Source organism: Levilactobacillus huananensis, from assembly GCF_003946145.1.
Classification (GTDB): domain Bacteria; phylum Bacillota; class Bacilli; order Lactobacillales; family Lactobacillaceae; genus Levilactobacillus; species Levilactobacillus huananensis.
In genome coordinates, this window is the sequence record NZ_RHOC01000008.1 from 1 (window position 1) to 57,671 (window position 57,671).

The window sequence follows — 57,671 nt, forward strand, 5'->3', positions numbered from 1 at the left end:
AGCTTCATATACCTACTATAATTCAAAAAAGCTCTGTAAAACCAAATCGGTTTTACAGAGCTAATCTTAGTATGTTTCTAATTCATCAGGTTATTTACTTCAAGTCATCGTCTTCATCATAGTCATCGGCCGCCTCACCCGTCAGCGTTCCCGCTAACTGTTGCAGGACCCGAACCAATTCAGCTCGGTCGGTATTGGAATAGCTCGCGAGCTTTTCTCGTAATGCTGCCTCCCGCGCGAGCTTAATTTGTAAGAGTCCCCGTTGTCCCTGCTGAGTGAGTGCAACTAGCCGGACGCGCTGATCGCGCCGCTCCACTTCACGTAACCAGCCAGCTGCCACTAGCTTATCAACTTGGCGGCTAATTGACGAATGATTGCGACCGATCTGATCGGCCAATTCGCCAATGCTGATGTCGGTTTGTCGCCCGGCCCGCACCACAATTGGCAACGCGGCTGGCTCCAAAGGGACATGGGCCTGCTGCAGGAGGTGCCGATCCTGTTGTGGCTGATTAAAGAAGGTCACAATTTCAAATAAGGCTTCAAAAATTTCATTATCCATACTTGTGATTATACCAGATAGATGCTAAGATGTGTGCATAGTGCACCAATTAATTTTAAAAATCTAAAGGAGAGATCAGTATGACTAAAAAAATCGGTCTCATCATCGGATCCACTCGCCCCACTCGAATTAGTCCCAGCATCGCCACTTGGCTTCAAGGGTCCGTGGCGCAACCTGGACTGGCAGTCGACCTTATCGACTTGGCAAAAATCAATCTGCCATTATTGGATGAAGTTGAACAACCTTCCACTGGTATTTATCACGAGGAACACACCCAGCGTTGGAGCCAACTCATTCAGGGTTACGACGGCTTCATTCTCCTGTTCCCCCAATATAACTGGGGTTATCCAGCCCCTTTGAAGAATGCCCTCGACTACCTCTATACCGAATGGCGAGGCAAGCCCGTCAGCATGGTTTCCTACGGCGGTCATGGTGGGTTTCAAGCTGCTCTGGGTATGAACTTAGTCCTCCGTGGTCTCAAGTTCCAGCTGATGGCAACTAACCTCCAGTTGACCTTAAAGAAGGACGAAATTGACGATAACGGGCAATTCAAAGACCCGGCAACGGCGCTAGCACCCTACGCCTTCAATGCCCATCAGATGGGCGCAGAATTCTTACACCGGCTCACCCAAGCCTAAGGTGCACTAAGGGGTCACATGACGATTGTCATGTGACCCCCTTTTCAGTTTGAATTTAGTTCGCCACCTGCTGCTTAACCTGCATCATCATTTCAAAATCATCAGTAAAGATACCAGCGACGTGTTTCGCCATCAGGTCGGCAGCGACTGTGGGGTTGTCCACAGTCCAGATGCGTTCGGTCACGGGGATTCCCGCCTGGTAATGACTCAGGTGAAGACCACTGAGGTGTTCACGGGTGACTAAGGCCACCGGATCGGCTACCCGACGATCGGTCAACCAACAGTAACTCTCATTGGGCGCCAACTTTTGGCAAGTCTTCAGCGTGGGGAGGTGAAATGACGAGAAGATCACTGGCTTATTAAGAGCCGTCGCGTGGACCATGCCCATGACAATGCGTTCGATGTTGGGATACTGAATCTTGTCCGTCTTCAACTCCAAGTTGAGTTGAACATCACGATTCGTGACTAGCGTCAGGAACTCTGCCAGTGATGGGATCGGCTCCTGGTTGGCCAAACGAAACCGGCGGAGTTGTGCAAAGGTATAGCTCTCGATCAACCCACTTCCATCCGTGGTCCGATCGATCTGCTCATCATGCATAATAACCGGCACCTGATCCTTCGTCAAATGAACATCAAACTCAATACCTTCGATGCCATGTTCGACCGCGTATCGAAAGCCTGCTAAAGAATTTTCTGGAAACTGTGCCGGGTAACCCCGGTGACCGAATACCATTGTCATGTTCAAGTCGCTCCTATCTCAGTCTAGCTATCGTGTTTAGGATACCACCTCATGACGCCAGAAAATGTAAAGATTACTTATGCTTTGTGTAAAGTTTCTGGATCAGGCCAGACGTTATCAGCGATCTGCTTAACCAATTTGAGCTTGGCCCATTGCTGGTCCTCCGTCAGTTGATTGCCTTCCTCGGTCGAGGCAAACCCACACTGTGTCGACAGTGCCAGGTTCGCCAGCGGCACTTGTTCGGCTGCTGCGTGAATTCGAGCTGTAATAGCCGCTGAATCCTCCAAGTCTGGGAACTTCGACGTGATCAGTCCCAGTACCAGGCGCTTGTGGGGGTCGTTATGCCAAATTTTTTTGAGTGGCGCGAAGCTCCCCGCCCGGTCGCTGTCATATTCCAGGAACAACCCATCATAGTGCAGACGTCCCAGATAATCAGCCACGTCATCGTAACCCCCGGAGAACAGGTAGGTCGACTTGAAGTTCCCCCGACAAATATGAGTGGTCACCGTCAGATCCTCTGGCAAATCTGTTAACACCCGGTTGATAACGTAAACGGCATTTTCGGCTAGGTTAACGATTCCCTGATGGGCGACCGCATCCTCCTTCGTTGCATTCAACCGGCTAATCAAAAAGGCCCACGTGGTATCATCCAATTGAATGTAACGACACCCCAGGTCATAGAACCGCACGATAGTCTCATGATAGGCTTGAGCGAGATCATCCAGGTAAGCGTCCCAGGTCGGATAGAATTGATGCCAGTTGTCACTCCGATTGTCCCGGAACAACATAGTTGGGGACGGGATAGTCTGTTTAACCACAACGCCTGCCGGCACCAGACTCTGGAGGTAACGAAAACTCTCAAAGAACGGATGAGCTGGATTAAAGGCAATGCGACCAACCAAGTCGGCATTATCGGTTCGAGTCTGACTGCCATGGAACTTATAACTCTGCCGGTAGTCATATCGGCCTACTCCCGTGAGGCCCCAGAGAAAGTCAAGGTGCCACCAACTCCGATTGAATTCACCATCAGTCACAGCCTTGAGTCCCAGCCCAACCTGACGTTGGACGACACGTTTGGTTTCAGCTCGTTGAATCGTGGTTAGGTCTTCGGCACTCAGGGCGCCCGCTGCAAACTGAGCGCGCGCCGTCTTGAGGGTTGCCGGTCGTAGGAGACTCCCCACAACGTCATAGCGGTAAGGAAATTGGGTTTTAACTTGGTTAAGTGTCATCTGAATGTCCTCCTTAAGATTGGGTCGGCATCGCCCGTACCCGTGACTTCCTAATCTTTTTGAGAATAATAAAAAAGCGTTCATCCCCGAACTAAATACTTAGTTCAAGGGACGAACGCGTCGTTTTACCACCCTAGTTTACGCGACCCTCGCGAATCACGCCTCAACGGTACCAGCTGATACCCGGAAAGTTAACGGTTCCTACCGATCCGACGGCGTGAACCATCGGATAGCACTTAGGAGCTCATCTTCATGACTAGGTGTCGACCCGTTTTCACTAACCGAGCTCACTGAACAATACCGCCATCACTACTCTTCTCCTGGCTTTTATGATAAAATAATTAGAAATTAGTTGATATTCTAATCTTCAGGTTGCCCGATGTCAAGGGTCGTATGGATAACCCCAACTAAACTTTATCAGCAGACCCAAGTCCCTATCATTTGCTAGGCGCTTATTAACGAAAAAGGGAGGTTATGCTAGACCAATCTATGCCAAACTAAAAATTGGACTAGCAAAATTAAATGTCAGACAGACTCGTTTACCCCATTATTGCTCAAGAAAATAACGACGAAGACGGTCACTATTTTGTTGGCTTTTCCCCTAATATTCCTGGGATGGTCACACAAGGTGATAGTCTCGTAGAATTAGCCATTTCTGCCGAAGACGCCATTGCCACCATGCTCGATGGCACAAAATTTCCGAAAGTTCAGGATCCTAAAAGCTGGCACTTACAGGCTAACGAGTCCATCGTCTATATTTCCATCGACATGGCTGCCTGGCTTAGTCAGCCTGCCAAAAACGTTCGACGTACCGTCACCATACCAAAATAGTTGAACGATATGGCAAGGCTAGAAGAATCACCGTTTCTCGCTTAACCACAGAAGTCTGACAAGCAATTTATACTGCCACAAAATACTAATTGTTCAGCTAATACAGCTGGCTACTTCACCAGTACATGGGAAGTAGCCAGCTGTATTTAAATTATCTATTCACAAAATTAATCGCCAATAGATCTAATCTAAGTAGCCATGGCTCTTCAAATATTGGCGAGCCACCGTTGCAGCCTTTTCATGTTTCACAGTGACAAGATAATTCATCTTTTGCATATCAGTCGTGCTAACCTTGCCAGCTAGCTTGTTCAACGTCGTCTTCAATTCAGGGTGTTGGGTGGCTAGTTGTTCAGTCATTAGCGGTGCCCCTTGATAAGGTGGGAAGAAGGAACGGTCATCTTTCAACACCACCAAATGATACTCCTGAACTTCTGGATCAGTCGTGTAACCATCGACCAGATTAACCTTGCCATTGGCGATTGCCTTATAACGAATTGAGGGTTCCATGGTCTTGACACTGGCAAATTTCAAGCCGTATTCTTTGCTCAAACCTGGATAACCATCCTTCAATTGGTGAAAATCGGGATCAAAACCCGCGTGAACCTTGTCCTCCACTGCAATCAAATCGGAAATCGTCTTAACATGGTTCGTCTTAGCAAATTCCTTAGTAACGGCCAAATCATAGCCGTTCTGGTACTGCATCGGCTTCAAATAAGTCATCTGATGCTGGGCCTTTAACGCGGTCTTAGCCACCTGATACGTCTTAGCAGGATCATGACTGGCCGTCTTCTCTCCCTTTACCAGAGACTCTAAGACTGTACCGGTGAACTCGGGGTAAATGTCGATTGACCCTGATTGAAGCGCCTTAAAGAGAAACGACGTGGCACCAAAATTAGCCTTTGTCGTCACCTGCATATTAGGCTGATCGTGTTCGATCAGATCCTTATACATATTAATTAAGATCTCGGGTTCACTCCCAAGCTTCCCAGCAATCGTGATCGTAGTCGTGGGGTTGGCAATCTTGCGGTAACCCGCAACCCCGCCGATCAAAATCACAATTGTGGTCAGCACAATCCCAGCCTTCTTAAAGGACAGTCGGCCTAGCCAATCGATGGCTGCGCCAAAGACCAGCGCCAAGATCGCTGACAACACGGCTCCGATAATCAGGAGCGGATTGTTATTGGTTTCAATTCCCAGCAGAATGTAGGTCCCCAGACCCCCGGCACCAATCAAGGCCGCCAGTGTGGCGGTCCCAATAATCATGACCGTCGCAATTCGAATACCGGAGATAATCATCGGCATGGCCAATGGTAACTCAATCCGAAAGAGTTTCATTCGCCGCGACAACCCAAACGCTGTGGCGGCCTCCTCAAAGTTGGGATCGATCGTGGTCAACCCAGAATACGTATTTTGAAAGATGGGCATGACGGCATAAATGACCAGGGCGATGATTGACGGCACTGTCCCAATCCCCACGATAGGAATCAAAATCCCCAATAGTGCCAGGCTCGGAATTGTCTGAAGAATACTGGTAATTTGGAGCATCACACCTGCCGCCCGCTTATGATGCATCAGGAGAATTGCCAGTGGGATCGCAATCACGGCGGCAATCAGGAGCGAGATCAGTGACAACTCAATGTGTTGGCCAATCGCGTGAACGATGTCGCCCCCCTGAGTCTTAAGAATATGCAAAATGGCTGACACCTAATCCGCCTCCTCTGTGGCTAAGAAATCCAAGAGATCTTTAGTTTGTAACTGGCGGTTGCCCTCAGGCGTCGCCACAACAACCGGTCCCTGACGTAAGGCCGCCGCAAGCCCACTCATAGCTACCGATGTGCCAATAGTGGCTGCATCGGTCGTCGCCGTCCCGTAGCCGGCCAGCAGGAGATCAGAGATGGTATCCGGTCGAGCCGCATTCTCCACTTGGAAGAAACCGCGAACGAAGTCGTTAGCCGGATGGCGGATGATGTCTTCACCCGTTCCGACTTGTTGGATGTGGCCAAGCCGCATTACCGCAATGTGTTGGCCCAAGCGCAAGGCTTCATGCATGTCATGGGTCACAAAGACAAAGGTCATCTTAAGTTCCTGATGCAAGCGTAAGACCAGGTCTTGAAGCTGCTTACGAGAAATGGGGTCCAAAGCACTGAATGGTTCATCCATCAGGACCACCTTGGGCTTAATCGCCAAGGCACGAATGATGCCGACCCGTTGTTGCTCTCCACCAGAGAGTTCACTGGGCATCCGCGTCGCATATTGGTCGGGATCCAAGTCAACCTGCGCCAACAATTCACGTGCCCGCTCGATGCGCCGCTTATGAGGCCACCCCAACGACTCTGCTTGAATGGCAATGTTATCTTGAATATTTAAGTTGGGGAAAAGGGCGATGTTTTGTAAAACATACCCCATCTGAAGTCGTAACTGTTTCAAATCGTAATCAATCAAACGGCGATCGTCGAAGTAAATGTCGCCATCGGTAGGTTCAATCAACCGATTTAACATTTTCAACGTCGTGGTCTTCCCACTCCCACTGGGACCGACCAACACAAAAAAGTCCCGGCTGGGAATCGTGAGGTTCAACCGATCCAGTGCTTGATTGTGTGCATATTGCTTGGTAACATTTCTAAATTCTATCATGTTAACCTCCATACCATACCCATGTGGCCCGTTTTGACGGAATACCACCACTACCGACGCGAGCGCGACATGCTTCCGCTAACCCACTAACGGTGTGTCTATGACCTCTAATTATACTAACCTTTGACCAAATACCTAAGAAATTGGCTCATAAGTTAGCCATGCAATAACCTCCACTTTACAGTCTTTGAACGTAACTGTTAAGATTAAAAATAAAGACTTTTGCCCCAAAATACTTATAAAGTAAGGTGTTTCCATTGCTTGATCAAACGGACCTAAACATCCTAAAGGCACTCACTAAAAATTGTCGGATCAAAGCCAACCATCTCGCAAAACGGGTACATCTCACTGCTCCCGCCGTGGCTGCGCGGATCGCCCGCCTCGAGGATACTGGCGTGATTAGACGCTACACAATTGAAGTTGACACCGAAAGATTAGGTTTTGATCGCCAAGTCTTCATCCAGGCGGCAGTTAAGAACGCCAACCAGCGAACGGGCTATGACGCCCTCATTCACCGCTACCGTAACGCCATTCGCCACCATTATCGGGTCACAGGAGAAAGGCCTTACCTCATTGAGGGGGCCTTTCACTCGCGAACAGAACTCAACGCCTTTCTTTTGGCATTGGGACAGGTCGCAACCTACACCGTCACCGATGTTATTGACGAATTAATTTAGTCGTTATCACTAATGACTTGGCCCAGTTCACGACTCACCATCACGTAGTCGTGCGCTTCGCGAATATCCGCGAGCTTAAAAATCTTGGCAATCGGGATCTCCAAATGATTCCGGGTGATGAGATCAAACATCTCATCAACTAGGTCCTGGCCGCGACTCATTTTTTATGGTCAGATTGCCCAATGCCTCACCAGATTCTTGATTCCGCTTGCAAAAAGTGCTGTAATCAAGTTAGTGAACACCCGTCACTTCGAAGACACGGGTAGCTAGACTTTAAATGAGGTGGAAGAACATGGATGAAGTTGTTCAAGCGCTAAGCGATATTGTTAAGATGAATACCGTTAACGGTTCCGAAAAAAAGGTTGCGGATTATATCGCAGCCCTATTAGCCAAGCATGGTATTGACAGTAAACTAGTCGAATACGCCCCAGACCGGGTCAGCCTGGTCGCCGAAATTGGGGACGGTAACGGTCCGGTCGTCGGGTTCGATGGTCACGCGGACATTGTTGCTTTAGGCGACGCTGCCAAGTGGAAGGTCGATGCGCTCTCCGCCACGATTCAGAATAATCTGATGATCGGCCGGGGAACTTCTGATATGAAATCCGGTTTGATTGCAGGTGCCTGGGCCATGATTCATTTACACGATCAACACGTGCCACTTCATGGAACCCTGCGTTTCATGGCCACAGTTGGTGAGGAATACGGCCAGTATGGTGCCAAACAACTCGGTGAAGCTGGCTATGCTAAGGACCTCGACACCTTAATCGTTGGGGAACCCAGCGGGGCAGCCAAGCAACTCCTGATGCAAAAGCAGATTCAATACATGTTGCAGATTGACCAAGCCGGTGCTCAGCAACTATCCGACGCCAACCAGACCAATGAACAACACTTCATCGAATTGGCCCACAAGGGGTCGCTGACCTACACCGTTCACTCTAAAGGTGTTGCGGCCCACAGTTCCATGCCAGAGATTGGGAAGAATGCAATTACCCCATTGATGGCCTTTTACCAGAAAGAAGAGGCCTACTTCGATTCTATCAAGGAATATCGCAACCCCGTTCTTGGACCTGTAACGCCCGTGGTCACGATGGTCAAGGGTGGGGAACAGATCAACACGGTCCCTGCTAGCGCCGACCTCTCCGTTAAGATTCGAACTATTCCAGAACTGCCAAATGCCGACATCACAGTTGCTATCAAGCAGATCATTGCGGACCTTAACGACCAAGGGGCAGACCTGTCTCTCGACATTTTGAGTGACTTACGCCCAATGCACACCATGGAAGACACCGAACTTGTCCAGGCTGCCAAGGAAATTGCGGAAGACACGCTCGATCAGAAGTTGCCTTTAATTGGCGTTCCCGGTGGCACCGACGCGTCGTCCTTCCTGGCCTTTAATCCTGATATTGACGTCATCGTCTTTGGCCCTGGTAACATCACGGCCCACCAAGTGAACGAATACGTCGATCTCGACATGTATCACCGATTTATCACTATCTACGAGAAACTGATTACCCGGTTGTTGAAGTAATTTTCGTCTCAATTTTAAAATAATCATCCAAAATCTAACGATAGGGTCACTCGCTTTGAGTGGCCCTATTTTTATGTACAACTCTTGGTCAGAACAACGATCAGCACATTCTCAAACAGCGATCCCCACTTTATCGTTGACAAATGTAAACGATGGCGGTATGCTAATTTCATCGCATCATGATTACAAATGTAAACGCAAAGGAGATTGCCTCATGACTAAATTAATTATTTTGGGTTTTGCCCTCTTTCTTATTGGGTTTATTGCTTGGTGGTTCTTCGGTAACCATGACACTGCAGCGGTTGACGCAGCTGTCACGGAGACCAGCCAAGATGTCGGCGTAGAGGTCAGCGGGGGCTATTCTCCTAGCACGGTGGTGCTGAAACAAGGGTTGCCAGCAACCCTGACCTTTAATCGTAAAGATTCTTCTAGCTGTCTCGAACAAGTGGTTTTCCCTGATTTTGGGATTAACGAATTTTTACCACAGAATAAAGCTTATGCAATCCCCATCGACACCAGTAAACCGGGTGAATACGAATACGCCTGTGGTATGAACATGTTCCATGGCAAAGTTATTATTAAATAAAACGGAGGTCTTCATCATGACAAACTCACAATCAGCAACCATTATCGTCGACGGCGGCTACGCCCCAGCAAAAGTCGTGTTCACCCAAGGTGTTCCTGCCGAACTCACTTTCAAGCGAATCAATGATGCCGGGTGTTTAGACCAGGTTCATTCCGAAAGCCTGAACTTTAGCGAAGACCTTCCCTTAAATGAGGTCCGAACCGTAACTATCGACACCAATAAGGCCGGCGAATACGCCTTTAGTTGTAGCATGGATATGTTCTTTGGAAAGGTGGTTGTCAAGCCGTGAGTATCAAAAACCGCTTTGTCTTTTCCCTAATCGTGTCGCTACCTTTGGTCATTGAGATGTTCACCGCCCCGCTTGGTCTCATGTTGCCAGGTGGCGTCTGGACCATGTTTCTCCTGACGACCGCCGTCATGGCAATCTCGGCTGGCCCCTTCATTCAAAGTGCCTGGGCTGCCTTTCGTCACCACCACGCAAATATGGATACCTTGGTCGCTATTGGAACGTCCACGGCCTACCTGTATAGCCTCTATGCGATGCTCACTGGCAAGGCGGTCTTCTTTGAAAGTGCAGCCTTCGTGGTTACCTTTATTTTATTGGGTCAGTATTTTGAAGAGAAAATGAAACACTCTGCCTCTGGCGCTGTCAGTAAGTTAGTCGACCTTCAGGCTAAAGACGCCGAGGTTCTTCGTAACGGTGAGTTGGTTAAGGTTCCTTTAGCCGAGGTCGTCGTTGGCGACATCATCCGCGTGCGCCCGGGTCAAAAGATTGCCGTGGATGGCGTGATTACCGAAGGCACGTCAACCATCGATGAGTCCATGGTTACCGGCGAAAGCATGCCGGTTGCCAAGAAGGCCGGCGACCACGTGATTGGGGCCACCATGAATAGCAACGGCACCTTCCTCTTCAAGGCCAGCAAGGTCGGAAACGACACCCTACTTTCCCAGATTGTCGACATGGTCAAGAAAGCGCAGACGAGTCATGCCCCGATTCAGAAAACCGTTGATAAGGTTGCTGACATCTTTGTTCCTGCCGTCTTGATGACGGCCATCGCGACCTTTACGATCTGGTACGTCTTCCTCGACGCGTCTCTAGTCAGTGCCCTGTTATTTGCCGTTTCCGTCGTCATTATTGCTTGTCCCTGTGCGCTTGGGATCGCCACACCGACTGCCCTAATGGTAGGGACCGGTCGGAGTGCCAAGATGGGAATTCTAATCAAGAATGGGGAAGTCCTCGAAGCCGCTAACCACGTCAAGACAGTCGTTTTCGATAAGACTGGAACCATCACCGAAGGCCATCCCCAAGTCACGGACATTGTCGGTGACGAGGCCATAGTCTTACAGCTTGCAGCTAACCTTGAGTCCGCTTCCGAACACCCCTTAGCGACTGCCATCTTAGCGAAGGCTAAGGCGCAAAACCTTACCATTACCGCTGCTGAAAACTTCCAGGCCATTGAAGGTAAGGGGGTCCAAGCCACAGTTGATGGTCAACCAGCGTTCATCGGTAATGACAAATTAGTTACCGATTACCAGTTAGACGCCGATTTACGAGCACAAATGACCCGGCTACAAAATGAAGCCAAGACGGTCGTCCTGATCGGACTCGCCGATCGCATCATCGGCTTGATTGCGATTCAAGATACGCCTAAGGCCAGTTCTGCCGCAGCTATCGCCGCCCTCAAGAGTCATGGCTTACGGACCGTCATGTTGACCGGAGATAACGACCGGGTCGCAGCAGCCATTGCCGAAGAAGTAGGCATCGACACGGTCATTGCCGATGTCTTACCCGGCGACAAGGCCAACCACGTCAAGGCGTTACAAGCTGAGGGGCCCGTAGCCTTCGTGGGTGACGGCATTAATGATGCCCCTGCCCTAACTACCGCGGATGTCGGTATCGCCATGGGTTCCGGAACTGATATTGCCATCGAATCTGGTGGCATCATCCTGGTCAAGAATGACTTGATGGATGTCGTTCGCGCGCTCGAACTCAGCCAAAAGACCTTCAGTCGGATCAAATTAAACCTCTTCTGGGCCTTCATCTACAATACCCTAGGTATTCCCGTAGCAGCCGGCCTCTTCGTAGCTTTCGGCCTATCACTGAGTCCCGAACTGGCCGGCTTGGGCATGGCGCTAAGCTCCCTATCTGTAGTTGCCAGCTCTCTTCTCTTGAACAAATCAAAACTAACGTCAACCCCCGCTACCCAGATGGCGTAATTAGGAGGCCTATCTCATGCAGGAAAAGTTTTGGCAAAAAAGTACCCAGCTAACAGCGCTGGCTGCTCTCGTCTACGTGGCACTTGCAACCGGTATCGGTGCCCTGATCATGGGCCACTAAGTCTATTAAAAATCCCGTTAAGTCAGCGTCTGTGAGCGCCGACTTAACGGGATTTTTAGGCTTACGAGTCAACAAAGTCGCTGAGGAACGGTCTTTGATCACACTATCCACGCACCTCTACTACTCTGGCGTGTCCATCAGCGTCCAGGTGATTTTCCCACCATATCTGCCAAGCAATGATCCACCTCTGACTTCTAGCAACACGCCTGTCTTTGACGTCCACTCTTCATGAACGGCATACTTTCCCTCTGGATCTTTAGGACTCGTCGCGTGCGTCACAATTGGCACTGGATGTTCCCGAATAGCAGTCGTTCGACCATCAGGATAGACATATACCGGTCCCCCCATTAACGGGGCACCAGTTCGAGATCGAAAGCGTTCAGCTTGCGCCATTAGCGTCCACCGGGCATCATTACCGCGAGTATCCTGAACCACGACCTGCCAATGACCACTTCGACGAACATATTGGTCATGCCCTGTAAGAAAGCTAGAACGAAATTGTTCTTTCGCAGAAATGAAATCAAATTTCAAGACACCTTGAACCTTGATCCGCACGACCACAACATTGGATGCTTCACCTTTTTCTGTGAGTGCCACAAGTTTAAGCGTGTTGTCACCCAAGCGCAGTTGATCGGCCTTTACCGAGAATTGAAATGTCCCATCCTTTTGCAGTTTCAGTGTCGTTAGCTCTTTCTGATTCAATACGGCATTGACCTTAACCTCTGGCCGTGTCGTCGCAGTCGTGGCCATCATGACCTTGCCAGTAACCTGTGTATCCGTCTGTGGCGCCACGGTCAGTACATGTGCACTTGTCACATCCAAATCCAAATCGACATTCGGATTAAGGTTAAACTCGGGCGTCTGTGCCGCACCGACATAGGCGTTGGAAGTGACGGTACTGGTTTGACTCGCGACTTTGACTGTTCGTGCCACATCACTAACCGTCCCGGTCAGGCGGATAGTGGCAGCAGGTGTTTTTTCATCAAGGGACCGGCCAAGAATGACTGCCAACTGTCTCTCCTTGATCGCAGTTGGATCTAGCTTCTCTGTCCATTCTCCTTCTTTTCCGAAATACCGAATCTCAGCCTCATCGAAATCAATCTTCTCTGGCAAATTCAGAAGCGCCGTGATACTAGACCAAGTCTGACGACCATTCCGATAAGTCAGCTGATAATCCAGCTGAACTCTGTCCTTAGAAACAACCTCTCCCCCTTCCGCAATGACCCGTTTACGTGTCAAATTTGTCAGTTGTGCCTTGGCTTGGGCATCAACTAATCCTGGAGCGTTCTCAAAGACAACGAGATTGTTTTCCCAACGCTTTCCCGTGGTCCCTGTGACCCCCCAACGGGCAAAACCGGTCTGCTTTGGATCGATCTTCCGGGTATCCAGGTGAACCGTTCGTCGCACCCCTGGAAGTTTCTCTCCCGTCCGAGGATCCTCGTCACCAAAGGTATAGGTCATCGTGTGATTTGCTGATTGCCATTGCAGTGAGACATGATGCCATTGTCCATTTGACAGAAACCCGGGATGCGTTTCATCAGCAATCAGACCTTTATGGCCGATAGCATAGTAGTAACTGTCCTGGGAGAATATCCACCCCCAACCACCGGTATGAATATACTGGTAATAGGTCTCGGCCTCCCCGGGATAATTCGAGGCGATATGCTCCGCCGGAAAACTCGCATCGAATGAATTGGCTTTGCCCACCGCATTTTTCCCTGTTAGTCCGTTGTAGTTCGTATCGAATTCCAACGCCCAACTATTGGTAATCGCCGTATTCGCCAAGTCCTGGTTATTCTTCCGGCGACTATTGGTATCAACGCCCCAGACGCCCAGTGTTTCACCAGTTATGGGGCCTCTTCCAAAATTCGGTGCGGCACCACCATCTCTGGGATCGTTTTGCAGAACAAAGGCCATGCCTTCACCTGCTTGAGCTCCCTGGTTACCCAGGTAAACCCAAAATGAAAGTGTCTCATCCTTGGTTAAATCGAAATAATTCCCGTTAGTCGACCAAATGGCCCCGAATTGTCCGGGGCCATTTGTAATAACTGCCGCCTGCGTATTTGGCGCGGCCGGATTCATTGTCTCAACTACAGTAGCAGAGCTCTTGCTAGCGGTCCCCACTTTGAGAATGGGTAGGGTCTTGTCCAGGAAAATTCCTCGGGGCGCTGTCTTCAACGCCTGGTTATAATCACTGTCGGCATAGGCATCCAGCCTACTCCCGAGACAGATCGCTAGTAGAATCAAGCCGGCGCTCAACCACTGTTTGAGCAAACTCATCTCTCCTTATTTTGCATGACGTGGGTGCCGGTTACGATACATGAGGTAGCCAATAATGGCTAAAAGACTAGCAATAAGCAATCCCAAGGCAAGGTACAACCAGTAGTTCGGTTGTGGGACCGGTGCAATTGCGTGACGATTAAGTCGCTTGATAACCGGCGCACTGATGGTAAAGTTGCGAACAAATTGCCAGCGTTGTCCCTTGGCATTAGCCGTTAGATACAGCGTATACTGCCCTGGCTTCAAGTTCTGATCGCCCCATGGAATCCCAAAATTAAAGTTACTGTTGGGGGCCATCCCCATCTTGGCTTGCTTCTGTTGTATCAAGGTTTGGGTCTGTCCCGCTTGGGTAACACGGGCGTTGACCGTTAAGCCCTGTAAGAGGCCTGGTTGGTCATTTTGCAAGTTCGCTGTCACAAAGTTCCGGGCATTGATTTGCGAGGCACCAACCTGCTTTAACTTTAAATCAGGCTTAACGGTTGCGCCTTCTTGTAGGCTCAAACCAATGGCATAAGTGTAAGCATTGTTGATCATGATCTTGCCCGATGCCTTGGGCTGAACCGGGTTCAACTGCTGGACGTACACGCCGCCAAGAATGATGCCCCGCAGCTTCTGTGCCGGCATCGTGTAACTCAGAGTGACCCGTTTCTGGCTATTAGCCGGAACCGTGACCTTCTGGGTCAGATCGCGCGCAAAAATGTTGGCGATACCGACCTTGAGGGACGAATCCAATTTAGGGGACAACTGACTATAATCAATGACCCCATTCTGATTGGTGACCGCTTGATTTACACTAACCCGAAAGCGTTGTGACCGATTACTCGTGTTCTCGATCACGATGGTGAGTGGTTGTGACTCCCGTGGCTTTACCCGCAAATCAAAATAAGAGATCTGACGATCGACCTGATTTGCTGGAATCACCGCTCGCACTGTGTAACCAACGTTATTCGTTGGGGTCTGATCTGCTAATCCCGGAATCACTTGCGCTCCGCCGAGTAGCAGTGCCACCCCCATCATGACCATGATCTTCAATCCTCGTCTCATCGCCGACTCCCCCAATCCATCAGCAAACAACGCGGTAGTGATGCCAATCGAGGCCCCACTACCGCGTGAACACAACGTCTAAATATTCCTATTCTGGCGTATCACTCAGCTGCCAAGTCATAGTCGAGGTGTAAGTGCCGCCCATTTGCCCAGCTGGTACTGCTAGGCTCACGCTTGCTGGACTGTAACTGCCATCCCAGATTCCTAAGCCGCCCTTAATAGGGGCACTCAGGAGGATCTCATTCGCATCGGTGCCGTCCAGGCTCAATGCCATGGCGTCAGGTTTAGCAGAAGGGTTCCCCGTGTTAGCCGCTGTAATGGTTGGTGCCGCTAGATCCAATACTGCACCACTAAGCGTATCCCCAGTCGTATCGGTAAACGCACTATTCTTGACTTGTACACTCCAGCCACTGCCTAACCCAGGGTTGCTGACTCCAATTGGGTTGTCGACCGTGATGGCCTTGTAGTTGCCATTCGTTGGGCCATTAGGGGTGACGTTCTTACCAAAGCTGATGTTAGGTGCCGAACTCAACGTAATTGTTGCGCTTGGATCCGTATCAAACTCCGCTGTCGTGGTGGTACTTTCACTGGTTGGCCCCATACTAGAACTGCTACTACTGCTACTACTGCTACTGGTAGCGGTTGTGGCCGCTGCAACGGGCACAACCCCGAAGCCTAGAGCCAATAATGCTGCACCTCCCAATAATGCAGTTTTCATTAATCTCCGAGTCATGGATCTCACTCCTTAGATTATTTTTTCAAAAACTCACGATTACCAGTTTTAGTGTCAAACGATGGGCCGGTAAACGGCAACCATTCATGCGTAACAGTCAAAATAACCCTACCGGTCACACTTTGTGCCGGTTTTCTTAAACTGCCTTCGCTTGATTCACTAGAAGATAATACCGGGTTCCAAATAAAAAGACCAGCTATTCGCTGGTCTTTCGTATCTAGTCATTTATTAATGGAAGTCAGACACGGTTAGCACTTGCAGATCATTTAACCACTGACTCGTTTCTTGATCGGCCGAGGTGCTGACTTTGAAGCCTAACGGTGTAAACAAAGCGGATACAGCGGACCATTGCAGGTGATCAGCCGCTACTAAGCTAGTCGCTAACTGGTCGCGCTGGCTGGTGGTGACGGGAACAGCACTGACGGTTAATAAGTTCACCGCCAATTGCTGCGCCAGTACCTGAGCAAAGTCCGTCGGTGACAGACTGTCGGTCACTTGGCGACGCGGCGCAATCGGCATGACGGGCACTTCACGCCACAAAAATTTCTCCCAATGATCATGCTGACCGCTGAGAACAGCATAGAATTGCCAGGGAACCTGGTTGCCAATCCGCTTCAATGTGGTTTCTGTAATCGTGGCAACATCCCATTGAATTTGTTCAGGCCCGGCCGCTAAAGCCGTTACCAACCATTCGCTAAAGAACCGTTGCACAGTCGCATCCACGATCGTGGGGAGTTTGATCCCCTGAACCAGGTGATACCGCCCCAACAGAAAGTCTTCGACCTGATCCCAAGTCAAAACGCTGTGGGTCTGTTGCTGCTTGCGTCGACGAAATTGCCTGAGTTGCTTCGTCCGACTCGATTTTCCAAATTTACCTGGACGACTCATGGCAAACTTCCTTTCTTAACGCTTAGCCGCTTCGCGCGGTTGGTATTTTCTAAAGTAAATGAACGTCATAATCGCCAAGAAGACGACCCCAACCAGGATGGAAACCCGCGTCTCCGGGTTCAAGAACATGAAGATTAAGGTGATGCTCAAGAAGACCAACGTGATGTAGTTGGACCATGGTGCAAAGGGCATCTTGAAGGGGTGCTCGGCCATGTGCTCCTGGTTTTGCTTCCGAAATTCGATTTCACTAATCAGGATCACAAACCACGGTACCATACCAGGCAACACACTCGAACTGTAAACCATAACGAAGATTTGACTGGCATCTTTGAAGTACATCGGCAGAACCACATTTAACACGATCCCAATACCGATACCCACGGAAATGGCCACAACGGAGTAGAATGGCACCCCATGACGGTTCAACAGCGTTGCCTTACGCGGCAATTGCCCCTTTTCGGCTAACGTGAAAGCCATTCGGCTGGCACTGTAAATTCCCGAGTTAGACCCCGAGAGGGCCGCCGTAATCACGACAAAATTAATGATTGAGGCCGCGGCGGTAATTCCAATCTTAGCGAAAGTTTCCACGAATGGCGATCCCAATTGATTCAGCTCATCCCAAGGATAGATACTGACAATCACAAAGATAGCGCCCACGTAAAAGATCAGAATCCGTGCGACGGTTGAGCGGATCGCATTGACCAATGTGTGTTGCGGATTTTCCGCCTCACCAGCCGTTACGCCGATTAGCTCGATTCCTTGATACGACGCCAACACGATGGCTAATGCATAGATAAAGCCCTTGGCACCACCCGTAAAGAAGCCGCCGTGAGTCCAGAGGTTACTGATCCCAACTGCATGGCCGCCATTACCGAATCCAAAAAGAATCACCCCAAGACCGGCAATAATCATTAGAATAATGGTCACAACCTTAATTAGGGCAAACCAGAATTCTAATTCACCAAACATTTTCACGGAGATTAGATTGGCGATACACAGAAAGGTAATCGCGACTAGTCCGGGAATCCAGTCTGGCAAGTTGGGCCACCAGAAACGGAAATAGCCCCCCAACGCGATCATTTCACTCATTCCTACGACAATAAATTGAAAAATATTACTCCATGCGGTTAGGAAGCCAAAGACCGGGTGCATGTACTCCGAAGCGAAGGTCGCAAAGGAACCCGTGGTGGGATGGACGTATAGCATTTCTCCCAGGGCCCGCATGATTAAGTACAGGAAGACACCTGAGATGACGTAGGCGATTAAAACGGACGGTCCTGTCCACTTGATGGTGGAACCAGACCCCATGAATAATCCCACGCCGATCGTTCCGCCCAACGCAATCATCTGCATTTGGCGGGCACTCAGTTTCCGTTGCAATCTAATTCCTTCTTTCTACTCATTCTTTTCTTTCGTTCTACAATCTCCGCGTGCGGCTAAGATAGTCGATCGCCTCAGACTTGTTTCGCTTATCTGGCTTCAATAGTTATTGGCATACAGGCTGTCAAAGTCTCTTTTTAAATTAATCCGGTTAGACCATAACTTCGCAGACCCAAATAAAACCCATGAAGGTATGCTACCTGGTTCTGACGAAATTGGCAATAGGCTAAAATAGATCTATTCATTATTATGGCGCACCACCGGCGTTTATTCAAACTCAATGTATAAAAAAAGGCCCCCTAATCGGTCAAAACCGGTGTCAGAGGGACCTTCTGAAAAATTAAACTTGCTTTTCGTAAACGTAGCATTCGTCGGTTGGGTGGTAAACACCCACGATCCGACCAACCTTTTGGAAACCAAACTTTTCAATTAAGTGTTGCATCTTCGCATTATCCTTGTGTGTGTCGATCCGGATGCTGTCAGCCTCTGGATGATTCTCGGCAATATAGTCAAAGAGGTCGCGGAATAATTGTGAAGCATAGCCTTTCCCCTGGTGATGGGAGAAGATGGCAACCCGGTGAACTGTCACATATTTGGTGGTATCGGACAGCCATTCACCCTCCAACGTATCGTAGGAATTGTCAGGGGCTTCGATGACAGCAGCCACACCCAATGTTTCGTGATCGTCACTGTTATAGATGACGGCCCGGCCGTTGTCGATGTCACTGGCAATCACGTCACGGTTAGGATATTCGTTCTGCCATTGGTCAATACCAGCATCAGCTAATTGCTTCTTGCCATCCTCGATGATGTCACAGATTAAGTCCAGTTCTTCGGGTTTTGCTTTACGTAAATACATGGATAATCACCTCAATAAAATTTCTAGTTAGAATTAGTCCAGCGCGTTACTTTCGCTGGCTGCTACTAATCGCTTGTCAGACGGTTCATAGCAAACTGGTCAGTGTCCATTCCATGGGATGCTACTAGAGCAGCTCATGAACACGGTTCACCAACTCAAGTCACGGTTAAACGCAATAACCTTGCCGTCAGAAACCAGCAAAGGTTATTATCAGACTGCAGAATATTATAGTCTTTTTCGACAAAATTCCCTAGCAAAAAGACGCAACTCTCAGCGATTTATAATTGAACTCGCTTACAAGAATTCATCATTTACCTAACGCTTATTGTTGGATAATCATAACCGCTTTTGTTCATCGACTGACAACCATTCAAAAAAGGATCTACGGCCGTATCTGGCTGTAGATCCTCTTCTTTAGTGCTTATATTGTCGAAACGTGTGAAAAAACAGTCGGCTAAACGCCCTTTTCGCACGCTTTCTACTTGGTAAATTCGGACTCAGCTAACAACTTCCGCACTTCATCCGTCGTGTGAGCTTCCATCATCGCATTTCGTAGACTAGCGGCATTGCGCTGGTTACGAACGTAGATCTTGAAGAATCGCTTGAGCGAAGGGAAACGCGACGTGTCGAAACGCTTCTCAAAGTCATCATATAGGTCGAGCTGATAGTTTAACAGGCCCAATAATTCTTTGATGTCATGTTCTTTGGGTTCCTTTTCAAAGGCAAAGGGACTCGTGAAGATCCCACGGCCGATCATAATACCGTCAACACCAGGATGTTCTTGGGCAATTTGAACCCCTTGTTGGTAGTTTTCAATATCCCCATTGAGCTGAATCAGAGTCTCTGGTGCAACCTCGTCGCGGAGCTTCAAGATATCATCGATCAATTCGAAGTGCGCTGGCACCCGACTCATTTCCTTCTTCGTCCGTAAATGAATCGTCAGTAACGGAATATCCTGTTGAAGCAGAAAGGTCAACCAGTCATGCCATTCGTCCAAACGACTGTAGCCCAGCCGAGTCTTCACACTGACCGGTAAGCCAGCCGTCTTGGCGGCTGCAATCACAGCCGCTGCCGTATCGAAATTACGAATCAAGTCACTCCCACCATGGTTCTTGATGACCGTTGAATCCGGACATCCCATGTTGAGGTCAATGGCTTCGTAACCCAGATTCTTAACGGCCTCAGCGGCTCGGGAAAAGGCCTCTGGTTCATGTCCCCACAGTTGGGCCACAGGCATGTGTGCCTCTTCAGGTGCAACGTAGAGTCGTCCCTGAACCGTAAACTTGGCCTTAGGGTGTGTCACGCTGATCGCATTGGTAAATTCTGTGAAGAAGACGTCAGGCGCGGCAGCACGAGCCACAACTCGACGAAAGATAGCGTTGGTAACGGCTTCCATGGGTGCCAAGCTGAAGAATGGCCGACCCTCGGCCTTTGCACGGCCCGCAATATTCTGCCAGTAAGCTGATTCAGACACGATAAAAATCTCCTTTATTAACTAATTTATTAAAACCCGGGTAACGCAATCCTTACATTTTACCACGTTTTACATTTGAAACCAGGGAAAAAGATTGTGTCCAAACGGTTTCAACTTAATGGCGTCACCAAAACCGAAAAAAGATCGTTCATTCCCAGAAGTTCTGCGGACGAAACGATCTGTTCGTTTAATTAAATGATAACTTTAAAAGTTCTGCCCCACGGTTCATGACCAGATAGCCTTGCCCGTTCTTGGCAAATGACAGGCCCTCGAATTCCCGATGGCTCGCGAAGACAGACGCCTGAATATCCCTAGGCTTGACCCGTCGCTTCAGAAGTTTCTTGACCGGTACCGAGGATAGCGAATCATCACTGACCAAGTAGAGGCGATCGTTGTGTGGGTTGTAGGCGATGGCTTGATGCGTTTGCCCCGGACGGTTAGCCAGGCTCTGCATCAATAGATTGAAGTGAACACCCTTAGTCGACATCGTTCCCCGATAAATTCGAACGGCATGCTTACCACTGTAACTGCTAAAGTAAGCCCGACCGTGACTATCAAAGGTCAGATTGCTATTAACCGCAATCCGGACGCCCTGCTTGTTGACCAATCGATAGGCCACCGAATTCGTCGGTCTCAACGTTTTCAATGACACCTTGACGGCATCCCCATACCGACCGGCCTTACCCGTCGTCTTGGTAAACCAAAGTTGCTTGTTCTTCGGATTGTAGGCGAGCGATTGGCAATGACCGATGTCAACGGTCGGACCTTCGTGAATCGCTGCGAGAAGTTTCTTATCGGTGCTGGTTTCGCGCCCTTTGGAATAGGCATTGGATGCTCGCCGAAGCAGGTCCATGTTTGACGCTTCGCCACCGAGAAGCCGGTGAATTTTGCCGAGATCGTACTTGACGATCCAACCACGAGTCCCCCCACTCATCTTCAGATAAGCCATGTAAGCTGTCTGACCATCTGGCGTGATCACCACACTCTGGGGATCGGCCCAGTCACCGGAATGGTGCACCGTAACTGGTAAGTACAAACTCGTCCGCAGTGTCGCGCGCTTGCCACGGACGGTGTGATAGACATCCGGCTTGGTTTGAAACGTCCCCTCGCTTCGGTACGTTGCCGAAGTGGCGTAGACGCTTGGTCGAGAAACAAAGTAATTTTTGTTTTTAATAACTTTAATTTTCTTGGCCTCGTAATTTCCTAAAGCATACTTCGTGCGTACGGCTCCCTGAACCGAACCGGGACGCGTCCCCACCACCGTTAATGCAACGGTAGCTAAAACAACAGAAAAAAATTTCCACATGATCTGACTAACTTTCATCATGACTCTCCCTAATCCATTAAATTCTATGGCGGCCGCTATCAATTGGACAAACAGCCCCTTCAACAATCCATTATACCGCTAATGGTGAACCCTACCATATAAATATCTACCGTTAGCGAATGCGCACACAGGTCATGAAAAAAGCACCAGTTAACGGTCTCGTCAGTTCAATCGTCCGTTACCCAGTGCCTATTAGTTAAGTTAATTGGCCGATGCCGACCCTTGCTTACCCACGGTGATGTCACCATCATCCGCATGCAGTACATACTGCGCTGCCGTTTTGGCCGTGATGTGAAAACCACTATGTCGAGATCTGCCCCAAATGGTGATATCGCCCATATCATCATCGGCATTGGTAACCTTCAATCCCGCAGAAGTTGGTATTGTGGCCCGAATATCGCCATCTCCCGTTTCAGCCTTCAATTGGCCCTTCAGATGATTGTCCTGTAAATGGACATCCCCATCCTCCGTCGAAATACGGCCACCGCCGAGGGTCGTTTCGCTCAAACGAACGTCCCCACTACCGGAATCAAGGCGATTATCTTTTCCTGTCAACTGACTGCTAGAGATTCCTGTATCGCCATCGATCGTGACCACCGATAATTGCTTGGTGCGCAACTGCGAGGCCCAGACATCCCCGTTACTTGAGTCGACACTGACGGCCTGCTTGACACGCAGATCCATCATACTGACGTCATCGGTATTGGCCACCTTGACGTTATCGGCATTCAATCCGCGAAGCGAAATCGCGCCACTCCCCTGTTTGACCGTAATGTCCTTCAGTTGCTTTCCTCGCGGTACCGTCACCAGAACGCCCCCCTTATCGAAAGTGTGGTCTTCCCCAAATACCGTGATACTAGCAACGTCCGCTGATCCCCCATCGGTGATGGTCAGTGTTCCTTTAGCCACTTTAACCTTAGGCATGGCCTGCGCGTGATTCACGTAGCTCACCGTGACCCGACTCGTGTCGCCAGACTTAACTGTCACTGAGGCTGGACTGTCGATCATAATCCGCTGATAATTCCCCGGATTGGTCGATGTCTTGGTGTGTTCGAGGGTCTTCAGTCCGCGACTTGAGTGATCCCAAACGACGGATTTGTCCCCATGATTTTTCCAGCCAATTCCGAGCAGGATGGCCCCCAAGACCATCAAGATCAAACTGATTTTTAAACTTTTTTTCATAGCTTATGCCCCCGTTCTGCGCGGCTTCGCGGAATAAACCGCTGGTAAATCTTCTTAGCAAGCCACGATATTCCCCCAATAACCCAACTGCTAACCCATTTCAGGACTAACCAGCCCAACAGACTAGCTCCCAAGAAGAATAGGCCCACACCGAGGTAAAAGACCCCCGTCCACGGCGCTTGGAATAGCATGACGAGGCCAACAACGACGCCCACGATTCCCAGGGCAACGATACTGAGAAAAACGCCCAAGACCGCAACAACTAAGCCAAATAACACCGCTGCAAAGGCAATGAATAACAACACGACGAGCAGCAAAATGGGAATCGTCACCGGTGCCGACAGCATGGCCAAAATAATTAACCACACCGTGCGCACATTACTTTTGGTCGCCTGAACCATGGACCGCGACTGCGGTGACTCGTTATCGGCTTTGTCTTTTTCATTCATCCGAATCGAATAATCGGCCAAGACCTTCCGGGCCAAGGAACGTGGGGATCCCAATTCATCCACGGCCCCCTGGTACGTGTCAATTTCCGCGTCCAATAGATATTCCTTGTAGTATTCCACAACTTCCTGCTGTTCCGCTGTGGTCAATTGTCCTAATAATTTTTCGACTGCTCGTATGTAATCAGTCATCTGTCTTCCCCTCCAATAACTTTGAAATGGCTTGGTTGAAGTCTTGCCAATCCGCCTGAATTTCTACCAAACGGTCACGTCCACTTGCCGTTAAACGATAATAACGACGGTTACGACCTTGGTAGGGCTCATCATAAGTTTCTAGCCAGCCATTCTTCTTCAATCGACGCAACACGGGATACAACGTGGATTCTGAAATCGGCAAAAGCTGGCGGACTTCCTGCGTTAAGGTGTACCCATAATGATCCTGCTGGGTTAACAAGCCCAACACACTGCCGTCGAGTAGCTCGGTCGGTACCTGAATAGCCATTGACTTTCCTCCTTACAATATTATACGTGATATAATATAAATTCATCTACAGTATATGAATTCTGATCGGTATTGTCAATGACTATTTGAGCCTAAATTATAATTAACGCCCTACCAGCTATGACCATAACCAGGTGATCTTCATTTTCTCGATATTAATAATAGCTGCCTTCCTATTAAAGAAGTTATGAGACAAGTCGTTGACTTCCATTTCTCGACCTTGCATACTAAAGCGAAACACCAAAGGAGACGATGTTATGGCCGGAACACAAGCCTTACTAATCATCGATTACACGAACGATTTTGTTGCCGATAAGGGTGCCTTAACCTGTGGTGAACCAGGCCAGGTCTTGGATCACCCGATAGTTGCACTGGCGGAGAGCCACTTCAAAGCCGGCGACTGGGTGCTCTTCCCGACCGACGTCCACACACCAAATGACCCCTATCATCCGGAAACCAAGCTTTTTCCTGCGCACAACGTTCGTGGCACCTGGGGCCGCGAACTTTTCGGTCAGACCAAGAATTGGTTCGACGCCCATCAAGACACTGAGACCGTTTGGCAATTCGACAAGACCCGTTACAGTGCCTTTGCAGGGACTGATCTCGACCTACGCTTGCGAGAACGCCACGTGGATACCCTGCATCTCGCGGGTGTCTGTACCGACATTTGTGTTCTCCACACCGCCATCGCGGCGTACAACTTGGGCTATCACTTAATTATTCACGAGAACGCCGTAGCTAGCTTTAATCCGACCGGCCATGCCTGGGCTCTAGAACACTTTAAGACCGCCCTAGGTGCCGAAGTTAAATAACGCATCAAAGATACACAAAAGGCTGCGACAGTCACTGCAGCCTTTTTAAAACGCCAAAATTTTCTTTTGCCAGCCCCCCTATAGGGCGTATAATTAACTTTGATCCTAACCATTGGTTAGCCTACTTAGTAGTTTTGTCTCGAATCAATCATACATAAGGTGGTATTTTACAATGAAACGACTTTCAACGGCCCTCCTAGCACTTAGCTGTGGTCTTTTAATCAGTACCGTTCAACCCGCAACCGCTCACGCCAGTGCGACTAGTGATGCCAATTCATCATCAACCGTCACGACGAATTCTTCCTCTGCCGATGCCAGTAGCAGTTCCTCATCGGCTTCAAGCGAAAGCAAAAAAGCAACGCCAAAACCCAAGCCAAAACCGAAACCAGTCGTCTACCGGCCGATTTTCAAAGTGAAAAAGGTGAACTATTACACCAAGATTGGCCCTAACCGAAGCTACGACCATTCTGTTTATCGAACCGGGGGTGCCAAGTCTGCTGCTAAGAACATGAAGCCTTATACGATGGCGAGTTCATTTGCCAATAAACAGGTTCACATCACCCGCGAAGAAACCATGGCCAACGGCATCTGGCTCAGATTTACCTATAAGAAAAAGATCGGTTGGATTCACCGTAATGGGACCGTCAAGACCTACCGTTACCTGCGTGTCCCACTGATTGCCCAACGACCACAACTCCCAACCGGCTGTGAATTCACGGCGACAACCATGATGCTCCAATATGCCGGGGCCAAGGTTACCAAGATGTCGATTGCTAAAGAAGCGCCGCGTAGTTCGAACCCTAACAAGGGCTTCGTCGGCAATCCTTACTCCAAGTACGGTTGGTGGATTTATCCTAAGGGCCTGATGAAGCTCGTCAAACGCCACACCGGTTCTGCCAAAAACATGACCGGTGCTTCCTTCAATAAGCTGAAGAAGCAGATCGACAAGGGGCATCCCGTGGTTCTCTGGGTCAACCACGTTGATGGCTTCAGCAACCATGCCATCACACTAACTGGTTACAGCAAGACACGGGCCTACTACAACGATCCCTGGACGAATAAGCGGACCAGTATGTCACAAGCCAGCCTACACACGCATCGGAAACACGATGCTTACCGGGCACTGAGTTATTAGCGCCAAACAGGAGCGTACTCTCGCTATCATGGGAGTGCGCTTTTTAATTACCCGGTGAGTTGTTTTCTCACGACTTGTCTTTTAACCTAAAGGGTGTAGACTAATCATAATTTTATTCATTGGAGGACTGCCTATGATCAAACCACAACCCTTACATATCGGTGACTCCGTCGCCATTGTCAGCCTTTCTAGCGGCGTTCTGGGAGAACCCTTTGCCGCCCATGAACTTGCACGAGGTCAACGTCGACTCCACGAGTTGGGCTTAAAGCCCATCACAATGCCCAACGCCCTCAAGGGTCAGGCCTACTTGGATGCCCATCCAGAAGCCCGCGCCGCCGATCTCAAGACGGCCTTCACCACCCCGAAGATCAAGGGCGTCTTCTGTGCTATTGGGGGAATCGATACCTTCCGACTGGCCCCCTACTTATTCGAGGATCCAGAATTCGTAGCTGCCGTGCGTCAACATCCAAAACTCTTTACCGGTTTCTCTGACACAACCGTCAATCACCTGATGTTGCGGCGTCTGGGGCTCACGACGTACTATGGTCCTAACCTGCTCAACGACTTGGCGGAACTGGGACCAAACTTGTTGCCTTATACCCGACGGACCCTCACGCGTTACTTTGAAAACCCTCAGACGACCGCAATTACCAGTAGTCCCTTCTGGTATGAGGAACGCACCGACTTTTCCCTAGCCGCCGTGGGCACACCGCGAGTCAGTCATCCCGAACGCCGCGGTTATCAGGTTCTACGCGGCCAAGGTCGTCTCACTGGTCGCCTGTTAGGCGGCTGCATCGACAGCTTAAATAGTCTGCTCACGGATGCCCACTACCCGGATGAACCTGCGATAGCCGCTCACTATCATCTTTTACCCACACCAGAAGAATGTCGCGGCAAGATTCTCTTCCTAGAAACCAGCGAGGAACACCCAACTCCCGACGCCTATGCTGCCATGTTGGCTAATCTCACCCAGGCCGGAATCTTAGGAAACGTCGCCGCCATCCTCATGGGTAAGCCTCAAAATGAGATCTATTATGATGCCTACTGCCACGAATTATTAGCCGCAACGCGTCAGTTCCACACACCAATCATGGCTAATTTAAACTTTGGTCACGCCTATCCACGGACCGCCTTGCCCTATGAGGCGTTGGCCCAAATAGATCTCGACCAACGGAAGCTCACGATTTTAGAACCTTACTTTGCTTAAAGACTTAGAAATACTAAAGAGCCACCAGAACTGGATTTCTGTCCAGACATGGTGGCTCTTTCTAGTGACATAACACACTGATAAATGCTTTCGATTAACCTTGTCTTCGGCTGACGGCCTATCAATATCTCCTAAGCAGGCACTCGTCTTATCATTTGGCTAATTCAAACCAACGGCGTAGCCAACTCGAGCCCTCATTTTACCCCAACAGCCCTGCCGTCCGTCATGGCCAGTGGGACTGTTGCTTTAATTAGCTTTTGCCTTCTCACGATACACTTCGACACAGAAATTCTTCTGACCACAATGCGGACAGGTTACCTTTCTAGCTCGGATGTTGTGCCGCGCAAAGAAGGCCTCCTTGAATGCGGGATTAAAGACTGTCCCGCAGTTGGGACAAGCGTAACTCACTGAACGAAGATAATCCCAGCTAATCCAACTCGCCCCGGCAATCACAATGACCATGCCAATGACGAAGAACCACCAGTTTCCCGTGAAGAGTGCATAAATAAACGTGCCCCACTCAATAATTCCAAGAATCCCACCAAATCCAAACAGCCGTAAACGAACGCGTCTTAATCCTTGTTTGTTTGCCATCATGTGTTCCATGTCAGTAATGGATTGAATCGAAACGTCAGTAAAGTCGGGTAGACTGCGTTGAATCAGACGAAGCGTCCGTAATTTCTCTGTGTTCTCTGCCTGTTCCGCCAGTAATTGGTGCTCCTGCTGGGTCAAAGCATCGGCTAGAACGCGATTGGCTTGATCGCTATCTAAAATTTCTTGAATCGCCGCTAGCGAGAGGTCCATCCCTTTGAGTAACCGAATTAACTTGAGCCGTTGCAAGTCCGTCTCCGCGTATCGCCGGCGGCCCCCGGCCGTCACGGCTGTTGGGGGTAAGAGTCCCTTCTGATCGTAATACTGGAGTGTCCGCACCGAAACGTGACCCAACTTGGCTAATTCTCCTGTTGAATAATCTGACATGGGTTCACCTCCTATACCCTTGTTATACCTGATGACGTGGCGTGACAAGCAAGGGGTCTGCTCAATCTTTTTGAATTTTCTCAAAATTAGTCGTTTCCCCAATCAATTTCCCGGGTTATTACTGGCTCCATTATACCTGATGATTGGAAACTAGCCGATAGAAATGATGTTGCCGACTAATGGTTCCCCCGTCGAATCAGTCCACGGTTCTTATGCCTTTAGCCATTCATAAAATTTATTTCAGGGCGACCCATAGCCGTGCCCCCAGAAGACAGTCAGGCTTCTCTTACTCAGCCAGCCTAAGAACTCTTCTCAGTAGAACACAAAAAGCGCCATTCCCGACGAGGAATGGCGCTAGTTTCAAATCGATTACTTGTTGAAAGTCTTCAAAGAATCCTTGATCAATTGGATAAAGGCCGGACGGTCAATATCTAACAGAACTTCAGTATTCTTAGGCTTCCCAGTGAGTTCATAGTAGTCACAAACCGTTTCACCACGAACCAATTCACCTTCAGTTTCCACATCAACGTTCATCAATTCGCTCTTGAACATTTCTGGATGGAGCATCCAGGCAATGGTACATGGATCATGTAGTGGCGCACCCTTGAAGCCCCACTTTGGATTTTCGTGGTAGACTTCGAAGAAGCTCAGCAAACCGCGGAACGCGTGGGCAACCGGGTTGTCGATCTCGTCTAACGATTCAATTTCTGGCTTCAGGATTTGGGCTTTGTGGGTCACGTTCAGTGGCGCCATTGTTAGCGGAATCCCAGCGTTCAAGACAATCTTAGCGGCTTCTGGGTCCACGTAGATGTTGAATTCTACGGATGGGGTCCAGTTACCTAAGCCCATGGCACCACCCATGAAGACGATCCGTTCGATCTTGCTCTTCAATTCTGGGTAGACCCGTAAGAACAACGCAATGTTGGTCATTGGGCCGGTAACCACTAAGGTTACCTTGTCATCACTTTCGCGTAAGGTCTTGGCAATCAGCTCGATAGCCGTCATGTCCTGAACCTTGAAGTCTGGTTCGGCAAGGTCAGCCCCGTCCAAACCGGACTTACCATGCACGTTTCCGGCCGTTTCCAACGGCTTCATGAGCGGTGTCCGGTTCCCACCGGCCACTGGAATCTCTTGGTGGTGCATCAACGTCAAGAGACGCATTGCATTATTCAACGTCTTCTCTGGGGTTTGGTTCCCGGCAGAAGAAGTGACCGCTAATAAGTCAATCTCAGGATTGGCTAACGCCAACATCATGTTGAGGGCGTCATCGTGACCGGGGTCACAGTCCATAATAATCTTTGTTGTCATGTCAGATAGCTCCTTATCTAAAGTCATTAGTGGGTTGATTTAACCGTTACTTTGCTAAGTTGACTACAGGTCTTGAACCATAGCAGGTTGACCCCGATGCCGACGAGACTGCCGACAATGACGAGGCTCAGCAGGCCAGTTGCCTGACTCAAGTTGGAAACGGCTGTCACCAACGAACTGACGAATCCAAACGAATAAACGATAATCACAAATTCCATTAATCCTACCGCGTGGCGCCGATCACGAAGCACGTTGATCGCGCTCCAGACGTAAAGCACGAGAGCAAACGCCACGGTATTAATCATGGGGCGAATGGCGGCCGCGTTACTCGTCAGCACTGTCACACCCAGATTCGTGGCAACAAATAGGAACCAAGAACCCAGCATCAACGGTAATAATTTTTTGAGTTTCGTTTTCACCATTCAAACCTCCTAATTAGAAGTACAGACCAACGATAGTCCCAGTAAGAACAGAAGCCAAGGTGGCTCCTAACAGCAACTTCATGGAGAACTTGGCAACGTAACCACCTTGTTCAGCACTGATGGACTTGATAGAACCCGTAACGATCCCGATCGTCCCAAAGTTGGCGAAGGATACCAGGTAAGCAGAGATGATGGCGTTAGCCTTAGCACTCAACCCACCGGCGATAGCATGTAAGCTCCCCATGGCAACGAATTCGTTGGTAATCAACTTGGTTGCCATCAAACTCCCAACCTTCATGGATTCATGTAAAGGAACACCCATTAAGAAGGCAACTGGTGAGAAGACGTAACCAATTAAGTCAGTAAATGAAATGTGGATAATAGCAGTAAAGCTATTGTTTAAGAACGTCACCAGGGCAACGAACCCGATTAGCATGGCACCAACAGTGATAGCTAAGTTGAATCCATCGGTGATGTAAGTTCCTAAAACTTGGAAGAATGGTTCTTGCTTCTTCTCGGAAATCTGAACCAATTCATCATTGGCTTCAGTCTCGTAAGGGTTGATAATGCAAGAAACAATCAATGCAGACAAGATGTTCAAGAAAACGGCAACAACAACGAACTTGCCGGGAACCATCTTCATGTATGAAGCTAGCATTGCGGCTGAAACGGCACTCATTGCTGAGGCACAAATGGTGTAAAGACGTTGTTCATTCAGTTTTGGGATTTGTTCCTTAACCGTCAAGAAGACTTCTGGTTGACCCAGAATGGCCGTTGATACGGCAAAGTAACTTTCAAGTTCACCCATACCGGCAATCTTGTTCAAAATCCAACCAGTCCACTTGATGATAAATGGTAAGACTTTGATGTAGTTCAGGATCCCAACCAATGCGGAAATAAAGACAATTGGCATCAGTACGTTGAGGAAGAAGACGGAGGCACCCGGCTTGATGGCTAACCCACCAAAGACGAAGTCAACACCACCGGCAGCTTGACCCATCAACCAGCTGAAGAAGCCGGAGATTCCGGCTAAAGTCTTAATCCCACCGGAAGTATGTAAACAAAGAAACGAGATAATGATTTGCAAAGCAAACAGAATTCCCATTCGTTTGTACTTGATGTGCTTACGGTCGGAACTAACCAGCCAGCCAATCCCGAAGACTAATGCTAGCCCAGTTAACAAGAAAACAAAATTCATTATGTTCACCCTTTTTCCTTTTAGTCGAGGCGCTTACCGAAACCAGCTAACAGTTTGGCAGCAACCTGTTCGTTCATTTCTCCAGGCATGTTGCTTGCGAATTGTTCGTTTGCAACGGCCTTGGCGTTGGAGACAACTTGTTCGGAAGAGATGCCGTAATCGCTGAATGGGTGTAAGCCCAAGACATCGTCACGGAAGTGTTGGTACTGCTTAACTGCGGCAGAAGCACGATCAGCCATGGATTCATCTTCGGCATAGTTCAACCCGAGGATTTGGCCGATTTCGGCAACCTTTTCAGGCATCAGTTCACTAACGGCGGTCAAGACACTTGGTAAGGCGTAGGCAACAGCTTCACCATGAACAATGTGGTACTTGGAACCCAAGATGTGAGCCATTGAGTGACCCGCGTTAGTTCCGGCATTGTTCAACATCCAACCGGCTAAGGCCGCGGCAACCATCACTTCTTGACGTGCCTTACGGTTTTGGCCGTCCTTTACGGCAGTTGGCAAGTAGTTGGCTAACAGGAACATGACCTTTTCACAAATAGCGTCGGTGATTGGGCTGGAAAGCCGTGACGTGTACCCTTCAGCAGCGTGAGAGAAGGCATCCAAACCAGTGGCAATCGTCATCTTAGTTGGTAACGATAACAACAGATCAGGGTTCAAGATGGCATATTCACTGACAGCGTTGTCAGAAAGAATCGCCAACTTCTTTTCAGTCTTCACATCAGTTACGACGAGGGCGTTGGACATTTCACTCCCAGTACCGGAAGTCGTTGGCACGGCGATCAGACCCTTGCAGACCTTGATTTCCTTCTTAGGATCCGTGTAATCCATGATGTCGCCACCATTGGTCCGCACGATGTTAACCCCACGAGCAACGTCGATTGAGCTCCCACCACCAATGGCGATAATACTATCAGCCTTGGCTGCTTCGAAAGCTGTAACCCCGTCACGAATGGTTTGTGCAGGTGGATCGGAAACCACTTTATCAAAGACGGCGACATCAATGCCGTTATCCTTTAACAATTTTTGCGTATCCTGAACCAATTGAACCTTGGCGAGGAAGCCGTCCATGATGAATAATGGCCGGTGATAATTTTCGGTTTGTAAAACTTCAAGAACCGTTTGTGCCAGATTATCGGTATCGATAACCTTGACGCGTTGTAGTAATTTAACATCCAAACTCATTCTATCTAGCTTCTTTCTAGGATTAATCGTTTTCTGAAGACTGAGCTCAACGCTTGAATCGTCGGACCAGTGGTCAGTGCGGTTAAGATGGTAATAATCCCGAATTTACCACCTAATAAAATACCAATAATGATAAGACCCACGTCGAAGGTAATCTTGCTGCGACGCATGCTCCATCCGGTAAAGTCCCGGAGTGTTAGCATGAAGCCGCTGAAGGGGTCAACGCCGATATCGGCGGCAACAAAGAGGCTAATCCCTAGGTAATACAGGGAAATCCCAGCGACCCCACCAATCGACCGACCCAACAACGTCGTGGAGGTGAAAATCAAGGGGTACAGGTACGACCCGATTGACACGAACAGACCGTAAGGCACCAGATACATCAAGGTGCCCCAGCTTGCGTAATGCCGCCCGATAAAGAACAGGGCCACGATTAACACCACATTCAAGTAATTAGAAACCGTTCCTAATTGCGCTTGCTCAAGATGGAAGGTTGTCCGTAACCCGTCGTAAATAATGCCCACAGGGTCATTACCCAACTGGGTATTATTGTTAAAGGCAACCCCAATACAAACTAGAAATATTCCTAGGAAGGCTAGAGCAACGGTTTTGGGCGTATAACGTTTCGATGACAACTCTCTAACGCCTCCTATGCGATTCAAAAATTAAAGGCCTAACTTCTTAGCGGCAGCATCTGCGGCTTCACAGAATGCCTTAACCTTTGGGATATCTTTTTCCATGTTTCCGCCTTCGTACTTGATACTGGTCTTCGTCAATGAGTCGACCCCGTATGGGCGAATCTTTTCAATGGCTTCGGCAACGTTGTCAGGTCCCATACCACCGGCTTCAATAACTGGTACGTTAACTTCCTTAACGATCTGAGCGTCGATATTCCAGTCATGGGTCACACCACTGGCACCGATCCCAGTATCTGGTGCTAAACCAGAGTCCAACAGGATGTAGTCAACGAATGGCGCGAAAGCCTTGGCACGCGCAATGGCCCCTTCGCCATCAACCAGAACGGCTTGCATCAGTTCGGTGTGCGGTGCAACTTTCTTCAAGCGCTTAGCAAATTCAGCATCGGCAGCGTAACCATCACCAGCAATGTGTAAGATGTCTGGTTGGATACGTTCGGCAAGTTGGAGCATTTCTTCAGGGTCGTTTGTCAACATGATCGCAACGGAGGTTACGCCACGGCGCTTAGCTTCAGCGAAAATCTTGTCAACCCGATCTAGGGGAACACGGTGAGCTGGAACACCACCATGTTGCATAGGCACAAGTCCGATGTTGTCGGCCCCAGCTTCCATAGTCTTAACGGATTCGTCGTACTGAATCAAAGAATAAATTTGCTTAATCATAAATTACTCTCTCCTCTTATTTTGAAATGGTTAAAGTTGCCAGCTTCTGATCCACTAACTCTGGTGTGATATCTGGCACTGACTTGGTGCTTTCAAGGGCGATGCTAGATGCGGCCTGGGCAATCTTACCCGTTTCTTCCAATGACCGGTTAGGGTCTAAGAAGTGGCTCCAGGTAATCGCAGCCATCCCACAGTCCCCAGCACCGTTAGCGTTGACGATGTCGGTCTTGAAGATTGGGACGTGAACCATTTCTTCATGGTTGGCACACAGGATACCATCGGCACCCAATGAGATGTAAATGTTCTTCATCCCGGTAGCCAGGAGCACCTTAGCGGCCTTTTCTGCGGACGCAGTATCGGTAATTTCAACGCCACTGAGCAGCGAAGCTTCCAAAGCATTCGGCTTCAAGGTGTCCATCTTACCCAAGATGTGGGCAAAGTGTGGCGCCTTCACAACGGAAACCGTGTCCCCAAAGAGTGGCACCGTCACGTTGTCTCCCAACCAGTCGATAGCTTCCTGCGAGATGTTCGCATCAATCAGACAGATAGCAGCATTGTTAATGAAGTCGAGGCGCTTAGCCAAAAACTCTGGCGTAATCTGTTCACAGATAGCCATGTCATTCACACCCACCAGCATGTCACCCGTTTCGTCGGTGATGTACATGTAGGTTGAAGAACGGGACCCCTTGACCAATTCGGCTTGGTCCAACATGATGTGGTTTTCTTCACAAGACTTTGCTAGTAAGTGACCATTGTAGTCATCACCATACACCGTAATGAGATGGGTAGGGACTTCTAAATGAGCCAAATTTTGGGCGATGTTTTGACCCACACCACCGACAGCCATTCCAACTTTACCAATATTGGAATCACGCTGAATGACCTTTTGACTAGGCATCCCGAAGATGTCCATGTTCATACCACCAACTACAACGACGTAGCCTGAGTGCTTTTTCAAATTCTGGCTATCCATTTCCATTGCCTCCTTCAGGGCTGGAACTATAAACAAATGTTTATCTAAGTAATCATTTGATACTATCAGAATATAATCTCCAGAGTCCTTTGTCAATAGGATCGTAAGCGGTTGCAATGTTTTGAGGCTGTTTGCTCACCTTTCCACATTCCAAAAACCCGTGTCAGTCTGGTGATCGGCTTCCCTTCTAATTTACTTTTTCACAAGCAAAAAAAGTGAGATCAAATTTTTATCATTTGATCTCACTTCGCTATAAGTTCATTTTAATGGTTGCCGGCGACCGGCGTACCAAAGATGTGGTTAAAGACGCCCCCGATCACCATCAGTCATCTAAGGCGTGTTGCCGACGACGGAGGACTTGCGCACTCATTCTGTCATTGACTGCATCATCGGCCTCGGTGGTAATGTAAGTGGCTGCCACTCCCGCCTTAGCTGTTTGGCTGAAGTCCTGATGATTAAGTCTGGCCCAAGCTAAAGCCGCCACTGCGGACGCCCCAGCCCCATTCGTGTTGCGCGCGTCTTGCTCGGTATCGGGAAAAAAGACCGCCTGCTCTGCATTTTGATAAAGGATTCCCACCTCGTCAATGTAAATAAAGACATTGGTGACCCCCCGCCCAATCAGATCAGTGGCGGCTTGCCGCGCAGTGGCCTCGTCACAAATCGTAATCTTCGTTAGCAGAGTGGCCTCCAACGCATTGATAACCAATGTATCAAGCCGATCAATGCCATCATAAAGATTCATCATCTTGTTAATCCCGACGGCCTTTGCAAATAACGGCACCGTCACGTGGTTATAGAGCCACTTAATCGTCCGCTTGGGAAGATTGGAGTCGATAATCACTAGGTCAGAGTTATTAAGCGTCTGCTCATGCCCCATTAAATATTGAGGGGTGATATACGCGTTGATATCCATGTCATCGATCCCAACAATGCGGTCTCCTTGAGGTTGATTGACGAAGAGATACATCGACGTGGGCTCATTGGCAATTTGTTTGGCATGGCTAATATCAATCTGATTGGTTAACGCGTCTTCCTTAAAGATTTCGCCGTTACGATCGTCACCATAGGCCGCGATAAAGTAGGGTTTCACACCCAGCTTGCTGAGGTTGACCGCCACGTTTCGGCCGACACCACCTAACTTGGTATAAATTTTTCCGGAATAAGAACTCTGATTGGTTACCGTTGTACCGGAGACCCCCAGGATGTCCATATTAATTCCACCGACCACCGTCACGTACTTCGGTGGCGTAATCACGTACCCTTTGCCCTGGATATAACCTTTCTTGACCAGGTTGGAAATATGAGCCGCCACACCAGACCGGGTGATTCCGGCCAACTCTGCTAGCTCATTTTGCGTAATCATGGGATTCTGTTTGATCCATTCCAGAATCTGCTGCTCGCGGCTTGTCACTGCTGATCACCTTTTCCTTTCGATCTTTGTTATTGTGTTAACCATACCCCAGCACTCCCCGCCTTGCCAACTCATTTGATCGGGATACGGGGAAAATAACACAAAAAAACTGTCAGTCGCAAAACGACTGACAGTTCCTTGTTAAACCTCTGATTGGGCTAGCTGGGTTCGAACCAGCGCATGACAGGATCAAAACCTGTTGCCTTACCACTTGGCTATAGCCCAAGAATTCGGTCATCACTGACCCAACAGGAACTAATTTTAGCATTTATCCCCCTAAAAATGCAACCCCTTTTTTTCTTCCACGCAGAATTAGTTGACGACCATGCTTCTAACCGCTACGCTAAATATACAATTACCAGGTGTACCGTTTATTCGATGTTTAGATTTATGGGATAAGATACCTAATCAACAGTCCTTTTGTACCCCATTCTATTTTCAGAAAAGAAGGAACTGACATGTCCGGTAAGATTACCATTAAAGATGTTGCCAAACAGGCTGGTGTCTCTGAAGCCACCGTTTCTCGGGCTCTCAATAATAGCCCGCAGGTGAAACGTGATACCCGCCAAAAGATTCAAAACATTGCGCGTAATCTCGGGTACCATCCCAATGGACTGGCCCGCAGTATTCGCGTCCAACAAACCCACACACTGGGCATGATCATTCCCGACATTCTCAATGGCTTTTTCACCCATTTGAGTCGTGCCATTGAAGACCAAGCCGCGAAGTCCGGCTACGATGTTCTGATCGTCAACACTGACGAAAGCCTGGAAAAGGAAACTAAGGCACTCAACTTGATGTTGGAAAAACAAGTCGATGGCCTCTTAATTGCCAGCGCCGGTGAAGCAACCAACTACACCGACATCTTGGGCAACACGCCTGCTGTCTTCGTAGATCGTATGCCACCAGCTGGCACGGCCCCTGAATACGACCGCGTCCTTGTCGACAATGGTCAAGGCACCCAGGCCGTGGTGGCCCAACTCATTAATCAAGGGGCTCACCGAATCGGGATCATTAACAGTGCCGTTCCCGCCACTGCCGACGAACGACTCCGTGGCTATCACGAGGCGCTGGCTGCTGCCAGCCTTCCCATCGATCCCGCCATCGAGGTCGTCGCTCGCACTGACAACAGCAACGTTGGTCAGATGACCCGTCAGCTCCTGGTGAACCAGAAGTGTGATGGCCTCTTCGCAGCAGATAACACCATCATGCGTGCCGTTCTGACAAGGCTAACCACGCTTGATGTGCCGGACTTCCAGCTAGGTGGTTTCGACGATAGCGATTGGTTCGACTTCTTGGAAAAACCAATTGTCACGGCCCAACAACCCATCACGAGGCTCGGTGAGGTTGCCGTAAACCACCTGATCGCCAAGATTCAGAATCCACATCAGATCCCCCAAGAGGTGCGGCTCACAGCGACCATTATTCCACGAGCAACAAAACGTTAACTTTAAACCTCATCACAAAAATCGCCCTACCGTTATCTCAGTAACGGCAGGGCGATTTTCATTTAACGTGTCAATACGTGTGCCAATCAGCCATCGCTTCCGACTAACTGCCTATTGTTACACGTTTTAATCTAGAATCTGACAGAATTCAATCGTTTCATGATTAGGTCCCAGAATGTTGAAGAACCGGATCCCTTTCTTCCAAAAAGATGGGATAGACTGAATTTCATCGTTAACCATGGTCAACCCTTGGGCCTTGGCAGCAGCGAAGGCCTGGTCGACGTCGGTCGTGTTTAAGGAAATGTGGTTAATGGCGCCGGCCTCTGGATGAGTTGGATCGCCTTCCCACGTTTCGATGGTTAGGTTGCCCAACCGCATGAATGCACACCGATTCTTTCCATTAGGAAATAGGCCGGCCTGTTCGAAACCTAGAGATTCGTAAAATGCGATAGTCTTGTCTAAATCTGCTGAAGGAATCCCAACGTGTTGGATTCCAGTGATGAAGTCACTAACTGACATTTTTTTGCTCCTTTTTTAGCTAAGTCGTGCTGGCTATGCTGTAGAAATAGGGATTAAAGGCCACTAACCGTCCTTTAAATTGTCTTATTTTCCGACATCCACTGCCTGATGCTTCAGCTTAGGGAAGATCACCTTGTCGGCAATCCCTGTAATCCCACCTTGTGCCAGAAAGGCAAAGATGGTCCCCAACCCAAAGTTCGTGAATGACCGCGTAATCAAGAGGGCCACGATAGCCATGATAGTAGGTGGAATGTATGACACCCACATCGCTTTGGCCGCGTTCCCCTTGAAGTAACGGAATCGCAAAATTTGCATCAGATCATCGGCCGGATGCAAGACCAGGTTGACCCGTTGGTAGATAGAGATGGCCACCGCAATGAAGGCCACTCCTAAGAAGTTCAGGAAGACGTAGAGCACAATCATCCCCATAGACCGGGCTTCCGGTAACCCCACAAACAAGGCGGGATACTTGCCATTAAAGAAATCCTCAAACACCTGAATCAAAGCGGAAAATGGCACCATGAAGATCATGTTTCCGGCAATCCGTTTCCAGTCCCAGTGACGAATCAGAACGGCATTTAGCACGGACGTCAGAAAACCCATGATAAGAAACGCCCAGAATAGGTTCCAATGGAAGGCCGTTCCCAGGTTCGCCTCCGCCGCAGACCAGTACGCCGCTCCTAAGAACGACGGGTGAATCTTGGCGCTCGTCACCAACGTCAGCACGTTTCCGGCAGAGTTGATCACCAGTGATAAGGCGAAGTAGGCAATGGCTTTCCCCATCGAAATTGTACGCCCGTTAGCGGTATCCAAAGTTGCCGCTCCGCCGTTTAAATCAGTTGTCGCTTCAACTTTCACAATTATCCCTATCCTTTACTAGTCACTGACCTTAACAACAGCCTTGCTGACACCGGCAACCTTGCCATTCAAGACGTCTTCCACTTGTTCCAAGCCAACTTCGTGGCTGATCAAGGATTCAACATCCAATTGGCCGCTAGCTAACAGTGCAATGGCATCTTCAAAGGCGTAAGGGTTGATGAAGGCCCCCTGAATCTTCAATTGCTTTTGGTAAACCTCATACGTGTTCATTGAGAAGGTCTGGTTAGGCTTCCCAACACCGAACATCAAAACCTGGGCGCCCTTTTTGGTAGCTTCAACTGCCTGTTCTTGCGTCTGTGGCAACCCAACAGCTTCAATGACAACATCGTAATCAGCGGGAATACTTTCACGCGTGGTGTTGTACGTATTCGTCACCCCAAATTTTTCCTTGTTGAAGGCTAATTTCTTATCATTCAAGCCGGCAAAATCCACTTGGTGAACACCATAAGCTTGTAATAATTGCACGAAAATTTGCCCCATGAAGCCGTCTCCGATGACCAAAGCTTTTTGGTATGGTGTTAAGTCCAGTAATTTCACCCCGTGGACTGCACATGAGATAGGTTCTGTCGTGGCAGCTGATTTCAATGAAACGCTGTCAGGCAGTGGATAAACAACGGATGCTGGTGCAGTAAAGGACTTTTCCAAGCCACCATCACGCGTTACCCCAACAGCAGATAAGTTGTCACAAAGTTCTGGTCGGTCAGTACGGCAGTATTCGCATTCGCCACAATAGATGTTCGGGTCAACGGTCACGCGGTCGCCAACTTTAACGTTGGTCACTTCGCTCCCAATAGCAGCAACGATCCCTGAGTTTTCGTGGCCTAATACAATGGGTGGAACCGCATCAGCTGAGCCAGGAAGGCCGGCGTAAAGCGCACGATCAGTCCCACAAATACCGGCATAGGCGGTGTTCACTAAAACCTCGTTAGGTTTAACTTCGGGCGTTGGTAAATCTTGAATTTCCATTTTTTTAGTTCCGGTCAATACTAAAGCTTTCATCAGATAAATCTTCCTCTCTTTGTGCTGTTCATTTGTTGTATTCTTTGAGCGCGAGGGCAAAGTCCCCGAGCGTGGCTGAGCCGTTATCCTTAACGGAAGGCATCACGATGTAATCTTCGAGATTGCCCACGTCAACATAGTTATTCAGTAACTTAGCGAATTCGGCGCGTACCTTCACCAAGAATTCTGGACTGACCACGCCACCGCCAAAGACAATCTTGTCGGGACGAATCATCAGCGTTTCTTGCAAGGCCGCCTGTGCCACGTAGTAGGCCATAATATCCCACACGTGATCAGTCATTGGCACTTCGTGACCATGCTTCCCAGTCCGTGCTTCAAATGTTGGTCCACTGACCAGGCCTTCGAGACAATCCCCATGGAAGGGGCAAATGCCGTCGAAGTCCAGGTCGTCTGGGTGGCGCTTGACGCGAACGTGACCCATCTCTGGGTGACCCATGCTCCCGACAAACTTGCCATCCACGATAGCGCCGGCACCCACACCAGTCCCAATCGTGAAGTAAACCAATGACGAAATCTTTTCGTTGAAAAGCGTGGCGACCACATATTCACCGTAAGCCGATCCATTCACATCGGTTGTCCAGTACATCGGCACGTCCAGGTCTTGCTTCAAGCGACCCAAGAAGTCCGTGTTCGCCCAACCCGGCTTGGGTGTATCCGTGACATACCCGTACTTGGGTGAGTTGTGTCGTAATTCAATCGGACCAAATGATGAAATGGCAATGGCCTTTAAATCCGGATACTGCTTGAAATAGGCAACACACTGACTCAAGGTTTCTTCCGGTGTCGTGGTGGGAATGATGACCCGGTTGTTCGTGCGATAGTCTTCGTTACCAATTGCACAAACGAACTTTGTTCCACCAGCTTCAATACTTCCAAGTTGCATACTCGCTACCTCCATATTTTTGCCGGGGACCGTGACCCGCGGCACCAATTACTAAGCACTGAATGACTGATCTAGTCATTTTTAAATCGCTTTCAGTATAGCATCGGGTCCAATCTTGAGAAGGCGTTTTCACGCGTCAATATTTTCAGAAAAGTCCGATAAAACAAGTCGCCATCGAAATGCAATCGATTTCATTTTTCGTGAAATGGGTCACTTTATTGTCGCTAATCACGCGTTTTCAGCCTCACCATCCCGACTATCTCTCGGTTGACCCCCGCTAAGATCCGTGCTAATCTAACCTTACCGAATCAAATCGCATACTTTGTTTTCTAGGGTTCCGCTACATCAGTAGGCCTGGTCCGAGAGAAAACCCGTGGGTGGTCCCACGGACACGGAAGGGAAAAAGCCTGGGAGATTTTGTCATCACGACAGAATTTCTCAGGCTTTTTCTGAATTTTATAGGAGGAAAACGATGACTAAACATTGGTTTCGCGTGATTATTGGTGCCATTTTCGAGGTTAGTTGGGTCGTGGGCTTCAAGCACGCCAATACTTGGTGGGAATGGATTCTAACGGCCGCCGCCGTCTATTTGAGCTTCTACTTCCTTATCAAAGCTGGTGAAGTCCTGCCGGCCGGCACGGCCTACGCCGTCTTCGTTGGACTTGGCACGCTAGGAACGACACTGGTCGGCATTCTAGCCTTCAATGAGCCCGTCAGCGTGGCCAAGGTCGCCCTGGTGGTCTTACTCTTAATTGGAATCGGCGGCCTTCAAACGGTGACAACAAAGGAGGCGGACTAATATGGCCTGGATCTGGTTAATCTTCGCCGGCCTTTGTGAGATGTCCGGTGTCACCTTCATGAACTGGGCGATCCATCGCCGCACCTGGTGGTTGTGGACCCTAATGGTGATCGGTTTTACCTTTAGCTTTGGCGCCCTAGATATTGCCTTACAAACGCTGCCAATGGGTACGGCTTACGCTGTGTGGACCGGGATCGGCGCCGCTGGAGGCGTCCTCACCGGAATGCTTTTCTTTGGGGAATCCAAGGATTGGCGTAAACTTCTGTGGGTCGCCGTCATCTTAATTGCCGTAATCGGTCTCAAATTAATTAGCTAAAAAACAAGCCTTACCCCTGAGACTCTCGGTTCTCCAGGTAAGGCTTGTTTTCGTTTAACTGACTTTTTCTAATGAAATGAGCTTGCCATTAACACTGACACCATACGTCGGAATTGGACCGCTGATAACCGTGACATTGGTCGTCGTCGCCGTCAGATCGATTTCTAAGACGCTCTCCGCAATCTTCATCCGATAGGTCAGTCGTTGCAGGTTCTGAGGTAAATGATTGGTAAAGTGGACCACTTCGTCCTGAACATAGAATCCAGAGAACCCGGCCACAAGGGCCAACCAGCTCCCCCCCAGATTTGCCAGGTGTAAGCCATCCGCTGTATTCCCTTGTAAGTTCACCAAGTCCATTCTAGCGGTATCCATGAAGTACTTGTAGGCCTTCTCTCGGTCATCCATGCGGGCCGCCAAAATGCTGAAGATCGACCGCGACAGAGAAGAATCATGCGTCGTGACACCTTCGTAATAGCGATATTCCCGTTTCAGTTCCTCAGTCGTCAGATCCTCTGGGAAGAGGTATTCTGCCAACAGCGTATCGGCTTGCTTAGCCACCTGATAACGATAGATCGTCAATGGGTGGTAGTGCAATAGTAGCGGGAAGTTATCCGGCGTCGACCGGTCCTTAGGCCAGCGTGGCTTGTCGAGAAAACTATCATCCTGCTCGTTAATCTTAAGATCGGGGCTGTATGGCAGATAGACGTGGTCAGCCAGATTCTGATAAACAGCCAGATCGGACTCACTGACACCAAAACTGTCCAAGCTCCCTGGCGACCGTTTCTGAATCTCACGAGCCAGATCAACGACTAGCTGAAAGTTATGCTTGGCCAACCGGTTCGTATAGTAATTATTGTTGACCAAGGCCGTGTATTCGTCGGGCCCCGTCACGGTGTGAAACTCAAATCGACTTTCAGTGCCAATCTGTTGCCAAGATCCAAAATCCTCCCAAAAACGAGCGGTCTCGAGAACCATTTCAAATCCACATTGCAAGATGAAATCCAGATCGCGAGTGATCTCGTAGTACTTGCCAACCGCGTAAGCAATATCCGCATCAATATGGTATTGCGCGGTTCCAGCTGGAAAGTATGGCGATGCCTCTTCACCATTAATCGTCCGCCAAGCAAACAGCGCCCCCTGACTGGCACCCAAGGTATGCGCCCGTTCTCTGGCCTTAGGTAGAATCTGATAACGGTAAACCAGAAGTTGTCGTGCCATCTGTTGATTGGTGTAGATGAAGTACGGTAGCATGTACATTTCTGTATCCCAGAAATAGTGACCTTCATAACCAGAGCCGCTCAGGCCCTTAGCGGCGATATTGGTGCGACCATCCCGCCCTGCAGCTTGATTCAGTTGGAAGATATTGTAGTGAATGGCCAAATCCAACTCATCATTTCCTTCAACGGCAACTTCACTGCGTTGCCAGACGTCTTGCCAAAAATTCTGGCTGTCTGATGTTAACGCATCTAGCGACGTCGCGACGAACATAGCGGACGGATCAATCGTATTCTGCCGGCTAATGTCACCCACATAAGCTTCATACTCCAACGTATGTGGTTGCCGGTCGCTGAGATCAACTGGCTGTTGCAAGAGACTTGCTTGCGCCGTTAATAAGCCCAGATATAGGGTCACCGCCTGCTTTGTATTGTGGGTCTTGACATGGTAACGTTGCAGGTCGTTGGCCAAGAAGGTTGTTTCACAGATTGGGACACCAGCTAATCGCGTCTTGCGCGGATCAGCCGAGCTAATGGCCTCTGCTTCGGCAGGTACCGCAATCGATTTGCTAACGAGCAACCCGCCAGCGTAATTGCCTGGCGCAAAGGTATACCCGATCGCCCAAAAGTTTGAACGGCTCTGTCCAATCACCGAGGTGACCGTCAGATTAACCGTTTCCCCCTGCTCAGTACTCATCAAATAATCTTCGACAAGCTTTCCATTGCTCAGGTCCAAATCCGTCGCCGTACGTTTACTCCGTGTAAAATGGTGACCCGTATTCGTCGTCACATGGACATGTCGCAAATCTGGTAAATTCAGAATAGTTTGATGCTTCTGAGCATAGCCGACCCCCGCCTCACCATAGGTAATAGGGGCAGTCTCATAGAACCCATTGATTAACGTCCCTGAAATTGGATTCCCGTTAATCGGATCGTTGGCTCGAACACCAAAGTGACCGTTCCCCAACGAAAAGATCGTTTCCAAATATTCCGGCCGCTGATCAGAAACGTCTTGTAAAGTTAAGTGATAATCTCGTAAGTTCACACTGATCTCCCCCCAATGTTGCCTATACTTTAGATCAACTTTGCCGCCGAGCGCAAGGCGTCTTGAACAGCTGGTACGTTCCCAGTGAAGTTCAGGAAGGCATGGCTGATCCCACCGTAACAGAAGTAATTGGCGTCCTCATTAGCCCGACCAACTTGCTGGATGAAGGCCTCACCCTGCAAACGGAATGGATCATATTCGCCGACCAAAAGAGTCGTGTGCTTAAACATCTGGGGGTTAGCCAGTAGTGGCGACAGAAGTGGTGCCGTCAGATCCAACGGCTGATCCGCCACATAGTAGCCACTCATAATCGTATCGAGTTGCTCAAATAGCTGATAACTCCGATGCAAGGCGTGCCGCTGTTCCGACACGATGTCGATGCGACTGTCGTCCCACAACTCGCCATCCAGATCCGATCCCTGGATCACGGTTGGATAGAATAGCATGTGCGAGGCAATCGTGCAGATGCCCATGGAGTGACAAAGCTGACTGACCGCCAAGGCAATTGATCCCCCGGCCGAATCACCACCCAATGAGATGTGGTGATAGTCCTTGGTCATGGCGGCCACCACGGCCAAACCATCCAAGATACCCGCTGGATAAGGTTGTTCCGGTGCTAAAGCGTAGTCCACGTTATAGACCACACAATTTGCCTGCTCTGCGACATACTTCAGTGCCAGTAAAACATCTTCTGGCGTGCCACCATAATAAGCCCCTCCATGGAAATAAATGAGAGCCTTATCTGCCGTCAAGTGGTCCATCCGCGCAATTCGAATGACGCGAACTCGTCGATTCATCGCGACAATCTGTTGCATCTCAACCTTCATATCGACGGTCGTCAAATCCTTTTGCCCAGAGGTTTCTGTCCCTTGCCGCAGGCTAAAAAGATCGGATGGCAAGTGTGGATTTTCTTCAATTGAGGCGACCGTCTCCCAGACTAAGGGTTCAAACGTATGCAGTGGTTCACGGTCCTTAATCCATTTGGTCACACCATCTTCGACATAGGTGGCTGTCATGCTTTTTAACCGACGTAATTCGTCTGCATACCCCAGAGATTGCTTGGTTGTTGTGTCATTCAACATGATGATTACCCCTCTCATAAGATAACCCGGCAATGGATCAGTGATTCCCCCAGATCCCCTGACGGGTCAAAGATTATTAAGCTTCTTCGTGTTCTAATTCAGCCTTTTCTTGTTCGGCCTTTAACGCCGCAACCTTATTTTCATCCAGCTTGTAGAAGTGCAGAATAACCACAATTCCCAAGGCCAGGATGACTGGTAACCAGATAAAACTGGTACTGATAGCAGTCACCGCCTTGGCTCCTTGAATCTTTGCTGCAGCACTGAAGCCACCCCAGGAAAGAATCCAGCCGGCTAAGAAACCACCAAATCCCATCCCTAACTTAGCCCCAACCATTGGGACAGAAGACAGAATTCCGGGTTCATCAATCCGCAGCTCAGTCCGAGCATATTCTACCGTATCCGCAATCATCACGAAAGCAATCGAGAAGGCAGCCCCCATGGCGATCGTAGCGATGATGTTTCCCGCAAAAAGGAAGAAAAGATTCTTGTGTAACAGTCCAATTGGCATGATAGCTTCTCCAATAGCGAAGGTAACCATGGCGACAATCATGACGTACTTGTGTCGCATAATTTTACTTAAGAATGGCACTGACAGGTTCCCAATAACAGCCACAATGACTAAGCCGTTAAACAACCCAATCATATCTGTCCGACGATAAACGTAGGTTAAATAGTACACCGCCGTTTGCATCCGAATAACCCAGAAGGTCTGTAAGAGGATAAAACTCAGACTCAGCAGAACCCAAGGTTTGTTCTTCGCAGCCCCTTTCAAGGATTCCCAAACACCCAGGTGACCCTTGATGGCTTCGCCTTCATTCTTCGATTCTACAATTGGCTTCTCCTTCAAATTAGCGAAGGCCCCGAAGAATAGAACCATGATGGCAACCCCAATCATGGCCGCCCAAATGGTCCACCCACGTTGCGCATTCTTACCACCCAGAAATGCGACCATTGGCAGTGAAACGGCCCCGATAACGGCCGTCCCGATGTTGGTCATAACCATCCGGGCACTGGCTAAATTTGTCCGTTCATCTGGGTCGGACGTCAAACTCGGCAGGATAGCCGTGATAGGCGTATTAGCGCCAGAATAAACCAAACTGAACAGGGTGTAAATGACGGCAATCCAAGTTAACTGAAAAGCCTTGTTTCCCCCGAACGAAGGGTTAAAGAATAGCAGAATCGTCAAAATTCCCAGTGGAATCCCAAACCATAAGAAGTAAGGCCGAGATTTTCCGTACTTCGAGTGGGTGTGGTCGATCAAGAAGCCATAAACCACCCCATCAAACGCGTCAATACACCGAACGACCAGGAATAATGTCCCCACGAATGCTGGTGAAATGCCCATGACCGTGGTGTAGTAGAACAAGAGATAAAGCCCAACGATCTGCCAAATCAGGTTACCAGCCATATCCGTCGCGCCATAGAAGAAACGCTGTTTCCAGATCTGTAACTTACTCATAATAAAACCCTCCCCCAAATATTTTGATCCGCTCAACTTGTAACCGCTTACATATATAGCATACTGGACCGCTGTCCCCACGTGAATCCCGATACTTTGCCAACCACTTACCTTTTCTAACCTAAGTGACCGATCTGTGAGGATCCACTGTCAGCTTGACAAACGAACCTAGTTACCGCCCTCATAATACCCGATAACTTACTGGATAACTGGTGATGGGACTTAATTAGTAACGCTTCCTAACTCACCCTTATAGTCCAAATTAAAAGCCCAGAACGCCAAGTCCTAGGCCTAATCGACTATCGCATTACCAATTGTCAAAATCCCAATCCTGAATATCTGCTGCCGTGAAAGCTTGAAGTGCAATTCCCGTAAGTTCCTGTAATTGGCGTGCTTGTTTTTCCGGCAGGTTCACCACGGCGTAGCCTTCGTGACCCAAAGCAGCCAAGACCCAATGACCATTCAAATAGAAGGTTAGATCCGATGGCAATTGATCCGGACTTTCCGAATCTCCACGGCCACCCCATTCGTAGAGACTCGTTGCCGAACGTTTTAGAACACGCGTCGTCGCACTGTTACAGGCAACTTGAAAAACCGTGATACCATGGTGCCGCAGACTATCATTCATCGCATTGCGCGTCACCTGACGAGTCTTTAAAATATCAGGTTTCAACTGCGTCATAACGTGCTGGTAGGAGGCCGCATATGGCACCCCACCGATATTATAGTGTGAAAGTTCAATATAGTCGGTATGTTCACCAAGTACCTGAATCAATCGTCGATACACCTGTCCCGCTGGATTCGTTAACACGTGATAATACATGGTCTACCCCTCTAATCTGTTAGGTATTTGGTCAACCACGCCACATAATCTCGTTCCCGTTCGATGGCATGATCCAGAATCAAATAGTGGCCGTATGCCTGTTCCTTAGCGTCATCTGTTGAAAAGACCGTTTTACGGCGACTCTCCAAATGATCAAGTTGGGTCTGATGCAGACGCAATTGTTCGCGCAACATTGGCTGAATTCGGGGGTCCGTATCCGTTTTGATAAAGTACAGTTTAAGAATAAATTCATCCTTGCTGGGCGTCAATTCTGGCGAAGGTTCGCTGACCCACGCCACTAGCTTATCATGTCCACTGGGTGTGAGCGTATACTGCTTCTTGGCCAGTTTTTCGCCCGCAACCGTATCCTCGTGGGTAATTTCTCCCGCCGCTTCCATTCGTCGTAATAACGGGTAAATTTGGCTGTGCTGGGCCTGCCAGAATTCCCCAATCTCATTTTCAAATGCCTTGGCCAAGTCGTAGCCGGTCTGTGGTCGCTGATTCAGTAACCCCAAAATAATATATTGTAGTCGATTTCGCTGTCCGATACTGGCCATCCCCCTTGATTTCGCGCGGTTTACTTACTTTCATTGAACCAGTTTCGCCGCCAAACATCAAGAAAAATTGTTGACAGCACGTGCCGATCGTCTTATAGTAATTCCATCGACTTAAACATGTAATTAATTACATGTTTTAAATATCATAATTTAAGGAGTGGCGACACATGACGAAACAATTCAAAACCCTTGACGACTTCTTGGGAACTCACTTTATCTACACCTACGACAATGGTTGGGAATACGAATGGTACGCTAAGAACGACCACACCGTTGACTACCGGATCCACGGCGGCATGGTTGCCGGCCGTTGGGTAACCGATCAAGAGGCCAACATCGTCATGCTGACCGAAGGCATCTACAAGGTTGCTTGGACAGAACCAACTGGGACCGACGTGGCCCTGGATTTCCTGCCTAACGAAAATAAGGTCAACGGCACGATCTTCTTCCCCAAGTGGGTTCAAGAACATCCTGAAATCACGGTAACTTACCAAAACGAACACATCGACGTCATGGAAGCCGCTCGGGAAAAGTACGCGACTTATCCTAAGATGGTCGTTCCTGAATTCGCCACCATCACTTACATTGGTGACGCTGGTCAGAACAACGAAGACGTTATCGACGAAGCCCCTTATGCTGGCTTACCTGACGAAATCCGCGATGGCCGATACTTCGATAGCGACTACAAACGGGTAAACAAGTAGGTCCGGCGTTAAATCGTAACGGGCCATCTGTAACGACGCTTGTTCTTAATCAAAGCCCTTGGCTGAGCACAGTTGCCGCTATAACATTGATCAAGTTCATTTAAAAGAATGGCGCCGTCCTCCCAAAAGGGTACACGACGCCATTTTGATATTCTCAATTAAAGCCAACCCTTTCGAGATATTGCAGGGATCATCTTAGATACTGACTATCCTGTGAGCTTCTTGATGGGTTTCCTTCTAGCGGCTATGACTATCGTGACCACCTAACGTGTTCCCCGCCATACCACTCTTGCTGGAACGACCTTGCGCTATAATGAACGTAACTCTTCGAGAAAGGTGGTCATCCCATGGCCAATTACATTCAAGAAATCCGACAACTGGTCGGTCATCGTCCGCTCATCTTAAATGCCGCCGGGGCCATTCTGGTCAACGCTAAGCAAGAGGTGCTACTCAACCTGCGAACCGATACGCACAATTGGAGCCTCCCCGGAGGATTCCTCGAATACGGCGAAACTTTTGACACCGCCTGCATTCGTGAATACAAAGAAGACGCTGGGATCGATGTCGAACTCATCCAACCACTGGGGATCTTCGATCAAGGCTTCACGACCTACCCTAACGGCGATCAGACCCAAGTGATTTGTCGTCTCTACCTGGTCAAACAGGTTGGCGGTCGGCCCCTTGAGACGGCTACGGACGAAACCCTCGATCTAAAATACTTTCCGTTCGACCAGCTCCCACCCCTATTAAATCAACAGACGGCGGATATGCTAGCAGCCGGAAAAGCTTACTTTGAACAGAATAATTAGATAAATAGGGTGATGCCAATGGCATCACCCTATTTATTACGCTATTTATTTTTCAAGATCCAATACGGCATTGAAAACTTCCTGTGGCAACTCAATATCACTGTGAGCGGCCTGACGCTTGTTGGCACTCTGGCGCCGCAACTGCGCAGCTTTCTTCGAGGCACTCTTCTTCTCACCGTTAGCCGCTGCATTCTTGCGCAACGGTGGTACGTCGACTCTGGCCAAGGCCTTCCCCTCAACCACCGACTGCACTGGCATCGGATAAAGCTTCCGAGGAATCACGAATTTTAACTTGTGAACCAGCTCCTGGGCAACGCGTGGGGCATCTTCGCGGTGAACTACGAACGACAGGGCATCGACTCTGGCATAGTTGACGTGCACTTCAATCTTAACGACGTCCGCCAAATCATATCCAGCCAAAGCCGTCGTCAACGTGGCATAACCATGTGAAACGGACTTTAGCGCATTGAAGAAGTCGTAGGCAATCTCAGCAAATGGCAATTCATAGTTCAAAACCACCAGGTCACCTTGATTGTTCATATCCTGGAGCGTTCCCCGATGCTGATCGGCTAGCTTCATCACTGGCCCTAAGCTTTCGCTAGTCGTGGTAATCGTTGCTTTAGCCAGGGGTTCCTCGACAAAATCAATCTTCGAATAATCGGGAAACTTGATGGGATTATTGACAACGATCGGGTCATCGGTGTTCTTGAGATGCACGCGGTAGGTCACGTTAGGTGCAGTCGTCAAGACATCCAGCCCGTACTCATCGTGCAGACGTTCACGGATAATTTGTAAGTGAAAGATTCCTAAGAATCCACACCGGAAGCCAGCACCCAAGGCCTCGGAATTCTCCGGGCGGTAATGGAAGGACGTGTCATTTAACGCGAGCTTCTCCACGGCCAACTGGAGATCGTGATAATGATCCCCTTGCGGATAGAAACCGGCAAAGACCATTGATTGGGCTGGCTCATAGCCGGGAAGCGCCGTCTCCGTGGGATTGGCAGCCAATGTCAGGGTATCCCCTACGCGTAAGGCCTGTGGGTCCTTCAGACCAGTAACCACATACCCAACATCGCCGACTCCCAGCTGCTTAGCGGGCACCCGGGCTGGAGCAAAGATCCCAATCTCATTAGCCGCGACGGCCTGTTGGTTCGCCATCAAAACAAGGTTGTCGTTGGCCTTTAGCTGACCATCTACCAACCGAACATAAGCAATGATCCCCTTAAAAGCATCGTATTGAGAGTCAAATACCAACGCTTTGAGTGGGGCCTTGGCATCACCGACTGGAGCAGGAATGGTCGTGTGGATGGCCTCCATCACGTCATGGACGTTCAGGCCAGTCTTAGCCGAAATTTTGAGAACGGGTACGTCCACAAATTCCGGCGAAAGGTCTCTAATCTGCGCAATCGTTCGATCGACATCGGCCGCAGCCGCATCAATCTTGTTCACAACCGGAATGACCACCAAATGGTTATCCTGGGCCAAACGAAGATTAGCCACCGTCTGGGCCTGAACCCCTTGCGTCGCGTCGACTAAGAGAATGGCCCCATCGCTGGCGGCTAAACTTTTGGAAACCTCATAGGTAAAATCAACGTGTCCTGGGGTATCGATAAAGTTGTATTCGTACTCCTGACCATCGTCGGCTCGATAGTAGTTCCGTACCGTTCGGGACTTGACGGTCACGCCATGTGCCTGCTCAACCTGGAGATCATCCAGCAGTTGTGCCTTACTTTGACGGTCATTAACCGTTTGCGTCTGTTCCATAATGCGATCGGCCAACGTCGACTTTCCGTGGTCGATATGCGCAATAATCGCAAAATTTCTGATGTGACTGGGATTCATATTTGTGCTCCTCCTTAAGGATGCCACCAAGAACGTCGTGGATCTCGGCTTCTAGTCTGATCATGATCACCGATTCGTGAGATTTATCAACCCATCCCCAACCGTTAGACCTTTTTTACTATCATACACTGTTTCCGTTCCATCTTCGCGACTAAAAATGTGGTATTCTAACAAAGTAATCTTTTTTAAGGAGGTCATCATTTGAGTCTAATTTTCATCAAACGCGCGACACGTCGTGATCTCTCAACAATTATGGCGTTGATTGACCGCGCCAAGGAACAATTGAAAGCTGCGGGAAGCCCTCAGTGGCAAGATGGCTATCCCGATCTGGCAACACTCACCGCGGACGTCGATGCCCAGCACTGCTGGCTATTAGACGTCGACGGTCAGGTAGCCGGCACAGCAACCATGATCATCGGCGACGATCCCAATTACCAACACATTGAAAATGGCCAGTGGCAGAACAACCAGGAACCCTATGCCACAATTCACCGCATTGCGATCGGCCCCGGTTTTCGTGGTCAGCATCTGAGCCATTATTTCTTTTCTAATTTAATCAGTGCCGCCTACCGAGAAGGCATTCGTAACTTCCGCGTGGACACACACGAACAGAACCAACAGATGCAGGCAATTGCCACTAATTTTGGATACAAGTATCGCGGGACTGTCTACGTCAACGATGGGCCTAACGGCGACCGCCGCGCTTATGAACTGAATTTGGATTAAGGAATCCGAATCCAGGTCACCATCCCTTTTGGGGGGGAGGCCATTAGCGCCTCAGGATTTACCCATTACGACAAAATAAGAACCTCGTAACCCTTTCAATCGGGTTACGAGGTTCTCTTCGTTAAATGTGAATGGCGTTACGCGTCTTCCCCGTCGTCAAGTAATCGTGGAAGTTCTGGTAACTGACGCTGATCATATCCTGCAGTGCTGGTTCTGTATACGACCCCATGTGTGGCGTAATCAGGACTTGTGGGTAACGCGCCAGGAGTTGTTGAACTTGGTCGTTGGGCACGTCGCGAACTTGGTCAAATTGCTTACCGAAGATGGCGCCCTCGTTCAAGATCACATCGGCACCGTAACCTGTCAGCTTCCCGGTATCCAAGCCTTGAAGAATGGCGGGAATAGCCGCCAACTCACCTCTAGCAGTGTTGATCAGTACCGCACCCGGCTTCATCTGTTCGACGAATTTGGCGTCGATCAGATTGTCATTCTTACCAGGGAAGTAAGGGACGTGAACCGACACGATGTCCGCTTGACCCAGCATGGTTGGCAGGTCACACAGCGTTACCGTCTCCTTAGCAGCTGGACTCGGGTACGGATCGTACGCCACCACGTTAGCCCCCAGGCCTTGGTAAAGCTTGGCTTCGGTCAATCCAATTCGCCCGACACCCATAATACCCACGGTTGCGGTGTGGATCTCCTTACTGAAGAGATCGGTCCCCACGGTAAAGTTGGCCTGATGCGTCCGATCCACGGCCAGATTGACGTGCCGGAAGAGCGTCATCCCCATAGTCAGAGCCAATTCAGCTACGGCAAATGGTGAGTACGCTGGAACCCGCGCCATGGCAATGCCCAAGTCGCTCGCGGCCTGTAGATCCATATGATTATACCCAACGGTCCGGGTGAAAACCATTTTTATTCCCCAGTCAGCGAACTTTTGTAAGTTTTGACGATCGACAACACAATTACCCCGTACCAGGACCCCATCAGCCCCCTTAGAAGCGTCGACATTGTCGTGGGTCAACATTTCCGGAACGTAGGTCATGTCAAAGCCAAACTGGTTGAGACGGTCGAAATAGGGCTCCTCGATGGGCCGAACCCCGTAAGACGTAATTTTTACCATAATCAAAAAACACTCCTTTTTGGATTAATGGAAGATACCTAAGCCGTTCAAGACCTCCATGATGGCAATCCAGACCGGCATCATCACAACAGCCGCAATTGTTGAGATGAACGACGCATTGGAGGACAAGACCGCCTCACGATCAAAACTAATGGCATAGGCAGAAGCCACGGCAGCAGTTGGCGTCGCCATCATCACGACAATGGTCGCAACCGCCACGTAACTCAGAGAAAGAATGCCCGTGACGTTCAACAGATACAAAATCACTAAATTCAATAATGGCACAATGATAACCTTGTTGAAGGCGTAGTACCAGGGGGTCTTGTCGGCAGCGGCATCTTTGAAGGAAATAGATCCTAAGGTAACCCCGATTGACAACCAAGCCAGCGGTGACGCCAAGTTAGCCAGATAGCTCAGTGGCTTGTAGAGCCAGAGAGCTGTTTGGTCAATTCGATAGAAAGCCACTGCGGCAACCCCGGTTGTCTGAACCCCGTTAACTGCGACCGGCACCGTGACTTGGGGCACTAGGTGTTGACCCAGCCACATGAACAACCCTAAGAAGGTCGCGATGACAATAGGATTCAGGAACATCTTCTTGACGTTCTTGGCTTCCATCTTCAGGCCAGACATCTTGATGTAAGCGTAAGAATACAGGAAGATCCGATACCCAATATTGAAGATGGAACTATACATGACCCCTTTGGCCCCGTAAACTGCCCCAACAATTGGAATCCCGAAGAACGTGGTCGATCCAAAAGTTGTCAGAATTGCCAGCACGTCACGTTGTTCTTTGACATAGCGCTGGTAAAGAAATGGCGTAACGAAGATGAGGAGAATATAGATAACAATCCCCCAAACCAATACCCCCATCCCTTGCTTAAAGGCATCCCCATTCATCGGTTGCATGAAGGAATTAAATGCCAGTGCAGGAATAGCCACACTCAAGACAACCTTTGTTAACACTTTCCCAAAGTTTTCCCCGAAGGTCCCTCTGCGTCGCAGGTAAAACCCTAACAGAATAATGAAAACAGTTGAGGTAATTGAACTAATAATTGCAGCGTTGGTAAAGGTCGTCGTGACAGCTTTCATGACTCCCATAATAATGCCCCCTATTACTAGAATTGGTACTGTGTCTATAGTACTCGTTTCAGCGTAAAACCGGGCTTTTGACGACTCGTAAGGAAGGTGAACTATTGGAATGATCCCTCTAAAAAAGTCGCTGAATTCTTTTGAATAAATATTTATTTTTTCGATTTTTATTCAAAAATGACGATCATCATATTCTGGCATTCTCCCCATATTCAGTCTAAAGCATTCAAAATTTATCAAGCTGCATCGACACATCATGTTCTCTTATTCACAATAAAATTCTTAAAGATCCCACGTTATCAACTTTAAAAAAGTTCACACTTTATAACTACCGACTACTCCAATGATCTGACGGGGTGTTAAACCCGGTCCCTTAACTTGCCGCCAGAGAAACAGCAGAATTAGCCGAGTCGATTTGAATAAAAAGTCAGCGCAACAGCAACCTATGCCGACCCGATTATTCATTCCGCATATAATCAGATCTCCCATCAATTGTTCTACTATATGCTCACAGATCGCCGCCACACCGCGGTTTAACTTTTTGAAATTCAGAGTTGACAAACCGAAATCCCGCGACTATTATTAGAGCCAAGTTAGAAATATACAGGAACGCATTACCAGGAAGAGTAGTCGTACCCGCTAAGATGCAGAGACCACCGGTAGCTGAAAAGGTGGCTTACAACGGTACAACGAAGATGAGCCTGGTTGCTAGTAGTCGGTGCAAGCTGCCTACCCGGATTGAAGCACGTTACCGCTTCCGACTTTTGGCAACAGAAGTTACGGAGGCACTGGGCGTGAGTTCAGTGTAAATCAAGGTGGTACCGCGAGTAAATCGTCCTTATGTTTAAGCATAAGGACGATTTTTTTTACTTTCAGAGGAGATGTTTGGGATGCACCAAAAACATGCAATTTATACGATTTTAACCCTGTCAGCACTCAGTCTTGTCACCCTCGCGGGGTGTGGTAACCAGTCCACCGCCGCTGGTCACAGTGGCCAATACGCGGCCAACCAAGTCTTGAATTGGACCGAATCCTCAGACTTGGCCTCCGCTGACCTGTCTAAGGCCACGGATACACTGAGTTTCACCGTTTTACAGAATACTCAGGAAGGCCTCTACAGGCTCAACAGCAAGGGAACCCCGGCCAATGCCCTAGCCACTTCGACGAAGTTAACCGACGGCGGAAAGACTTACACCTTTAACCTTCGCCACGGCGTGAAGTGGAGTAACGGCGACCCCGTGACAGCCAAAGACTTCGTCTATTCCTGGCAAAGAACGGTTGATCCAAAGACGGCCTCGCAAGATGCCTTCTACCTCTTCCCCGTGAAAAACGCCGAAGCCATCAACCAGGGCAAGCAACCCCTGAACAACCTAGGGATCAAGGCCACCGGCAAGTATCAATTGACGGTTTCGTTAACCCGTCCTGTCTCGTACTTCAAGAAACTTCTGGCCTGGCCACTGTTCTACCCGATTAATCAAAATGCTGTGAACAAGTATGGCAAGCGTTACGGTACCAGCTCCGCGACCATCGTTTCCGACGGGCCTTACCGTCTAACCAAATGGAGTGGCACGTCTGGCACCTGGACGTTAGCCAAGAACCCAACCTACTGGGACAAATCCCACGTTCACCTCACTAAAATTAACGAGGTCGTCACCAAGAGTCCCACGACCAGCTACAATCTCTTCAATGCTCAGAAGACCGACGAAACCCTTCTCAGTGGCCAGCAAGTCAAGAATAACTTGAACAATGAGAACTTCGTTAAGCGGCTGCCATCCGGAACACAACGCCTGGATCTGAATACCAAGAAAGTTCCCGCCTTTAAGAACCTCGACGTCCGCCGAGCCCTCTCACTGGCCATCAACCGTCAAGACTTGGTCAAAAACGTCTTGCAAGACGGCTCCGTCGCCTCCAATGGTTTCGTCCCATCCGGCATGGGCAATAACCCTAAGACCGGACAGGCATTTAATCAAGAGGCGGCTGTCTCCAGCGCCACTAGCTACAACCTCACGCAGGCTAAGCAACTCCTGGCTAAGGGCCTTAAACAGACCAAGGACAAGTCGCTAGATGTGACCCTGTCGGTTTCCGACACGGACTCCTCCAAGCAGACCGCCGAGTTCCTACAGAGTTCCCTTCAGAAGTTGCCCGGCGTCAAGATTGCCATCAAGACCGTTCCTTACGTTCAGTTAATGACCCAACAGAATAACGGCGATTACGACCTAACCATGAGTGGCTGGCAATCCGTCTTCGCTGATCCTATCAACTTCCTAGAGGTCTTCGAATCTGACTCGACGTTCAATACCACTGGCTGGAAGAATTCACAATTTGACCAACTCCTGGATCACGCCGAGAACCGTGACGGTAATCAACCAAACAAGCGTTGGTCCGAATTAGTCCAAGCGGAAAAGGTCTTGATGAACGACCAAGGCACTATTCCTCTGTACCAAGGGGCCAAATCACAACTCCTGCGAAAAAATGTCAAAAATATCAACTACAATCCTGCCGGTGTGCCTTATGACTTCAAGACGACCTATATTGCCAAGTAAGTCTATGTCCTGGCTGTGATTACTATAGAAGAAACTTGTTTACTGAATCTAAAGATAACGGGACCGTGCTAGTAGCACGGTCCCGTTTTTGGCTAATCATAATCCCCCAACTTACACATCAGGTTGGGGGATTGTGATCTTAATCGGTAATCGGAAACAGCGGTAATTCGGCGAGATAATGAATGTCGGTCCGGTCCACCGCATCCCCTTCTGCCAGAATGGCGACCTGACTAACAACGGTAGCTCCGGCACGCTCGACCAGTTCTTTGGCGGCCTGAAGCGATCCACCACTACTGATGACGTCGTCTACGATGACCACTTTTTTGGCGACCAAGCGATCGGCATCCGTGCCATCAAGGACCAGTTGTTGTGGTGCACTGGTCGTGATGGCTGATACCGGTACCGTTTGTGGGGCGCGCATGTAGTCCTTGACACTCTTGCGCAACACCACGTACTGCGCATGATTGGTACAACGACTGAGTTCCTGAGCTAGTGGAATTCCCTTGCTCTCCAAAGTTACCAGGTAATCGAAATCCGTTGGCACGCGTTTAGCCAGTTCACTGGCGGCGTAGTCGGTAAGTTCGGCATCCCCCAGCAAGACGAACGACGCAATCGCTAACGTGTCGCTGATGGGCATGATAGGTAATTGCCGCGTCAACGGCCCAACCTGTAACTCAAACTGTTTTTGCATCGCTTAAACCCCCAGTCCCAGAAGTGGCAACATGAATTTCAAAACAGCCCCCGTCAACAGCCCCGCGAACGGATCGGCTACCGCGGTAATCACCAAAGTGATAGCGGCAATGGTTCCTGTCGGTCCCTGCAAGGCGGTGGTCGCGTTAACTGGGAAGATCACAACCGTCCCCAAGATGAACAGAAACCCTGCGATAGAAGCACTTGGTACATACTTTCCCAACTTTGGCAACCA

58 protein-coding genes, 1 tRNA gene and 1 riboswitch (1 of these 60 running past the window's edge) are annotated in these 57,671 nt (G+C 49.2%); of the genes, 18 read left to right on the forward strand and 41 right to left on the reverse strand.

What is annotated here, in order from left to right:
- Positions 1–94: 94 nt before the first annotated feature.
- Positions 95–559 carry a MarR family winged helix-turn-helix transcriptional regulator gene (locus EKM71_RS07355; RefSeq protein WP_125573968.1) on the reverse strand — a complete coding sequence of 155 codons (465 nt, stop codon included), beginning with the start codon at positions 557–559 and terminating at the stop codon, positions 95–97.
- A gap of 80 nt (positions 560–639) precedes the next feature.
- Here EKM71_RS07355 and EKM71_RS07360 point away from each other — a divergent pair, with 80 nt between their 5' ends.
- Complete coding sequence (locus EKM71_RS07360) at positions 640–1,197, forward strand: NADPH-dependent FMN reductase (RefSeq protein ID WP_125573969.1); 558 nt, start codon at positions 640–642, stop codon at positions 1,195–1,197.
- Positions 1,198–1,252: 55 nt separating this feature from the next.
- Here EKM71_RS07360 and EKM71_RS07365 read toward each other — a convergent pair whose 3' ends face one another.
- Entirely contained in the window at positions 1,253–1,936 is a 684-nt protein-coding gene (locus tag EKM71_RS07365; RefSeq protein ID WP_125573970.1) for a glycerophosphodiester phosphodiesterase family protein, read from the reverse strand.
- A gap of 77 nt (positions 1,937–2,013) precedes the next feature.
- Positions 2,014–3,165 carry a vitamin B12 independent methionine synthase gene (locus EKM71_RS07370; RefSeq protein WP_125573971.1) on the reverse strand — a complete coding sequence of 384 codons (1,152 nt, stop codon included), beginning with the start codon at positions 3,163–3,165 and terminating at the stop codon, positions 2,014–2,016.
- Positions 3,166–3,687: 522 nt separating this feature from the next.
- Here EKM71_RS07370 and EKM71_RS07375 point away from each other — a divergent pair.
- Positions 3,688–3,996: a type II toxin-antitoxin system HicB family antitoxin gene (locus tag EKM71_RS07375; RefSeq protein ID WP_225418012.1), complete on the forward strand. Its 309-nt coding sequence runs from the start codon at positions 3,688–3,690 to the stop codon at positions 3,994–3,996.
- A 183-nt stretch (positions 3,997–4,179) separates the two neighbouring features.
- Here EKM71_RS07375 and EKM71_RS07380 read toward each other — a convergent pair whose 3' ends face one another.
- Entirely contained in the window at positions 4,180–5,700 is a 1,521-nt protein-coding gene (locus EKM71_RS07380) for an ABC transporter permease/substrate-binding protein (RefSeq protein ID WP_125573972.1), read from the reverse strand.
- Positions 5,701–6,630 carry an ABC transporter ATP-binding protein gene (locus EKM71_RS07385; RefSeq protein ID WP_125573973.1) on the reverse strand — a complete coding sequence of 310 codons (930 nt, stop codon included), beginning with the start codon at positions 6,628–6,630 and terminating at the stop codon, positions 5,701–5,703.
- Between the two features lie 248 nt (positions 6,631–6,878).
- Here EKM71_RS07385 and EKM71_RS07390 point away from each other — a divergent pair, with 248 nt between their 5' ends.
- Positions 6,879–7,307 carry an Lrp/AsnC family transcriptional regulator gene (locus tag EKM71_RS07390; RefSeq protein WP_225418013.1) on the forward strand — a complete coding sequence of 143 codons (429 nt, stop codon included), beginning with the start codon at positions 6,879–6,881 and terminating at the stop codon, positions 7,305–7,307.
- On the opposite strand, the gene EKM71_RS07395 is transcribed toward EKM71_RS07390, so the two are convergent.
- On the reverse strand, positions 7,304–7,468 hold the full coding sequence (locus EKM71_RS07395; protein WP_225418014.1) for a zinc-binding dehydrogenase: 165 nt from the start codon (positions 7,466–7,468) through the stop codon (positions 7,304–7,306). The genes EKM71_RS07390 and EKM71_RS07395 overlap by 4 nt on opposite strands.
- Before the next feature lie 131 nt (positions 7,469–7,599).
- Between EKM71_RS07395 and EKM71_RS07400 the strand changes: the two genes are divergently transcribed.
- From EKM71_RS07400 to EKM71_RS07415, 4 genes are all read left to right on the forward strand, one after another.
- Complete coding sequence (locus EKM71_RS07400; protein ID WP_125573975.1) at positions 7,600–8,835, forward strand: ArgE/DapE family deacylase; 1,236 nt, start codon at positions 7,600–7,602, stop codon at positions 8,833–8,835.
- A 214-nt stretch (positions 8,836–9,049) separates the two neighbouring features.
- Complete coding sequence (locus EKM71_RS07405; RefSeq protein ID WP_125573976.1) at positions 9,050–9,421, forward strand: cupredoxin domain-containing protein; 372 nt, start codon at positions 9,050–9,052, stop codon at positions 9,419–9,421.
- A gap of 16 nt (positions 9,422–9,437) precedes the next feature.
- On the forward strand, positions 9,438–9,710 hold the full coding sequence (locus EKM71_RS07410; protein ID WP_225418015.1) for a cupredoxin domain-containing protein: 273 nt from the start codon (positions 9,438–9,440) through the stop codon (positions 9,708–9,710).
- On the forward strand, positions 9,707–11,638 hold the full coding sequence (locus tag EKM71_RS07415) for a copper-translocating P-type ATPase (RefSeq protein WP_125573978.1): 1,932 nt from the start codon (positions 9,707–9,709) through the stop codon (positions 11,636–11,638). The genes EKM71_RS07410 and EKM71_RS07415 overlap by 4 nt, the downstream gene beginning before the upstream one ends.
- 241 nt (positions 11,639–11,879) lie before the next feature.
- On the opposite strand, the gene EKM71_RS07420 is transcribed toward EKM71_RS07415, so the two are convergent.
- The 11 genes from EKM71_RS07420 to EKM71_RS07470 form a co-directional block, all read right to left on the reverse strand.
- A complete protein-coding gene (locus EKM71_RS07420) occupies positions 11,880–14,033 on the reverse strand; it encodes a lectin-like domain-containing protein (protein WP_225418016.1) in 2,154 nt (717 codons plus the stop codon).
- A 12-nt stretch (positions 14,034–14,045) separates the two neighbouring features.
- On the reverse strand, positions 14,046–15,083 hold the full coding sequence (locus EKM71_RS07425; protein WP_125573980.1) for a DUF916 and DUF3324 domain-containing protein: 1,038 nt from the start codon (positions 15,081–15,083) through the stop codon (positions 14,046–14,048).
- An 88-nt stretch (positions 15,084–15,171) separates the two neighbouring features.
- Positions 15,172–15,816 carry a WxL domain-containing protein gene (locus EKM71_RS07430; RefSeq protein WP_125573981.1) on the reverse strand — a complete coding sequence of 215 codons (645 nt, stop codon included), beginning with the start codon at positions 15,814–15,816 and terminating at the stop codon, positions 15,172–15,174.
- Between the two features lie 228 nt (positions 15,817–16,044).
- On the reverse strand, positions 16,045–16,704 hold the full coding sequence (locus tag EKM71_RS07435; protein ID WP_125573982.1) for a hypothetical protein: 660 nt from the start codon (positions 16,702–16,704) through the stop codon (positions 16,045–16,047).
- A 15-nt stretch (positions 16,705–16,719) separates the two neighbouring features.
- Positions 16,720–18,084: an amino acid permease gene (locus EKM71_RS07440; RefSeq protein ID WP_125573983.1), complete on the reverse strand. Its 1,365-nt coding sequence runs from the start codon at positions 18,082–18,084 to the stop codon at positions 16,720–16,722.
- A gap of 340 nt (positions 18,085–18,424) precedes the next feature.
- Positions 18,425–18,943, reverse strand: a complete 519-nt coding sequence (locus tag EKM71_RS07445) for a GNAT family N-acetyltransferase (protein ID WP_125573984.1) — start codon at positions 18,941–18,943, stop codon at positions 18,425–18,427.
- Between the two features lie 478 nt (positions 18,944–19,421).
- Positions 19,422–20,417 carry a tRNA dihydrouridine synthase gene (locus EKM71_RS07450; protein ID WP_125573985.1) on the reverse strand — a complete coding sequence of 332 codons (996 nt, stop codon included), beginning with the start codon at positions 20,415–20,417 and terminating at the stop codon, positions 19,422–19,424.
- Positions 20,418–20,604: 187 nt separating this feature from the next.
- Entirely contained in the window at positions 20,605–21,741 is a 1,137-nt protein-coding gene (locus EKM71_RS07455; RefSeq protein WP_125573986.1) for a hypothetical protein, read from the reverse strand.
- A gap of 204 nt (positions 21,742–21,945) precedes the next feature.
- Positions 21,946–22,926: a DUF4097 family beta strand repeat-containing protein gene (locus tag EKM71_RS07460; protein WP_125573987.1), complete on the reverse strand. Its 981-nt coding sequence runs from the start codon at positions 22,924–22,926 to the stop codon at positions 21,946–21,948.
- Positions 22,923–23,564 (reverse strand): DUF1700 domain-containing protein, encoded by a 642-nt coding sequence (locus EKM71_RS07465; protein WP_125573988.1) that lies wholly within the window; start codon positions 23,562–23,564, stop codon positions 22,923–22,925. Before EKM71_RS07465 ends, EKM71_RS07460 begins: the two co-directional genes overlap by 4 nt.
- Positions 23,557–23,874, reverse strand: coding sequence for a PadR family transcriptional regulator (locus EKM71_RS07470; protein ID WP_125573989.1), 318 nt, complete (start codon positions 23,872–23,874; stop codon positions 23,557–23,559). Before EKM71_RS07470 ends, EKM71_RS07465 begins: the two co-directional genes overlap by 8 nt.
- Before the next feature lie 257 nt (positions 23,875–24,131).
- On the opposite strand from EKM71_RS07470, the gene EKM71_RS07475 reads away from it, so the two are divergent.
- From EKM71_RS07475 to EKM71_RS07485, 3 genes are all read left to right on the forward strand, one after another.
- Positions 24,132–24,686 carry a cysteine hydrolase family protein gene (locus EKM71_RS07475; RefSeq protein ID WP_125573990.1) on the forward strand — a complete coding sequence of 185 codons (555 nt, stop codon included), beginning with the start codon at positions 24,132–24,134 and terminating at the stop codon, positions 24,684–24,686.
- Between the two features lie 172 nt (positions 24,687–24,858).
- Complete coding sequence (locus EKM71_RS07480) at positions 24,859–25,821, forward strand: C39 family peptidase (protein WP_125573991.1); 963 nt, start codon at positions 24,859–24,861, stop codon at positions 25,819–25,821.
- A 133-nt stretch (positions 25,822–25,954) separates the two neighbouring features.
- Positions 25,955–27,028: a S66 family peptidase gene (locus EKM71_RS07485; RefSeq protein ID WP_125573992.1), complete on the forward strand. Its 1,074-nt coding sequence runs from the start codon at positions 25,955–25,957 to the stop codon at positions 27,026–27,028.
- Between the two features lie 246 nt (positions 27,029–27,274).
- Here EKM71_RS07485 and EKM71_RS07490 read toward each other — a convergent pair whose 3' ends face one another.
- The 10 genes from EKM71_RS07490 to EKM71_RS07535 all read right to left on the reverse strand — a co-directional run bounded on the left by EKM71_RS07490 (position 27,275) and on the right by EKM71_RS07535 (position 36,091).
- A complete protein-coding gene (locus tag EKM71_RS07490; RefSeq protein WP_125573993.1) occupies positions 27,275–28,006 on the reverse strand; it encodes a MerR family transcriptional regulator in 732 nt (243 codons plus the stop codon).
- Between the two features lie 369 nt (positions 28,007–28,375).
- A complete protein-coding gene (rihA, locus tag EKM71_RS07495) occupies positions 28,376–29,314 on the reverse strand; it encodes a pyrimidine-specific ribonucleoside hydrolase RihA (protein WP_057877743.1) in 939 nt (312 codons plus the stop codon).
- A gap of 26 nt (positions 29,315–29,340) precedes the next feature.
- Complete coding sequence (locus tag EKM71_RS07500) at positions 29,341–29,733, reverse strand: hypothetical protein (protein ID WP_125573994.1); 393 nt, start codon at positions 29,731–29,733, stop codon at positions 29,341–29,343.
- Between the two features lie 16 nt (positions 29,734–29,749).
- Positions 29,750–30,934, reverse strand: coding sequence for a NupC/NupG family nucleoside CNT transporter (locus tag EKM71_RS07505; protein ID WP_125573995.1), 1,185 nt, complete (start codon positions 30,932–30,934; stop codon positions 29,750–29,752).
- A 20-nt stretch (positions 30,935–30,954) separates the two neighbouring features.
- Positions 30,955–32,124 carry an iron-containing alcohol dehydrogenase gene (locus tag EKM71_RS07510; RefSeq protein WP_318530884.1) on the reverse strand — a complete coding sequence of 390 codons (1,170 nt, stop codon included), beginning with the start codon at positions 32,122–32,124 and terminating at the stop codon, positions 30,955–30,957.
- Between the two features lie 5 nt (positions 32,125–32,129).
- Positions 32,130–32,759, reverse strand: a complete 630-nt coding sequence (locus EKM71_RS07515) for a YczE/YyaS/YitT family protein (protein WP_225418017.1) — start codon at positions 32,757–32,759, stop codon at positions 32,130–32,132.
- A gap of 30 nt (positions 32,760–32,789) precedes the next feature.
- Positions 32,790–33,482 (reverse strand): phosphoribosylanthranilate isomerase, encoded by a 693-nt coding sequence (locus EKM71_RS07520; RefSeq protein ID WP_125547197.1) that lies wholly within the window; start codon positions 33,480–33,482, stop codon positions 32,790–32,792.
- Between the two features lie 16 nt (positions 33,483–33,498).
- The gene (locus EKM71_RS07525) at positions 33,499–34,455 is read right to left on the reverse strand and encodes a PfkB family carbohydrate kinase (protein WP_125573996.1); all 957 of its coding nucleotides are present in this window, start codon (positions 34,453–34,455) and stop codon (positions 33,499–33,501) included.
- Between the two features lie 322 nt (positions 34,456–34,777).
- Positions 34,778–35,866 carry a PfkB family carbohydrate kinase gene (locus EKM71_RS07530; protein ID WP_125573997.1) on the reverse strand — a complete coding sequence of 363 codons (1,089 nt, stop codon included), beginning with the start codon at positions 35,864–35,866 and terminating at the stop codon, positions 34,778–34,780.
- 153 nt (positions 35,867–36,019) lie between these two features.
- A tRNA-Gln gene (locus EKM71_RS07535) sits at positions 36,020–36,091 on the reverse strand.
- Between the two features lie 233 nt (positions 36,092–36,324).
- On the opposite strand from EKM71_RS07535, the gene EKM71_RS07540 reads away from it, so the two are divergent.
- Positions 36,325–37,314, forward strand: coding sequence for a LacI family DNA-binding transcriptional regulator (locus tag EKM71_RS07540; protein WP_125573998.1), 990 nt, complete (start codon positions 36,325–36,327; stop codon positions 37,312–37,314).
- A 126-nt stretch (positions 37,315–37,440) separates the two neighbouring features.
- Here EKM71_RS07540 and EKM71_RS07545 read toward each other — a convergent pair whose 3' ends face one another.
- The 4 genes from EKM71_RS07545 to scrK all read right to left on the reverse strand — a co-directional run bounded on the left by EKM71_RS07545 (position 37,441) and on the right by scrK (position 40,615).
- Positions 37,441–37,833 carry a VOC family protein gene (locus EKM71_RS07545; RefSeq protein ID WP_125573999.1) on the reverse strand — a complete coding sequence of 131 codons (393 nt, stop codon included), beginning with the start codon at positions 37,831–37,833 and terminating at the stop codon, positions 37,441–37,443.
- 84 nt (positions 37,834–37,917) lie between these two features.
- Positions 37,918–38,616, reverse strand: coding sequence for a fructose permease (locus tag EKM71_RS07550; RefSeq protein WP_225418020.1), 699 nt, complete (start codon positions 38,614–38,616; stop codon positions 37,918–37,920).
- A gap of 93 nt (positions 38,617–38,709) precedes the next feature.
- Entirely contained in the window at positions 38,710–39,711 is a 1,002-nt protein-coding gene (locus EKM71_RS07555; protein ID WP_125574000.1) for a zinc-dependent alcohol dehydrogenase family protein, read from the reverse strand.
- 28 nt (positions 39,712–39,739) lie between these two features.
- Positions 39,740–40,615, reverse strand: a complete 876-nt coding sequence (scrK, locus tag EKM71_RS07560; RefSeq protein WP_125574001.1) for a fructokinase ScrK — start codon at positions 40,613–40,615, stop codon at positions 39,740–39,742.
- A gap of 318 nt (positions 40,616–40,933) precedes the next feature.
- A riboswitch (guanidine-I (ykkC/yxkD leader) is annotated at positions 40,934–41,031 on the forward strand.
- A gap of 56 nt (positions 41,032–41,087) precedes the next feature.
- On the opposite strand from scrK, the gene EKM71_RS07565 reads away from it, so the two are divergent.
- Together EKM71_RS07565 and EKM71_RS07570 are read left to right on the forward strand one after the other, a co-directional pair.
- Positions 41,088–41,414: a DMT family transporter gene (locus EKM71_RS07565; protein WP_125574002.1), complete on the forward strand. Its 327-nt coding sequence runs from the start codon at positions 41,088–41,090 to the stop codon at positions 41,412–41,414.
- Between the two features lies 1 nt (position 41,415).
- A complete protein-coding gene (locus tag EKM71_RS07570) occupies positions 41,416–41,730 on the forward strand; it encodes a DMT family transporter (protein ID WP_125574003.1) in 315 nt (104 codons plus the stop codon).
- A 54-nt stretch (positions 41,731–41,784) separates the two neighbouring features.
- Here EKM71_RS07570 and EKM71_RS07575 read toward each other — a convergent pair whose 3' ends face one another.
- From EKM71_RS07575 to EKM71_RS07595, 5 genes are all read right to left on the reverse strand, one after another.
- Entirely contained in the window at positions 41,785–43,989 is a 2,205-nt protein-coding gene (locus EKM71_RS07575; RefSeq protein ID WP_125574004.1) for a glycoside hydrolase family 65 protein, read from the reverse strand.
- Between the two features lie 29 nt (positions 43,990–44,018).
- Positions 44,019–45,071, reverse strand: coding sequence for an alpha/beta hydrolase fold domain-containing protein (locus EKM71_RS07580; protein ID WP_125574005.1), 1,053 nt, complete (start codon positions 45,069–45,071; stop codon positions 44,019–44,021).
- A 76-nt stretch (positions 45,072–45,147) separates the two neighbouring features.
- Positions 45,148–46,530, reverse strand: coding sequence for an MFS transporter (locus tag EKM71_RS07585; protein ID WP_125574006.1), 1,383 nt, complete (start codon positions 46,528–46,530; stop codon positions 45,148–45,150).
- A 307-nt stretch (positions 46,531–46,837) separates the two neighbouring features.
- The gene (locus EKM71_RS07590; protein ID WP_125574007.1) at positions 46,838–47,353 is read right to left on the reverse strand and encodes a hypothetical protein; all 516 of its coding nucleotides are present in this window, start codon (positions 47,351–47,353) and stop codon (positions 46,838–46,840) included.
- 11 nt (positions 47,354–47,364) lie between these two features.
- A complete protein-coding gene (locus EKM71_RS07595; protein ID WP_164504758.1) occupies positions 47,365–47,901 on the reverse strand; it encodes a PadR family transcriptional regulator in 537 nt (178 codons plus the stop codon).
- Between the two features lie 176 nt (positions 47,902–48,077).
- On the opposite strand from EKM71_RS07595, the gene EKM71_RS07600 reads away from it, so the two are divergent.
- Together EKM71_RS07600 and EKM71_RS07605 are read left to right on the forward strand one after the other, a co-directional pair.
- Positions 48,078–48,614 carry a phenolic acid decarboxylase gene (locus EKM71_RS07600; RefSeq protein WP_125574009.1) on the forward strand — a complete coding sequence of 179 codons (537 nt, stop codon included), beginning with the start codon at positions 48,078–48,080 and terminating at the stop codon, positions 48,612–48,614.
- A gap of 347 nt (positions 48,615–48,961) precedes the next feature.
- A complete protein-coding gene (locus tag EKM71_RS07605) occupies positions 48,962–49,423 on the forward strand; it encodes an NUDIX hydrolase (protein WP_125574010.1) in 462 nt (153 codons plus the stop codon).
- 45 nt (positions 49,424–49,468) lie between these two features.
- On the opposite strand, the gene lepA is transcribed toward EKM71_RS07605, so the two are convergent.
- Positions 49,469–51,265, reverse strand: coding sequence for a translation elongation factor 4 (gene lepA, locus EKM71_RS07610; RefSeq protein WP_125574011.1), 1,797 nt, complete (start codon positions 51,263–51,265; stop codon positions 49,469–49,471).
- Between the two features lie 201 nt (positions 51,266–51,466).
- On the opposite strand from lepA, the gene EKM71_RS07615 reads away from it, so the two are divergent.
- Positions 51,467–51,991, forward strand: coding sequence for a GNAT family N-acetyltransferase (locus EKM71_RS07615; protein WP_125574012.1), 525 nt, complete (start codon positions 51,467–51,469; stop codon positions 51,989–51,991).
- 121 nt (positions 51,992–52,112) lie between these two features.
- Here the strand turns inward: EKM71_RS07615 and EKM71_RS07620 are convergent, their stop codons facing one another.
- On the reverse strand, positions 52,113–53,114 hold the full coding sequence (locus EKM71_RS07620; protein ID WP_125574013.1) for a 2-hydroxyacid dehydrogenase: 1,002 nt from the start codon (positions 53,112–53,114) through the stop codon (positions 52,113–52,115).
- A 24-nt stretch (positions 53,115–53,138) separates the two neighbouring features.
- A complete protein-coding gene (locus EKM71_RS07625) occupies positions 53,139–54,212 on the reverse strand; it encodes an AEC family transporter (RefSeq protein WP_125574014.1) in 1,074 nt (357 codons plus the stop codon).
- A gap of 635 nt (positions 54,213–54,847) precedes the next feature.
- Between EKM71_RS07625 and EKM71_RS11080 the strand changes: the two genes are divergently transcribed.
- Positions 54,848–55,012 (forward strand): hypothetical protein, encoded by a 165-nt coding sequence (locus EKM71_RS11080; RefSeq protein ID WP_164504754.1) that lies wholly within the window; start codon positions 54,848–54,850, stop codon positions 55,010–55,012.
- An 81-nt stretch (positions 55,013–55,093) separates the two neighbouring features.
- Positions 55,094–56,746: a peptide ABC transporter substrate-binding protein gene (locus EKM71_RS07630; RefSeq protein WP_125574015.1), complete on the forward strand. Its 1,653-nt coding sequence runs from the start codon at positions 55,094–55,096 to the stop codon at positions 56,744–56,746.
- 139 nt (positions 56,747–56,885) lie between these two features.
- Here EKM71_RS07630 and EKM71_RS07635 read toward each other — a convergent pair whose 3' ends face one another.
- Together EKM71_RS07635 and EKM71_RS07640 are read right to left on the reverse strand one after the other, a co-directional pair.
- The gene (locus tag EKM71_RS07635; protein WP_125574016.1) at positions 56,886–57,437 is read right to left on the reverse strand and encodes a phosphoribosyltransferase family protein; all 552 of its coding nucleotides are present in this window, start codon (positions 57,435–57,437) and stop codon (positions 56,886–56,888) included.
- Positions 57,438–57,440: 3 nt separating this feature from the next.
- Positions 57,441–57,671, reverse strand: partial view of an NCS2 family permease gene (locus EKM71_RS07640; protein WP_125574017.1) — the 3' end only. 846 nt of this gene lie beyond the right edge of the window; 231 of the gene's 1,077 nt are visible here — the last part of the coding sequence; its start codon lies off the right edge, out of view — the gene reads right to left on this strand; its stop codon occupies positions 57,441–57,443.

Excerpts from the sequence above, each read along its gene's own strand:
- EKM71_RS07365 (WP_125573970.1), bottom strand. The coding sequence starts at position 1,936 with ATGACAATGGTATTCGGTCACCGGGGTTACCCGGCACAGTTTCCAGAA.
- EKM71_RS07460 (WP_125573987.1), bottom strand. The coding sequence starts at position 22,926 with ATGAAAAAAAGTTTAAAAATCAGTTTGATCTTGATGGTCTTGGGGGCC.
- EKM71_RS07465 (WP_125573988.1), bottom strand. The coding sequence starts at position 23,564 with ATGACTGATTACATACGAGCAGTCGAAAAATTATTAGGACAATTGACC.
- EKM71_RS07625 (WP_125574014.1), bottom strand. The coding sequence starts at position 54,212 with ATGGGAGTCATGAAAGCTGTCACGACGACCTTTACCAACGCTGCAATT.
- EKM71_RS07490 (WP_125573993.1), bottom strand. The coding sequence starts at position 28,006 with ATGTCAGATTATTCAACAGGAGAATTAGCCAAGTTGGGTCACGTTTCG.
- EKM71_RS07550 (WP_225418020.1), bottom strand. The coding sequence starts at position 38,616 with ATGGGGAAAGCCATTGCCTACTTCGCCTTATCACTGGTGATCAACTCT.
- EKM71_RS07565 (WP_125574002.1), top strand. The coding sequence starts at position 41,088 with ATGACTAAACATTGGTTTCGCGTGATTATTGGTGCCATTTTCGAGGTT.
- EKM71_RS07505 (WP_125573995.1), bottom strand. The coding sequence starts at position 30,934 with ATGAATTTTGTTTTCTTGTTAACTGGGCTAGCATTAGTCTTCGGGATT.
- EKM71_RS07485 (WP_125573992.1), top strand. The coding sequence starts at position 25,955 with ATGATCAAACCACAACCCTTACATATCGGTGACTCCGTCGCCATTGTC.
- lepA (WP_125574011.1), bottom strand. The coding sequence starts at position 51,265 with ATGAATCCCAGTCACATCAGAAATTTTGCGATTATTGCGCATATCGAC.
- EKM71_RS07540 (WP_125573998.1), top strand. The coding sequence starts at position 36,325 with ATGTCCGGTAAGATTACCATTAAAGATGTTGCCAAACAGGCTGGTGTC.
- EKM71_RS07430 (WP_125573981.1), bottom strand. The coding sequence starts at position 15,816 with ATGACTCGGAGATTAATGAAAACTGCATTATTGGGAGGTGCAGCATTA.
- EKM71_RS07395 (WP_225418014.1), bottom strand. The coding sequence starts at position 7,468 with ATGAGTCGCGGCCAGGACCTAGTTGATGAGATGTTTGATCTCATCACC.
- EKM71_RS07545 (WP_125573999.1), bottom strand. The coding sequence starts at position 37,833 with ATGTCAGTTAGTGACTTCATCACTGGAATCCAACACGTTGGGATTCCT.
- EKM71_RS07425 (WP_125573980.1), bottom strand. The coding sequence starts at position 15,083 with ATGAGACGAGGATTGAAGATCATGGTCATGATGGGGGTGGCACTGCTA.
- EKM71_RS07480 (WP_125573991.1), top strand. The coding sequence starts at position 24,859 with ATGAAACGACTTTCAACGGCCCTCCTAGCACTTAGCTGTGGTCTTTTA.
- EKM71_RS07630 (WP_125574015.1), top strand. The coding sequence starts at position 55,094 with ATGCACCAAAAACATGCAATTTATACGATTTTAACCCTGTCAGCACTC.
- EKM71_RS07600 (WP_125574009.1), top strand. The coding sequence starts at position 48,078 with ATGACGAAACAATTCAAAACCCTTGACGACTTCTTGGGAACTCACTTT.
- EKM71_RS07605 (WP_125574010.1), top strand. The coding sequence starts at position 48,962 with ATGGCCAATTACATTCAAGAAATCCGACAACTGGTCGGTCATCGTCCG.
- EKM71_RS07510 (WP_318530884.1), bottom strand. The coding sequence starts at position 32,124 with ATGAGTTTGGATGTTAAATTACTACAACGCGTCAAGGTTATCGATACC.
- EKM71_RS07435 (WP_125573982.1), bottom strand. The coding sequence starts at position 16,704 with ATGAGTCGTCCAGGTAAATTTGGAAAATCGAGTCGGACGAAGCAACTC.
- EKM71_RS07375 (WP_225418012.1), top strand. The coding sequence starts at position 3,688 with ATGTCAGACAGACTCGTTTACCCCATTATTGCTCAAGAAAATAACGAC.
- EKM71_RS07590 (WP_125574007.1), bottom strand. The coding sequence starts at position 47,353 with ATGTATTATCACGTGTTAACGAATCCAGCGGGACAGGTGTATCGACGA.
- EKM71_RS07370 (WP_125573971.1), bottom strand. The coding sequence starts at position 3,165 with ATGACACTTAACCAAGTTAAAACCCAATTTCCTTACCGCTATGACGTT.
- rihA (WP_057877743.1), bottom strand. The coding sequence starts at position 29,314 with ATGACAACAAAGATTATTATGGACTGTGACCCCGGTCACGATGACGCC.
- EKM71_RS11080 (WP_164504754.1), top strand. The coding sequence starts at position 54,848 with ATGCAGAGACCACCGGTAGCTGAAAAGGTGGCTTACAACGGTACAACG.
- EKM71_RS07455 (WP_125573986.1), bottom strand. The coding sequence starts at position 21,741 with ATGAAAGTTAGTCAGATCATGTGGAAATTTTTTTCTGTTGTTTTAGCT.
- EKM71_RS07555 (WP_125574000.1), bottom strand. The coding sequence starts at position 39,711 with ATGAAAGCTTTAGTATTGACCGGAACTAAAAAAATGGAAATTCAAGAT.
- EKM71_RS07580 (WP_125574005.1), bottom strand. The coding sequence starts at position 45,071 with ATGTTGAATGACACAACAACCAAGCAATCTCTGGGGTATGCAGACGAA.
- EKM71_RS07520 (WP_125547197.1), bottom strand. The coding sequence starts at position 33,482 with ATGATTAAGCAAATTTATTCTTTGATTCAGTACGACGAATCCGTTAAG.
- EKM71_RS07475 (WP_125573990.1), top strand. The coding sequence starts at position 24,132 with ATGGCCGGAACACAAGCCTTACTAATCATCGATTACACGAACGATTTT.
- EKM71_RS07445 (WP_125573984.1), bottom strand. The coding sequence starts at position 18,943 with ATGTATTTACGTAAAGCAAAACCCGAAGAACTGGACTTAATCTGTGAC.
- EKM71_RS07620 (WP_125574013.1), bottom strand. The coding sequence starts at position 53,114 with ATGGTAAAAATTACGTCTTACGGGGTTCGGCCCATCGAGGAGCCCTAT.
- scrK (WP_125574001.1), bottom strand. The coding sequence starts at position 40,615 with ATGCAACTTGGAAGTATTGAAGCTGGTGGAACAAAGTTCGTTTGTGCA.
- EKM71_RS07400 (WP_125573975.1), top strand. The coding sequence starts at position 7,600 with ATGGATGAAGTTGTTCAAGCGCTAAGCGATATTGTTAAGATGAATACC.
- EKM71_RS07410 (WP_225418015.1), top strand. The coding sequence starts at position 9,438 with ATGACAAACTCACAATCAGCAACCATTATCGTCGACGGCGGCTACGCC.
- EKM71_RS07635 (WP_125574016.1), bottom strand. The coding sequence starts at position 57,437 with ATGCAAAAACAGTTTGAGTTACAGGTTGGGCCGTTGACGCGGCAATTA.
- EKM71_RS07570 (WP_125574003.1), top strand. The coding sequence starts at position 41,416 with ATGGCCTGGATCTGGTTAATCTTCGCCGGCCTTTGTGAGATGTCCGGT.
- EKM71_RS07405 (WP_125573976.1), top strand. The coding sequence starts at position 9,050 with ATGACTAAATTAATTATTTTGGGTTTTGCCCTCTTTCTTATTGGGTTT.
- EKM71_RS07355 (WP_125573968.1), bottom strand. The coding sequence starts at position 559 with ATGGATAATGAAATTTTTGAAGCCTTATTTGAAATTGTGACCTTCTTT.
- EKM71_RS07585 (WP_125574006.1), bottom strand. The coding sequence starts at position 46,530 with ATGAGTAAGTTACAGATCTGGAAACAGCGTTTCTTCTATGGCGCGACG.
- EKM71_RS07360 (WP_125573969.1), top strand. The coding sequence starts at position 640 with ATGACTAAAAAAATCGGTCTCATCATCGGATCCACTCGCCCCACTCGA.
- EKM71_RS07525 (WP_125573996.1), bottom strand. The coding sequence starts at position 34,455 with ATGGATAGCCAGAATTTGAAAAAGCACTCAGGCTACGTCGTTGTAGTT.
- EKM71_RS07470 (WP_125573989.1), bottom strand. The coding sequence starts at position 23,874 with ATGGCTATTCAGGTACCGACCGAGCTACTCGACGGCAGTGTGTTGGGC.
- EKM71_RS07385 (WP_125573973.1), bottom strand. The coding sequence starts at position 6,630 with ATGATAGAATTTAGAAATGTTACCAAGCAATATGCACACAATCAAGCA.